We start from the raw sequence: 56,585 nt of genomic DNA on the forward strand, positions 1-56,585 counted from the left end.
GCCCCCCCCGCGGGCCCCCCCGGGGGCGCCCTGCCCCGACGGTGGGGGGGTGGCACCCGGTATCGGCCCCCCCCACTGCCGTGCGGGGCGGGCCCCCGACCAGGTCGGCGGACCGCACGGGGTCGTCCGGACGGTCACCCCGGCACGTTCCAGAACGCGCAGTGGTGGCGGAGCCGCGCCGTGCCGGTGGGGACGATGTGGTCCGGCGCCAGGGACAGCACCGTCCGCCGGGGCCAGTGCGGCGACGACGGGCCGTTCGGGTCGCCGGTGCGGGCGAAGCGGGCCCAGTAGTCGATCATGGTGTCGGCCAGCCGGCGCTGTGCCGCGGTCAGGTCGCGGGGGCGGCCGCCCAGGTCGAACAGGTTGGGCAGCTCGCTCGCGTGCGGTGCGCCGAGCGGGAACGGCGGCGTGCCCGAGGTGAGCGGCGGGGCGTGCTCGTCGGCGAACTCGTAGCGCCACACGGGTACATGGGCGGCGAGCAGGCCGTCCGTGCGCTCCGTCGGGCAGGCGAAGTCCGCGTCACCGATGACCGCGCCGAGGACCGGGCCGCCGTCGGTGCGGTGCACCGGGTACTCGCGCACGATCGCCTTCGCCTGCCCCGGGGCGGGGAAGAACGTGGCCGCGATGTCGGGCCAGGTGTCGGGGGTGACGGGGTTGCCGGCCCCGACGATGCCGGCGGACCAGCCGTTGCCTTCGTCGTGGTTGTCGCCGATGAGCACGGGGACGCGGTGGAAACGGCCGGCGGCGAGCGCTGCTGCGGGGTCGTCGGGCAGCAACGGGGTGGCGTACGCGGGCTGTTGATCGATGTCCTGGGCCGCGAGCAGACGAGGGACGTCCACGCGCCGCAGGCAGGCCAGGACGTCGCGGGCGGAGCCGCAGCCCACCTTCGCCGCGAGGTTCGTGCCCGCGGCGCGCGCCGTGGCCAGGGGGACGGAGGACGGGGCGAACGGCCGGTCGGGGCGGCCGGTGCACGGACCGCTCTGAACGATCGCCCGGTCGAAGAGTCCCGCGGCGGCGGGTGAGGCGAGCTGGGCGCAGACGCCGTATCCGCCCGCCGACTCGCCGGCCAGGGTCACGTGGTGCGCGTCTCCGCCGAAGGCGCCGATCTCGGTGCGGACCCAGCGCAGCGCCGCCTGCTGGTCGGCCAGGCCGAAGGTGCCGGAGCCGGACAGCCCGCCGTGCGCGAGGAAGCCGAGGACGCCGAGGCGGTAGTCGACGGTGACGACCACGGCGTCGCCGCGGGTGGCCATGCGACGGGTGTCGTACGAGCTGCCCGCTCCGGTGGTGAAGCCGCCGCCGTGCAGCCACACGATCACCGGCCGGGGCCGTGCCGGTCCCGCTCCGTCGGGCGTAGTGACGTTCAGGTGCAGGCAGTCCTCGTCGGTGCTGCCGCCGGGCACCTCCCCGGCGGGCTGCGGGCAGGCGCTCGCGGGCCTGGTCGCGTCCCGCACACCGGACCAGGGGGACGCGGGGTGCGGCGGCGCCCAGCGCAGCCCGCCGACCGGGGGCGCCGCGTACGGGATGCCCTCGAAGGTGCGGTAGCCGTCGTGGGCGGCGCCCCGTACGAGGCCGTGGTGGGTGCGTACCGTCGTGGCGGCGGGCCGGGCGGGCTGCGCCGGCGGTGCCGCGGACCAGGCCGTGACGAGTACGGCGGCCAGGGCGCAGCCCAGGGTGGTCAGGACGCGGTGCATGCTCATCGTCTCCCCTTCCGGTCAGCTGCCGCCGCTGCCGCCCTGGGCGGCGATCATGGTCATCGGCAGGCCGCGTACCGCTTTCTCCAGGCCGGGCGCGAGGGCGGCGAGAGAGCCCGTGCAGGCATCGATCCGGTCCCGGAAGGTCTGCTCGTCCTGCCGGGAGACGACGGAGCGGAGGCCGCCCGCCGCGGCCAGCGCCAGCAGCGCGGCGTCGGCCGCGGGAATCTCCCGCGCGCGGCCGCTCCCGCGCAGCGCCGCGGACACGCGGGCGTGCACGGCGGCGGGCACGGCGCGGTCCGTCACGGTCAGCCGCCGGGTGCCGAAGCGGGTGCGGGGCTCGTTCACGGTGAGGAGTCCCGCCGCGGCGAGCCGGTCCTGCGCCTGCGTCAGGGTCCGCTTGCGGTGCCGGCGCATGAGGTGCTTCCAGCCGTGCCCGACGGCGGCGTCGAGCAGGACGCCGTCCAGGACGGGATCGCCGGTCGGTTCGGTTCCGGACACGGTGACCGTGCCGCCGTCCTCCCCGAGCCGCCCGCGCAGCGCGAGGTCGATCAGGGCGGCGGCACGGACCAGCAGCTCCGTGCGGGAACGGTCGCAGGGGCCTTCGGCCGTGTCGTCGTGGGCGAGCAGATACATGAGGCAGGGCAGGTCGTCGATCACACCTCGACGCTACGGCCGGGCACCCCGGCCGGGCATCGGCCGTGGGAACGGACCGGCACTGGGAGCGCAGGAGGATCGCGGCCCGGTCTCCTCCTTGAGGAGGAGGCGCTGCCGTCAGGGGCGGCGCGGCTCCACGAGGCCGTGGTCGTAGGCGGCGACGACGGCCTGGACGCGGTCGCGCAGGCCCAGTTTGCGCAGCACCGCGGTGACATGGTTCTTGACGGTGGCCTCCGACAGGCGCAGCCGCTCGGCGATCTCCGCGTTCGACAGCGCCTGCCCGATCAGGGTGAGCACCTCCCGCTCGCGGCCGGAGAGGTCCCGCAGGGAGGGCGGCGGCGCCGGGTCGGGCGTGGTGCGCAGGAACCGGTCGAGGACCCGGCTCAGCACGGTCGGCGCCAGCAGCGCGTCACCGCGTGCGGTGAGGCGGATCGCGTCGACGAGTTCACCGGGACGGATGTCCTTCAGCAGGAAGCCGCTCGCCCCGGCCCGCAGGGCGGCGACCACGTGCGCGTCCACGTCCCAGGTGGTCAGCACGAGCACCCGGGCCCGGCTGCCGCTCTCCGCGATCCGCCGGGTGGCCTCGATGCCGTCGACGACGGGCATGCGTACGTCCATCAGCACCACGTCGGGCCGCCGTTCCCGCGTCAGCCGCACCGCCTCCCGGCCGTCGGACGCCTCACCGACCACCTCGAGGTCGTCCCGGGCGTCGATGATCATGCGGAAGCCGGTACGGACCAGGGCCTGGTCGTCGGCCACCACCACGCGCAGCGTCATGAGGCACGCTCCACCGGCAGTCTCGCCGCCACCTCGAACCCGCCTGCGGGCAGCGGTCCTGCGCGCAGGCTGCCGCCCACGAGCCGTGCGCGCTCCCTCATCCCCAGCAGACCGCGCCCCGCTCCCGCCACCGCCGAACCTCCCTGCGACGCACGCCCGTTGTCGACCACCGTGACCTCCACGCACGCCCCTTCGGCCGTCACGCGCACGCTCACCTCGTCGGCGCCGGCCGCGTGGCGCAGTGTGTTGGTGAGGGCCTCCTGGACGATCCGGTACGCCGCCAGGTCCACCGCGGCCGGCAGCCCGTCGGTGGCGCCCTCGCGGTGGACGCGCACGCTCATCCCGGTCGCGCGCACGGTGTCGGCCAGCTCGTCCAGGCGCGCGAGCGACGGCCCCGGCTCCCGCTGCTTCCCGGCCCCGTCCTCCCCCGTATCGGGCCGGAACGCGCGCAGCAGCAGACGCAGTTCGCCGAGCGCGGAGCGGGCGCCGGTCTCGATGGCCCGCAACGCCTGACGGGCCTGTTCGGGGCGTTCGGTGAACACGTCGTCGGCTGCACCCGCCTGAACGACCATCACCGACAGGGTGTGCGCCACGACGTCGTGCACCTCGCGCGCGATCCGCGCGCGCTCCTCCACCACGGCCCGGCGCATCTCCGCCCTCGTCCGTGCCTGCTGCGCCCTGCGCCACTGCCCCGCGGTCCACGCCAGGACCACCGTCAGCAGATAGACCGCCAGACCCGCGGGGCCGCCCGCTCCGAACGCCAGGGGCGCCGGCAGGCACATCGCCGCGAGCGCCCCCACCGACACCCGCCGCGGCCTGGTGGCCGACAGCACGCACAACGCGATCTGCGCCGCGAGCAGCGCCCCCGTCAGACTCACCGCGGGCAGCAGCGTCCACACCGCGAGTCCCGTCACCGCGTTCACGGTCAGGACGGCGACCGGGGCGCGCGCCTGCCACCACAGGGCGCAGGCCTGCGTGAGGACCAGGGCCGCGGCCACGGGCAGTCGCCGGCCGTGCTCCGCGCCGGCGACGAGCACCGAGGTGCCGAGCACGGCGAGCACCAGACCGGCCGATCCCCACCACAGCGCCCGGGCCGTACGGGGCGACAGCTCGCCCCGGGCCTCCCCGGCGAACGCGTCGTCCGGCTGTGTGCTGCTGCGGTCCACGCAGCGACCCTACCCAGCCGCGCGGGCCGGGCCGCTGCGCCGCACGGCCGAGCGGCCGTCCGGCGCGGCGGAGTTTCCGCCCGTCGGCGCGCTCAGGCCGCCAGGCTGCTGTCCGGCTTGAGGCGGTCCAGGAGCTGGGTGTGGTGGAGCGCGGTGACCGGAGCGAGGAGATCGGGGTGGCGCAGGAGTGCCGCAGCGCGGCGGTCGCCGTCGTCCGGCGCCATCAGCCGCCGGAACTCGACGGGCGCGCCCACGGCGTGCTCCCCCTCGGCGAGCGCGGCCACGGCCAGCCCGGCCAGCTCCGGGTCGGTGAGCAGCCCGGCCGCCCAGCTGGCCACGACCTCGTCCACCCAGGTCCGCCAGGCCCAGTCCTCGGCGGGAACCTCGCCGGCCGACTCGGCGCCGGTGACCCAGTCGAGACGGGCCGTGCCGCCGGGGCCGGCCAGGGTGACCAGGGCGGCGTCGACCTCGGTCGGATAGCGCAGCCACGCCGCGACGGTCACGGCCTGCCGGGCCTGCGCCTCGCACAGGGCGGAGGCCAGCGGGCCGCCGCACGCCGGGTAGGCGACCGTCAGCCAACGTGCCGTCGCGGCTATCAGGGGGGACAGATCAGTGAGCACAGCCGGGCCGTCCGAGATGCGAGGGGGAAGAGGGGCTCCACGTCACGGTAGCCCGGCTCCCGGCGCCGCCGGCAAGGAGTGCAAATCAGGTCATATGTGGCCTCCCCCACGTCGGGCCCGCCGGAGACGCGACCGGCACCCGGTGGTCACGTGTCGCCGCGCAGGCCCGGGGAACTCGGTGCGCGCCCGTCAGCGGGCCGCACGCGAGCCGGGGAGGTCTGGGAGGTCTCATGACGACGGACGCCGCACGCTACGACGACCAGGGCGAAGTCCCCCTGGGGGGCTATGCCGCCCTCGCTTCGGTGTTCGCCGCCGGTGCCGGCACGTTCGCGCTGGTGGCCCGGCGCCGGGGCGTACGGCTGCCTCAGGAGGTGCCGCCGTGGGACGTCGCGTTGCTGGGCGCGGCGACGTACAAGACGGCCAGGGTGCTGACCAGGGACAAGATCACGAGTTTTGTGCGGGCACCGTTCACGCGCCGCTCGGGGGAGGGCGAGGCGAGCGAGGTCATGGACGAGCCGCGGGGCAGCGGGCTGCGGCGGGCGATCGGCGACCTGGTGGCCTGCCCGTTCTGCACCTCCGCCTGGACCGCCGGGGCCCTGGTGTGCTCCTACGCGGCAGCTCCCCGGCTGACCCGGCTGGTCTGCGGCGGCTTCGCCGCGCTGACGGTGGCGGACTGGCTGCATTACGCCTGGACGTGGACGCAGCAGACGACGGAGAGCTGACCGCGGCCGCACGGGCGGGCGGCCGGGCCGGCTGCACCCGGGTCCTGCCCGGAGCCGTGGGCGAGACCCGGCCGCCAGGGGGTTTCGTATGGTTCAGGTCGCCCTAGGTGTCGTCCGTCGCCGCTGTCAGCTCCACGTTCAGCACGCCCTCGTCCCCAAAGAGGTCCGACGCCAGCCGACCGGGGTCCTCGGTGCCTTCCACTTCCAGCAGCACGCGCGCGGCGTCGTCCGTGCGGCCGGGCAGCCGTTCGACCTTGACCTGGACGATGCGGAAGCCCCGCCGGGTGCAGGTCTCCATCAGGCGCGGCAGCAGTGCCGTGCCGGTGCGGTAGGTCAGGCGTGCCTCGAAGCCGGTGACGGTGGAGTCGGATGCCACGCGGGAGGTGATCCGCGGGTAGCCCCGTACCACCAGGAAGTGCAGCGCCGTCACGACGAGCGCGAGGATGGGCGGCCCGCCGCCGCAGGCCATGCCGACCGCGCAGGTCAGCCAGATGGTGGCGGCCGTCGTCAGACCGCGTACGGCGTCCTGTCGCACGAGGATCGGGCCGCCGCCGATGAACCCGATCCCCGACACGGTCCGGGCCGCGACGCGGGAGGGGTCGAAGGAGACGTTCTGCAGCCCGAGCACCGCGGTGAAACCGTGCTGGGAGACCTCCATCATCAGCGCGCTGGCGATGCCGACCAGGGTGTGGGTGCGCATTCCGGCGCTTTTCTGCTGTGCCTCGCGCTCCCAGCCGATCGGACTCGACAGCAGCAGTGCGAGTCCCAGCTCGGACAGCTGCCGCAGCCCCCGGCCGTCGTGCACGTCCCACAGGGGCGCGGCCAGCCCTGCTCCCGCCATGCACACCTCGCACGTCCGTTCCACCGTTCCCTCGCTGCGCACGCCTATCCCCGCGTCACGGTCCCGACCCACCCCACCTGGGAAGCCCGGTGACCGGGGTGCCGCTGCGGGGTACTCGACCGGGGCCGCTTCGTCTCCGGCGAGGGACGTTCCGCAGCGTCAGGACTTCGTGAGGAAGGGGCCGGCCTCATGCGGCACGACGAGATGATCGGAAAGGTGCAGGCGCTCGCCCAGCTCCCCGACCGGGGCTCGGCCGAGCGGGCCGCGCACGCGGTCGTGAGCACGCTGTCGGAGCGGCTGCCGTCGGGCCTGGCCCGGCATGTGGCCGCTCAGCTGCCGCCGGACATGGCGGAGGCGATGCGGGAGGTGGCAGACGCGTCCGCCGGGACGGACGCCGGGCACGCGGGCGAGCGGTTCGGGCTGACCACGTTCGCCGGACGCATCGCCGCCCGGGCGGGCACCGACGAGGAGACGGCCCTGCGGGACGCCGCCGCCGTCATGGAGGTCCTCGACGCCGCGCTCGCCCCGGAACTGACCGATCGGGTCGCCGGGGCGCTGCCCACGGACATCCGTGATCTGATGCCGGTGGGCCGGGCGGACTGAAGCGGCAGCGGCGGGGCCGGGTGAGGCAGGGGGCCGGGGAAAGTACGCGCACGGCACGGCCGACCGGCATGACGGTGGACCGCGCTGCTGCTTCCATGCGTGTGCAAGCGCTCACCGGGGGCAGAAGTACGACCGATGCCGCCCCCACCCCGGAAAAGGTGCTCGTCATGGCCTTCTTCACCCTCTCCCGGCGCCGGCCGCTGTCCCTGCTCTCCGTCACCGATCTGGCCGCGGAGAACGAGTGGCTGCATTCCGAGAACCGGCAACTGCAACGCGCCCTGACCTCGCACGCGGTGATCGACCAGGCCATCGGTGCGGTGATGATCCTCGGCCGGATCCCCCCGGCTCAGGCGTGGGGGGCGTTGCGGGACGTCTCGCAGCGCACCAACACCAAGCTGCGCACGGTCGCCGAGCACATCCTGGACTACGCCCAGGGCGGGACGCTGCCCGAGGCGGAGCGGCGGGAACTCGGCAAGGCGCTCGCCCGCCACCGCCGCTGCGCCGCACGCGGTGGGGCACCCGAGCCGGGTCAGTGACGGCGGGCCCTGAGCCGCAGGCGTCGGCGGGGGCGCGCGTGGCGCGACGTCCCGGACCTGAGGACCCAGCGGTCCTCGACCTGGTCGAGACCGAACAACAGGACGGTGAGAAGGGGGAGCAGCAGTACGGCGATGATGATCATTGGAGGTTCCACCTCCTGGTCCGACGACACGTCGCGAGTGCCCGCGCCCCTTCCCGTCACCCGTCCACCGGTGTGAAGGTCCTGTGACCGCCCCCCTCCGCACCCGCGCGGGCGCATAGTGCGGGCCCCTCCCCCGCGCTGCGCTTACGGTCGAGGTGTGACCTGCCGTGAGCGGCGGTGACGGAGAGGAAGCGGAGCATTGGTGGGCGATGCGCGTCGGCGGGCGGCCGGGCCGGATGAGGGACGCCCCTCGGCGAAGAGGGTGCTGGGCAGCCGGCCCGCGTACGCCGTGCGGCTCGCGGTCTCGCCGCGCCCCGAACCGCAGGTGCCGGTGGCCGAGCGGACGGTGCCCTGGCTGCGGGTCGCGGCGGCCTACTCCTGGCGGCTCATCCTCGTCGGTGTCGTCGTCTACGGCGTCTTCAGCGTGCTGGGCAGCTTCCAGCTCATCGCCGTCGCGGTGTTCCTGGCACTCGTCGTCACGTCGGTGCTGCGGCCGCTGACCGATCTCCTCGACCGGGTCATGCCGCGCCCCCTGGCCGTCGCCGTCGCACTGGTGGGCAGTCTCCTGTTCCTGCTGGCCCTGCTCGCGCTGGTGGGGAACGCGGTGGCGGGTGAATCGCCCCGGCTCGTGGGCGAGTTCCGCGGCGGCGTCCATCGGATCGAGGAGTGGCTCCAACGGCCGCCGTTCCGGCTGAGTCCCGGCAGGCTCTCCGCTCTCGAGCGTCAGGTCACGGACTACATCGCCGCACACCGCTCGACCCTGCTCAGCAGCGCGGTCTCCGGGCTGACCCGGGTGGTCGAGCTGATCACGGGCGGCGCGCTCGCGCTGTTCACCTCGGTCTTCTTCATCCACTCCGGAGAACGTCTGTGGAGCTGGATACGGGACCAGTTGCTGCCGATCGGCGCCCGCCCGGCCTGGGACCGGGCGGGCCACGCGGCCTGGCGGGCCTTCGCCGGGTACACGCGGGGCATCATCATCGTGGCCGCCACCAACGCCGTGCTGGTCGGTGTGGCCCTGCTCTTGCTGCGCGTGCCGCTCGCGCTGCCCCTGACCCTGCTGGAATTCTTCGCGACGTTCATCCCTCTGGTGGGCTCACCGGTCGCGCTCGCGGTCGCCACGATCGTCGCGCTCGCCGGGCGCGGACCGCTCACGGCGGTGGCGGTCCTGGCGTTGATCGTCGTGATCGGCCAGTTGGAGGGACACGTGCTGCATCCCCTGGTGATGAGCTGGGCGGTGCGGCTGCATCCGCTCGTGGTCGCGGTGTCCGTCATCGCGGGGAGCATCGTCGCGGGGGTGATCGGCGCGATCGTCGCCGTACCGGTCGTCTCCGTCGTCTGGGCGGTGCTGCGGGCCCTGCGCGCGGTGCCGCCCTGACAGGCCGGCTCGGTGTCCGCGCGACAGGAGCCCGGGCCGACGGCGCCCCGGCGTCGAGCAGGCGGGAGCCGGGGTGCGTCGGGTTTCCGGTCGCGGGTCGGCACGGGCGGTGTGCGCACGTCACGCACGGCCGGGTCGACGGGCATGGAACGGCGCCCTCGGTGGCACCCGGTGGCCTGTGCATCGGTTGCGAGTGACATGGCAGGAGTTGTGGCGTGATCTGTCGGCCGCGGGGAGCGGGTTGCGCCGCGCCTGTGTGCGGCCCGGACGCGAGCGGGACCTGGTCGTCCAGGCGGTGAAGGCGGCGCTGGCCGCTTGGCTGGCCTGGGCGGTCTCGGGCTGGTGGCTGCACGCCCCGGTGGCGTTCGTCGCGCCGTGGGTGGCGGTGGTGCTGGTGGAGTCCACCGTGTACCGGTCGATCGCGCACGGCCTGCAGCAGCTGGGGGCGATCGCGGCCGGCACGGTTGTGGCCACCGCCGTCGGGCTGCTGCTGCCCAGCACGGAGGCCGCGATGGCGGTCGTGCTCCCGATCGCGATCCTGCTCGGCCAGTGGCGCAGGCTGGGCAGCCAGGGCATCTACGCGGCCACCGGCGCCCTGTTCGTGCTGACCAACGGCTCCGTCGGCATCACCACCTCCGCCGCCCGCCTGGCCGAGGCGCTGTTCGGAGCGGTGGTCGGCATCGCCGTCAACGCGCTCCTTCGGCCCCCGCTGTATCTGCGCGACACCCGGGCCGTGCTCCAGGACGCGACCGAGCAGGCCCACGACGTCCTGCGGGACGTGGCGGACGGGCTGGCCGCGGGGCGCTGGGACGCCGAGGAGGCCGGCGCCTGGCACGAGCGTGCCCTGCGGCTGCGGCGGATCGTGGAACAGGCCCACTCCGCGGTCGAGTGGAGCCGGGAGAGCCTGCGTGCCAACCTGCGCCGCCGCCGCACCGGTGCCGTGCCGGTGCCCGGGAAGGGGTACGACGACGCGGTCCTGGTGCTGGGCTACGCGGCCGTCCACACCACGGGCGTGACCCGTACGGTGCTGGAGGTCACCGCGGAGGACCGCTCCGCGTCCCGGCCGCATCCGGAACTCGCCCGCCGCTACGCCGAGTTCCTCCGCCGGACCGCCCGCGCGCTGCGGCTGTACGGCCACAGCCGGTTCGGTGACGCGTGCGACGACGAGCTGCGCGCGGCCGTGGCGGAGCTGCGCGCGACACTGGGCGACCTACGCCGGGACCTGGTCCGCTCCACGACGGACGACCCGGACGAGGTCGCCACCTACGGCGCGCTGCTCGCGCAGGCCCACCGGCTGACCGATCAACTGGTCGTCTCGGGCACCTGACCCCGGCCCGGCCGGCCTCCAGGAGGAACAGCGGCCCGGGCGGGAGCCGGTACCCGTACGCCGAACTCGGCCGGCCCCACGGTGAGGACGCCGTCGGTCAGCGGCCGGCAGCGGACTCCCCCGCCGCCGCGCAGCGCGCGCTGGGCGCCCGGGCCGACGGTGGTGTCCATCCAGGCGCAGGGCCGCGCCGCGCTGCGGACCGCCAGTTCCACGGGGCCGGTGCCGCAGTCGAGGAAGACCGTCGCGCCGATGTGGGCGTCGATGTCGACTCCGCGCAGCAGGACGTTGCGCCGGGTGTGGCGCAGGTCCGCCGCGTGCGGTCCCAGGTCCGGAATCCGTTCGGCCGCCATGAGGGTGAGGGACGCGTTGCGGTGGGCGGGGTGGTTGAAGTACCGGTCCCCGACGATGCCCAGGCCCGCCCGCACCTCGGCCGTCGTCACCAGCTCGTCCGGCGGCAGCTCGGGCATGCCGTCGCCCGGCCGGCCCGCGAGCCGGTGGACCGGGGAGATCAGCAGCTGAAGGATTTCGACGTACGGCACCCCTCGAGACTAACCAGTGCCGCGGGGCCCCCGTCACCGGCGGCTCGCCGCCCGGGACCCTCGTCGCGGGGAGGGCGGCTCAGGCCGCCGCCCCTGACGAGGAAGCCGGACCACCGCCCCTGAGCAGGAGGCGTCCGCTCGCTCCGGCCGCGAGCAGTCCGGCCACCATGACGACCAGGCTCAGGCCGGGCCCGGAGGACCAGTCGACGTGGGAGGCGCGGGCGGCCAGGACGGCCGTCATGGCGAGGGCCGTGCCGGGCAGCGAGAACAGGGCGGACCGGGTGCGGTCGAGGTCGTCCTCGGCGAGGGAGCCGAGGACGCCCACACCGAGGGAGAGTGCCCAGACGCCGAGGGCCTGAGCGTCCACCCGGCCGGTGTGCCAGGGGACGAAGTCGGCCCGGAATCCGGGCCGGACGAGCAGACCGGTGCCGATGCCCAGCCAGGACGAGCCGAGCACCGCGAGGGGCGGCTTGGACCAGCCGGGCAGCGGGGTGGTGCGCGGCAGGGCGGCCCCGGACCGGGTGAAGGCCTGCCCGGCCAGGCAGACGACCGCCGCCACGCAGAGCAGACCGAGGGTGAAGAGCCAGCCGACGCTGAACAGCACGGAGACGATCGGCCGGCCGTGGGCGATGTAGAGCTGTCCGGCGTTGAGCAGGCTGACCCCGAACAGACCGGCCAGGACCACGGCGAGCGGCAGGACGAGGGTGCGGGCCTGCTGCCAGGTGGTCGCGCGGCTCAGGGCGAACAGGGCCGGCGCGGTACCGAGCATGGCGGCGCCGAGCAGGCCCGGGCTGAGCGGGTCCGGCGACGGCCAGGCCCCGAGGACGTGCCCGGTCAGGGCGACGACGGTGAGGACTCCGCCGACGAGGAGGTTGATCACCGCGACGGCGACCGCCAGCAGGGCCACCCCGGCCGACAGCGGGCGGCCGGGCGGGAGTTCGGGCGGTTCCCGGACGGGGCAGGGCGGCTACGGCCGTACGGGGGCGGATCCCCGTGCAGGGCCACCCGACCGCAAGGGGCATCCGGAGCGACCTTCCACACCACCGCGCCGGACCCTCGCCGCGCCGCCCCGGCCCCTGCGCATCCTGCTGACCGGCGACGACGGCTATGACGCGCCCGGCATCCGCATGCTGTTCGACCGGCTCACCGCGGCCGGCCACGACGTGACGATCGTCGCCCCGCTCACCGACCAGAGCGGGGCCGGGACCAGGATCTCCGACGCACCCACGATCGACGTACGGCATCCGCAGCCGAAGGTGTGGGCGGTCGCCGGTTCCCCGGCGGACGTGGTGGGCTGCGGCCTCTCCGCCGTGTTCGACGGTCAGGCCCCGGACCCGGTCGTCTCGGGAACGAACTTCGGCCCCAACCTGACGGCCGTGGCCACCGTTCGGGCACGGTGGGGTCGCGGTGACGGCCGTCGAGGACGGGGTGCCCGCGATCGCCGTCAGCACGGGCGGACTCGAACCCCCGGTGCCCGACCGGATCCTGAGCGCCATGCGCCCGACCGACGACTTCGTGGTCGAGCTCCTCGACCGGCTGCGCGCCGGGGCGCACGGCGGGCGCCTGCTGCCGGAGGGCCTGGGTCTGAACGTCGACCATCCGGTGCTGGGCGCGGACGGTTCGGGGACGGCGCGCGGCGCCGACCTCATCCCGCAGGATCCGCTCCCGGCACTCACGTCCGCCTACGCCTACAACGGCGACGGCACGTGGAAGGTCACCGTCGGCATGGCGGACCGACCCGCCCGGCCGGGCAGCGACGTCGTCGTGGCGGCCGGCCACGTCTCCGTGTCCCCGATCACCCCCGGCTGGAACCCGACGACGGGCGACCAGGCCCGTGCCGCGAACCTGTCGGCGGGGCTGCGGCCCTAGGGGGCTTCGTGAGGAGACCTCCTGGTGAGGGGTCAGCCGGTGGCCAGGTCCCGCACCTGGCTCACGGTGCCGTTGAACCGGTCGTGGTCGCCGACCGTCTTGCCGGCGGAGGTGTACTGCCACATGGTGTACACCGACCAGCCCGCAGGCAGGTCGCCGGCCGACGAGGCGTAGCGGGCGATCCACAGCGGGTTGGTGCCGCCGAAGCCGCCGTAGTTCCCGGTGCACTCGGTCCACCAGCTGGTCGCGGTGTAGATGACCGCCTGACGGCCGGTACGGGTCTTGTAGCGGTTGAGGAAGTCCCGGATCCAGTCGACCATCCCGCTCTGGGACTTGCCGTAGCAGGAATCGCCGTACGGGTTCCACTCGATGTCCAGGGCACCGGGGAGGGTCTTGCCGTCCTTGGACCAGCCGCCGCCGTGGTCCACGAAGTAGTCGGCCTGGGCGGCACCGCCGGTGGTGTCGGGGGTCGCGAAGTGGTACGCGCCCCGGATCATGCCGACGTCGTAGGAGCCGTTGTACTGCTGGGTGAAGGAGGGGTTGGTGTAGTACGTCCCCTCGGACGCCTTCGTGTAGGCCCACCTGTTGCCGGCGCTCCACAGCGCCGGCCAGTCGACGTTCTGCTGGTAGCTGGCGACGTCCACGCCCTCGGTCTGGCTCGTGCGGGGGTCGCTGGGCGAGGTGGGGCTGTCGTCGGCGCCGTCGTGGGCGAGGACACCCATGCCCATGTAGGCGCTGCCCCGTTCGGGACCGGTCGCCCCCGACTCGGGGAACGCCGGCGGGGCGGGCAGGGAGAGGAGAAGTCCGGTCAGGGCGCCTGTGACGGCCAGGCGCGCGCGGCTGCGATGGAGGCATATGGATGGCTGCACGAAACCCATCTGACCCGGGGTCGGGCCGTCCCGCACTCCGGGTTGGGCCCAACGAAGGTGCCAACGGCCGCGTTTGTGGTCCATGTGGGTGGCTCAGGGCCGGGTCCGGCCGGGAGGAGCCTTCGGGCCCCTTCCCGGCCGGCCGCCGGGTCAGCCGTCGATGCGGTGCTGGGTCCAGAAGGAGGTGAGGTCCGTGCTCGTGGCCGCCTGGGCGGCCGCCTTGAACTCGGCCGTGGTCGACACGCCGTACCAGTGCGCGGTCGCGTAGTCCTTCATCAGCTTGGCCATGGCGGTGTCGCCGAGCACGCGCCTCAGGTCGTGCAGGGCGCACTTGCCGTAGCCGTAGACGACGGTGGAGTAGCGGGAGGAGTGCGCGTCCCAGTACGCCATCGAGTTGGTGATCTTCTCGGCACTGGAGGCCCAGGAGACGCTGCTCCAGCAGTTGCTGCCGGTCTTGCCGAGGGCGAGGTCGGTGGAGTAGTCGGCGAAGGCCTCGTCCAGCCATGGGCTGTTGTACTCGTCGTCGCCGACGATGCCGTACCACCACTGGTGGCCGATCTCATGGGTGAGGGCGGTGGTGCTGACCAGGTCGAGGACGAACCCGGGGTACTCCATGCCGCCGAACCAGTAGTTGTTGTCGATGACGGCGTCCAGTTCGCCGTAGGGGTAGGCGCCGAAGCGGCCCGCGTGGGCGTCCACGGCGCTCTTGGCCGTGCTCAGCATGGACTGGGCGCTGGAGGAGCTGATGCCCGAGACGGAGTAGATGTTCACGGCGACACCGGCGGCGGAGGTGCCGGAGATCCTGCTGAAGGGACCGGCGGCCCAGGCGAAGTCCCGCACCTTGGCGGCGGTGGCCGTGGTGATCGTACGGCCGCTGGAGCCGGGCGTGTCGGTGGAGGTGCCGGTGGCCGGGACCAGCAGGGTGCTGGGGTGGTCGAGCGTGACCTTGAAGTCGGCGGCGAGGGAGTAGAACGACTCGCCGTTGTCGGTGTACGGGTCCAGGTGCCAGCCGCCGCCGTCGCGGACCGCGAGGACGGGCAGGGCGTTGCCGATGAAACTGAAGGCACCGTCGTGGCCGAACCGGTCGGCGCCGCTGGGCACGGTGATGCCGAGGTCGAAGCCGATGGTGGCGCTCTGCCCCTGGGTGAGCGGGGCGGGCAGGGTGATCTTGAGCGCGGTGCAGGCCACGGAGGGGGCGTCCGCGGTGCCGCCGGTGACGCCGGTGACCCTGATCGGCATGGCGTCACAGGTGCCGTGGTAGTTGTCCCACAGCCGCAGGTACACCTCGTTCAGCGCAGTGGCGGAGGCGTTGGTGAACGTGGCGCTCTCGTGCCCGGACCACACCGTGCCGCTCGTGTCGCTGCTCAGGTTCACGGTGTACGCGGGCGCGGCCGGGGTGCGGGTGGTGTCGGCGGGCGGCGGGGTGGTGCCACCGGAGGTGTTCAGCGCGACGTCGTCGAGGACGAAGCTCGTCCGGAGGCTGGAGTCCTCCGTTCCGGTGAAGGACAGGGTGACGGTCTGCCCGGCGAACGACGACACGTCGATCGACTTCTGCACGTAGCCGGTGTTCTTGTCGAGGTTCGAGTAGGTGGCCAGCGTCGTGCTGCCCAGCTTGGCCGTCAGTTTGTCGTACGCGGTGGACGACGTGGTCTCGGTGGTGTCGATGTGCAGCCAGAAGGTGAGGGTGGCGGTGCTGCAGCCGGCCGGGACGGTGACGCTCTGGCTGAGGCTGTCGGTGTGGGTGCTGCCGACTCCGTCCAGCCAGGCGTAGGAGCTGCCGCCGTGCGCGGTCTGTCCGGTGCGGCTGGTGATGACGGTGGAGGAGGACGCGGTCCAGGATGACGTCCCGCTCTCGAAGTCGCCGTTGCCGACCACTTGGGCCGGAGTGCAGGCGGCCGGGGCCGTGTCCGGCCGGGCGGCGGCGGGGGTGCCGGGGAGGACGAGGGCGGCCAGTGCGGCGACGGTGAGCGCACCGGCGCCGAGGGCCTTGTGGGGGGTCGATCTCACACGCTGCTCCTTTTACGGCGGCCGGGTTCCGGCCTGCTCGGTGACCGCGCCGGCTGGGTCGACCGGGGCGGTCGCGGACGGTGCTTGCGCGATCGCTGTGCCGAGGAGTCCGTCGCGCCCTCCTGGGGTCAGGGCGGCGACTGCCGAAAGAGTGACAGATTTGACCGGTCCATGCCAGAGATGGGACTAAGTGGGGGGGACGGGCTCCGCGACGGCGCGGGCAAGCCCGCCGAAGAGCCGGCCGTCGAGGACGAGCACGGCTACGGCGTCCTGGTGGCGGCGGTCACCGACGGCTCTCACCGGCCCCACGTGCTGCCGCGCCTGCTCACCGCGCTGCATGCCCTCCACCGTTCCCGCCGTCCACCGCCCCGCCGGTCGGGCGGGGCGGTGGACGGCGGGAACGCGCGCTCAGGCGCTGTGCAGCGTCATCAGCACGGCCCGCAGGCGGGTGTCGTCCGGGCCCTGCCAGCCGGTGGCGAGATGGCCGAGGGCCCCCTGGGGCGGCAACGGCGGATTCTCGGCGACAGGGCGCAGGACACGGTGGATCCGCAGGACCAAGCCGTGCCCGGCGGGCAGCCGCGTGCCGTCCTCGTCGTCGGCAGGCTCGGGAACCGACGTGCCGGGTACGAGGGGCGCGCCGGTGCAGGAGCGGGTCACCTCGCGGTCGGGGGTGTCGGTGACGCTCTGGGCCATCGCCTGTGCCCTGCCGTCGATCAGTGACAGCAACTCGGCGACCAGCACCGGGTCGTGACAGCCGTCGTAGACCCACCGCTTGCCCAGCACGCCGTGCTCCGTCGTGCCGACGAGGGCGTGCTCGGCCCCCTCCAGCGGCGCCCCCCGGTAGGTGAGCGGGGCGAGGTAGGCCGTGCGCTCCGGGCTCGAGGTGTCGGTGGTCACCATGAACTCGATGCCGACCTCGCCCTCGGGGTCGTCCAGCCGGAAGCCGCCGGACTTCTCCAGCACCGGCGCGTCACCGCCGACGTACCAGGGGCGGGTCGGCAGCCAGTCGGTGAGCAGTTCGAGCTTGGTGGGCTTGAGGGTGGTGTGATGGATGACGGCCATGCCGGGCGGTGCCTCCCTGGGTGCGCGGACGCGGACCCTCCTCAGCCTTCCACACCCTGCCCGCGGGTCAGCGCCGGACTCAGTTCCGCCCAGGGGTTGGGCGGTTCGCCCGTCACCGGCCCGCACACCGCCGCGCCGCGCTCGTGCGCGGTGCGCACGGCGAGCGGGACGAGGGCCTCGGGAACGCCGTAGACGAGGTGACAGAACCGGTCGGGCGGGTGGCGGGCCGTCCAGGACGGCCGGGTGAACGCCGAGACGTACGTCGACCACGGGCCCTCGAAGGTGACCGTCAGGTCGGCGAGGCGGACGTAGCCCGGCGCCGGGTGGACGCCCGGGTTGAGGACGACGGTGGCCGCGCCGAGCCGCCGCAGGTCCCGGACCGTGCGGCGGCAGGCGGGCAGCCCGTCCGGGGTGGCGGTGACCCGGTCGAGGAAGCAGCGGTCGACGGCGTACCACTCCTGGTGGCGGTACGCCTCCTCGGTGATGACGGCGCGGTCCCGGACGCCGTAGTCGGTGTCGACGTACCCGAGCAGCCGGGCCCCTGCGGCGCGCAGGGCCCGGGCGGCCGCCGTGAAGGCGGGGTCCGGCGCGGCGCCCGGCCTGCTCGCGGGGTTGAGGACGACCGCGTGGGTGCGGGCCGCCGCGGTTAACAGCCGGTGCCAGGCGCCGGGGTCCTCGGCGGGGTGGACGTACAGCGGGATCAGCAGGGTCACGGGCTCTCCGCGGTGGCGGCCCACAGCGCGTCCAGGGCGTCGTCGAGGGTGTGGGCGGGCCGCCATCCGAGGGCGAGGTCGGCGGCGGTGATGTCGGAACACTGCCAGGACACCTGACCCGAACGGGCGGAGCCGCCCGAGCCCTCGACCAACGTCCCGCGGAATCCGGCGCGCCGGGCCAGACCGTGCACCACCTCGCGTACCGGTACGGCCGCCCCGCCGCCGATGTTGAGCACGGGCGGCAGCGGTCCGGGGGCGACGACCGCGCGGGCGACCGCCCCGGCGACGTCACGTACGTCGACGAAGTCACGGTGGGCGGTCAGGTCACCGAGCCGCAGCACCGCCTCGGGGCCCCGGTCGGCCGAGCGGAGCAGTGAGAGCAGCCGGCCGGGCAGGCTCGCCCCGGGGGCGCCGGGGCCCACCGGGTTGCCGACCCGGAGCACCACGCCGTCCAGGGCGGAGGTGGTGACGGCGACCGTGCCCCCTTGGTCGCGCCGTAGAGGGTGACCGGGCGGGCGGGCGCCGACTCGGTCACCGGGGTGTCGGGGACTCCCGGTCCGTACTCGGCGGCCGAGCCGAGGTGCACCAGGCGGGCCGTGGGCGCCCCCTCGCGCAGCGCCGCGCACAGGGCGGCCGGGCCGCGGGCGTTGACCTCGGCGAGGGTCACCGGGTCGCCGCCGGTGGCGCCCGCGCAGTTGACCACGGCGTCGGGTGCCGCCGCTGCCAGTGTCTTCGCGAGCCGTTCGGGCCGGTCGGCGGCGAGGTCGACGACGGCCTCGGTGGGGCCGGAGCGGCCGGCGGCGAGGACGTGCGCGCCCGGCAGGGCGCGCAGCCGCTCGGCCACGTGGCGGCCCAGATACCCGGTGCCGCCCAGGACGAGAATGCGCATGCGGTACTCAGGCTCCCTTGAGCAGCAGGGACTTGCGGGTGGTGAACTCGGCGTTGGCGCGGTCGTAGTCGTCGGGGCGGCCGATGTCGAGCCAGTAGCCGTCGAACTCGTAGGCGTGCGGCGGGTTCTGCTCCTTGAGCAGGTCGAGGACGAGTTCGTCGAAGCCGAGCGGCAGGCCCGGGGTGTAGCCGTCGAGGGTGGCGCGGCTGAGGCCGTAGACGCCCATGGAGACGCGGTAGTCCATGCTGGGCTTCTCCGTGAAGGCGACCACCTTGCTGGCGTCGGTGGTGAGCACGCCGAAGTCGATGTGCACCTTGCGGGAGTAGGCTGCGATGGTGAGCGGCGCGCCCGAGGCGTCGTGGCGGCGCAGGACGTCGGCGTAGTCGAGGTCGGTGAGGACGTCGCCGTTCATGACGAGGAAGTTCTCGGGCAGCCGGTCACGCAGGTTGAGCAGCGGGCCCATGGTGCCCAGCAGGCTGTCCTCGGTGGCGTAGTCGACGGGCGACCGGTCGGGGCTGTGCGGCCGACGGGCGCTCCAGGACGGGCAGTTCGAGGTAGATCGAGCGGAAGGGCGGCACGGAATGCGGGCCCCCGGTCGGGCGGGAGGCCGCTTCCCGGCCAAAGGGGTTTATCCGGCCGCGCGTTGAGGACGGCGCCGAGGTGGGCGTACGTACGGAGGACGCCGGGGCGGGCGGATGCGTTCCGCCCCGGTGCCCTCCGTGTGCGGTCAGCGGGCGTGGGCCCGCTCGAAGACGGCGAAGTCGGCCTCCTGCCGCCATTCGAGCCGGGCCTTCGGGCTGTTCGCGAGGAGGTGCAGACAGGCCGCGGCCCGGACGGGCAGACCGGGCCGTTCGCCCCGGCAGGCCGGGACCGGCCGGTAGCCCTCGGCCGTGGGGTTGCCCCGCCACAGGCTCGCGCCGGACAGGAAGGCGTACTCCAGCGAGGCCCGTGCCAGGTCCTTCAGCTCGGGGTAGCCGAGGCCGTAGGTGCCGGCGGCGTACTGGTACTCGTGGCTGATGTCGATGCGGGACACGCCGGGATCGTCGGTGGCGAGGACGACCGGGACGCCGTAGCGGCGGTAGGTGGTGAAGGGGTGGTCGGCGCCCTTCACACCGAGGATCTGGGCGTTGCTGGAGAACGGCACCTCGACGGCGATCCGGCGGGCCGCCATGGTGCGGGCGGTGCGCTGCCAGTCGTCCTCGTGGACGAGGTCGACGCCGTGCCCGACACGCTCCGTGCGGGCGATGTCGACCGCCTCCTCGATGTGGAACCGCAGGTCGTGGGGCTTGACCAGCCCCGGCCACAACTCGCCCGCGTGCAGGGTGACATGGGCCTTCGGATACTGGGTGCGCAGGTATCCGACCATGCGCATCTGCAGGCTGTAGTCGCGCAGGGAGCTGTCCCAGTCCTCGGGCTGGACGAGGTTGACGGCCACGAAGCGCGGGTCGGCCTCGGCGAGCCGCATGCCGAGGGCGAGCTGGGTGAAGACCCGCTCCGGTGAACTGCCCCGGGACGCCTGGGAGATCCAGCGGACGGTGAGCCTGCAGCCGGGCCGGGCCTGCGCGGTGCCGCAGCGCTCGGTGGCGCGGAACTCGGCGTCGCCGTCGTCGGCCTCCTTGCGGGCGTCGGCGACGACCTTGTCCAGCTTGCCGCCCGCGACGAGCTTGCGGTGCAGGGCGGTCAGGTCGGCGTCCCAGCCGACCTGGGCCGCGAGATCCTTCGCGGCGTCGGACGCGGGTGTGACCATCGTCTCCAGGTAGGACTGGTTGTTGCGGACGACGGTGTCGGCGACCTCCGCGAGCAGCTTGCCGCGGTGCCGCCAGGTGACCTCGCCGAACTTGCCGAAGGTGTCGAAGAAGTGGTCGTGGCCGCTCTGGCCGGGCGGGAAGTCCTCCATGGACCAGGCGCGCACGATCGCGTCGTGGAAGGCGCGGTCGGTACGTGCGTCGGCCGCGGGCCGCGTGCCGGCGCCGCACGGCGGGGCGACCGCGGTCAGAGTCCTGGTGTCGACGCACAGCCCGTCCTCGGCGGCGAGCTCGATGAGGTACTCCGTGGACACCGCACCGGACAGGTGGTTGTGCAGGTCGCCGCCCTTGGGCAACTGCCGGAAGAAGTCCCGCAGGGCCGCGGGCCGGTCGTGCACGGACCGGAGGTAGGCGTCCGTGCGCGCCTCCGCCGCGGTGACCTGCCGGGACGTCGGCGCGAGCGGTCGGGCGTCCCGGTGCGCCGGCTGGGCGGCGGCGGGCAGGGCGGACAGCAGGGACAGGACACTGAGGGTGCCGAGCGCGGCCGGAAGGACCCGGCGGGCTACGGCACTTCGACGTTGCAGACTCACACGGGCATGATCACGGGCGGATCACGACAGCACTGCCTGATCCGTCAGATACCAGCAGATAACACCCGACCGGGTGACACACCGGGCGCCGCCCGGGACGAAGGGCGAGTCCTTGGCCGGCGATGCCGGAGCCGGTCGGTCCTGGCAGGTCACAGCGGGGGCATGCGGGACTCCCGCGCGGGTATTCGCGCTGCGACCTCGCCCGTCGGCGACACACCAGGGAGGCGGAAACCCATGCTGATGGCACACCCCGCGGTACTGAAGGACCTCATCGCGCAGTACGAGGCCCTCACTCTGCTCGGTGCCGAGGAGAGCACCCCGCAGGCGCGGCAGCGCCTCGCGGACGTCTCCTACACGCTGTGCGTGGCCACCGGCACCAAGGACGTCGACATGGCCCTGATCGCGGCCCGGCACCGGCTGTCCGGGGCCCGCCCGGAGGACGACTCCCTGCTCCAGACGGCCGTCACCGCGCAACCGGCGGCCGGGGTCTGACGGAGGGAGCGCGCGGGGTCCGCCGTCTGCCGGACCCGCCCGTCTCCTGCGGGCTCTGCCCGCCCACTCCCCCGAAGTCGTGGGCTCCCGCTTCTGGTCGGCGCGGCCTACCGGACGGTATACAGACCCAGTCGAACGCGCGAGGGCCGCTCTCCGTTGCCGCCCGTGCGCGAGATGCCGGCTTCAGGGGGAGGACTCATGACGAACGACACGCGTCCGGCGGGCGGGGTGAGAGGGCGGCGGCGGACCGTCGTGCTGGCGGCGGCGCTGGGCGGATGCGCCCTCGTCGCCGCCTCCACGACACCGGCCGCCGCGCACCCCGGGCACGGCCGCACGGTCGACTACGTGGCCCTCGGTGACTCCTACACCTCGGGCCCCGGCATCCCGCGGCAGGTGGACGCGGGATGCGCGCGCTCGGACCACAACTACCCCTCGCTCGTGGCGGAGCGGTCGAGGACGACCGCGCTCACGGACGTCAGCTGCGCGGGCGCCACGACGGCGCAGATGTGGCAGGCGCAGGGTTCCAACAAGCCCCAGCTCGACGCCCTGGACCGGGACACTGACCTGGTGACGGTGCAGATCGGCGGCAACGACGTCGGCTTCGGTTCCATCATCGGCACCTGCGCCCGGCTCGCCTCCCAGGACCCGGCCGGCAACCCCTGCGAGCGCTCGTACGAGGCCGGCGGACACGACGCGCTGGCGCTCGCCGTCGCACGCACCGCGCCCAAGGTCGACCGGGTGCTGCGCGCCGTCCACGCCCGGGCGCCGCACGCCCGCGTGGTCGTCGTCGGCTACCCGGACCTGCTCCCCGACGACGGCAGCGGCTGCTTCCCGCAGGTCCCGTTCGCCCAGAAGGACTTCCCCTACCTGCGGGACACCGAGAAGCGGCTGAACCTGATGCTGCGCCTGGTGGCGGTCCTGAACCGGGCCGAGTACGTCGACACCTACGGCCCGACGGTCGGCCACGACATGTGCAAGTCTCCCGCGGACCGCTGGATCGAGCCCCTGCAGCCGGCCGCGCCCGCAGCTCCGGCGCACCCCAACGCCAAGGGCGAAGAGGTCATGGCCCAGGCGGTCCTGGACCGGTCGGCCGGGGGACGCGGACGCCACTGACGCGGGGCGGCCTCCGTGCGCGTTCCGCCGGAGGCCGCCGTACGGTTCGTCAGCCGCCGAGCGCGCCCAGCACCACGGCCTTCGCCTCCTCCTGCACCCGGGCCAGGTGGTCGGCACCGAGGAAGGACTCGGCGTACACCTTGTAGACGTCCTCGGTGCCGGAGGGGCGGGCCGCGAACCAGGCGTTGTCGGTGGTGACCTTGATGCCGCCGATCGGGGCGCCGTTGCCCGGCGCCTCGGTGAGGACGGCCGTGACCGCTTCCCCGGCCAGCGTGTCCGCGGTGACCTGGGCCGGGGACAGCTTGCCGAGCAGCGCCTTCTGCTCACGGGTGGCGGGGGCGTCGATACGGGCGTAGGCGGGCTCGCCGAAGCGGGAGGTCAGCTCGGCGTAGTGCTCCGACGGGGTCCGGTCCGTGACCGCCGTGATCTCCGAGGCGAGCAGCGCCAGGACGATGCCGTCCTTGTCGGTGGTCCACACCGAGCCGTCGCGGCGCAGGAAGGAGGCACCGGCCGACTCCTCGCCGCCGAAACCGAGCGAGCCGCCGGCCAGTCCGTCCACGAACCACTTGAAGCCGACCGGGACCTCGACCAGGGGGCGGCCCAGGTCGGCGGCGACCCGGTCGATCATCGTGGAGGACACGAGGGTCTTGCCGACGCCCGCGTCGGCCGGCCACTGCTCACGGTGCCGGTAGAGATAGGAGATGGCGACCGCGAGGTAGTGGTTGGGGTTCATCAGGCCCGCGTCCGGGGTGACGATGCCGTGCCGGTCGGCGTCGGCGTCGTTGCCGGTGGCGATGCGGAAGCGGTCGCGCTGTTCGATCAGGGAGGCCATCGCGTGGGGCGAGGAGCAGTCCATGCGGATCTGGCCGTCCCAGTCCAGGGTCATGAACCGCCAGGTGGGGTCGGTGTGCGGGTTCACCACCGTCAGGTCGAGGCGGTGCTGTTCGGCGATCCGGCCCCAGTAGGCGACGGAGGCGCCGCCGAGCGGGTCGGCGCCGATGCGCACACCGGCCGATCGGACGGCGTCCAGGTCCAGCACGCTCGGCAGGTCGTCGACGTAGCGGCCGAGGAAGTCGTACCGTCCGGTCGTGTCCGCGGCGAGCGCTGCGGCGTACGGCACCCGCCGTACGGCCTTCAGTCCCTCGGCGATGATCTGGTTGGCCCGGTCCTGGATCCAGGAGGTCGCGTCGGAGGCCGCCGGGCCGCCGCTCGGCGGGTTGTACTTGAAGCCGCCGTCGGCGGGCGGATTGTGCGACGGGGTGACGACGACACCGTCCGCGAGCGAGGAGGTGCGGCCGCGGTTGTGCGTGAGGATCGCGTGCGAGACGGCGGGGGTGGGCGTGTAGCCGTCGGCGCCGTCCACGAGCACGGTCACGTCGTTGGCGGCGAACACCTCCAGCGCGGTGACCTTCGCCGGCTCCGACAGGGCGTGGGTGTCGGCGCCCAGGAAGAGCGGCCCGTCGGTGCCCTGTGCCGCGCGGTACTCGCAGATGGCCTGGCTGGTGGCGGCGATGTGGTCCTCGTTGAAGGCGTTCGCCAGGGATGAACCCCGGTGCCCCGACGTGCCGAACGCCACCCGCTGTGCCGGGTCGGCCGGGTCGGGGTGCAGTGCGTAGTACGCCGTGACCAGCCGGGCCACGTCGACAAGGTCCTCGGGACCGGCCGGACGGCCGGCTCGCTCGTGCGGCATGAGTACGCTCCTCCGCAGGGGGTGTGGTCGTGTCCTCTCCGACCATCTTTCCTCGTCAGGACCCTGACATGCGAGTACGCCCCGCCTTATGATCAGGCGCTCACGATCTCCGTGCCGTCCCGCCGTCCGCGGGGGCGCCTTTCGCAGACAGGTCTTCCACCGTGCCCGCATCCCTCGCCAAGGCCCCGTGGCTCCTCGCTCGTTGCGCCCAGCTCGCCGTCGCGGCGGCGGCTGGTGCCGACGTGTTCCGGGCACGCGAGGCACGCGGGCGGCTGCTGCACCCGGCGGCCACGTCCGCCGCCGGGTTCGTCCAGGTCACCCAGATCTACTTGTACGTGACGACGGCGGCCGTCGTGCTGTTCCTCGTGTGGTTCGTCCGCTGCCGGCGCAACGCCCTGCTCCTCTCCCCCGGCCGGGTTCCGGGTTCGGCCGCCTGGGCCGTCCTCGCCTGGCTGCTGCCGGTGTTCAACCTCTGGGTGCCACGCGGGCTCGTGCAGGACGTCCACCGCGCGAGCACCCCCGCCGGCGCGGCGGCGGGCCGCCCGGACACCTTGGTGAACGTGTGGTGGGCGGCCTGGGTGGGGCACGCGGTGCTGGGTCCGGCGGTCATGAACCTGGGCGGCGGCACCTCGCTGCCGCTGCTCGTGACCGCGGCAGCCCTCGACCTCCTGGCCGCCGCCCTCGCGATCGCCGTCGTCCAGCGCGTCACGGCACGGCAGTCCGCCGCGCTGGGCCCGGGGGTGCCGGTGCCCGCGCCGGACGGCCTGCCGCAGTCCGCGTAGCCGGTCGGATCAGCCGATGTGGTAACTGTCCCCGTACACCTTCCAGTCGAGCGGGGTGTTCAGGTCCAGGTTGCCCTTGCGCAGGAAGACCCGCTGCTCGGTGTCGACGCGGCTGGTGTCGCTGTGGGCCTCCTCCTGCTTCATGGCCCAGACCCGGGCGTCGAGGAAGGCGTTCAGGTACGTCGTCTCGTTGCCGCCCTGGGCCGACGGCCTGGCGCTGCGCAGGGCGCGTGCCCTGATGTTGCGGAAGCTGGTCGGGTCGTCGCCGTCGCCGTGCATGACGATGGCGTCGTAGTAACAGAACTGGCCGAGGGCGTGCAGGCCGTCCGTCTTGCCCTGGGCGACCGCGGGGTTGAAGTAGACGCGGTCGCGCTCGTCGTTCTGGCACTGCTGGAAGACGGTGTCCTTGGCCGCCGTGCGCCAGTCCTTCGGATAGTCGGGGTCGAGGCCGGCGTGCGAGTCGGTGCCGTTGACCTTGCGCAGGGCCGGCAGGTACTTGGCGAGGACGTTGCCGGACCTGCGGTCGGCGTAGACCTTGACGAGGTCGAGCATGTCGCCGGTGCCGGAGCAGAAGCCGATGATGCCGGCGGTGTATCCGCGGCCGTCGCCGATGTCCTCGATGTACTTGTACTGGGCCTTCCAGTCGAGCGAGGAGTTCTCCGCGCTCGACACCAGCTGCATGGCCATCTCCTTCTTCGCCGGGTCGTCCAGGCCCGGCGCTGCGGCCGACGCCGTGCCGACGCGGGAGACTCCGACGAGGGCGCCCGAGGCGACCGCGCCGAGCGCGGCGACGACGGTCCGGCGGGACAGGCGGGCGGGGGCTGCTGTGTCGCGGTCTGCGTGCACCACAGGGACTCCAAGTGGGGGCAGGGGGTGGGGGGTTGAGCGGTTTTGGTCCGTACCGCATTGGTAGGAAAGTTTCCTATCAAATGCGGGGAGGGCCGGTAACCCGTCTGCGCGAAGTTCGTAGGATCGAACAGTCCTGCGGATCCCGCCCGGGGCGGTTCAGGTGCGGCGGAGCCGCTCCCCCTCCTGGGTGAACGCGTACAGCTCCTGCGAGGTGAGGATCAGCTCCTGCCGCTCCGTCCGGGAACCGACCATCGGCTGCGAGCCCCTGAGCGGCACCTGGGCGCTCTCCGGCAGGAACTTGACGGTCAGCAGGCCGATCGCACCCGCCAGCATCAGGTAGTACGCGGGCATCAGATCGTCACCCGTGGCCGAGACCAGCGCGGCGGTGACCAGTGGGGTGGTGCCGCCGAAGGCCGCGACGGCGATGTTGAAGCCGATGCCCATGGCCGCGTAGCGGACGGCGGTCGGGAACAGGGCCGGCAGGGTGGCGGCGCTCGGTGCGGCGAAGCAGCCCAGCAGGGTGGACAGGAGCAGCACCCCGAGCACCGGCGGCCAGGTGCCGTGCGCCTTGATCAGCAGGAAGGCGGGCACGGCGAGCACAATCATCGCGGCGGCGGCGACGGCGTAGACCGGCCGCCGGCCCACCCGGTCGCTGAGCCGGCCGATGAAGGTGATCAGCACGACGATCCACAACATGCCGATGAGCACCAACAGGTCCGCGGAGCCGCTGGAGCGCTTCAGCGTCTCGGTCTGATAGGTCGGCAGATAGCCGGTGACATGTAGTTGGTGACGTTGTACAGCAGCACCAGACCCATGCAGATGAGCAGGGGCTGCCAGTGGTTGCGCACGATGTCCTTGAACTCGCTGCCCGCCGATTCCTGCGCGAGGCTCTTCTCGTGCTCGTCCAGCTGCTGCTGGAAGGCCGGGGACTCCTCCAGCTTGAGCCGCATGTACAGGCCGATCACGCCGAGCGGTCCGGCGATCAGGAAGGGGACCCGCCAGCCCCAGGACAGCATCTGGGTATCCGTCAGCGCCAGGTTCAGCACGGTCACCAGGGCCGAGCCGAGGGCGTATCCGACGAAGGTGCCGAAGTCGAGCCAGCTCGAGAGGAACCCGCGCCGGCGGTCGGGCGAGTACTCGGCGACGAAGGTGGTGGCTCCGCCGTACTCCCCGCCGGTGGAGAAGCCCTGCACCATACGGGCCAGCAGGAGCAGCACGGGCGCGGCGATGCCGATCGTGCCGTAGCCGGGGATGACACCGATGGCGAAGGTGCCGACCGCCATCATGATCATGGTGGTGGCGAGCACCTTCTGCCGGCCGAGCCGGTCGCCGAGCGGCCCGAAGAACAGACCGCCGAGCGGTCGTACGACGAAGGCGGCGGCGAAGGTCGCGAAGGAGGAGATGACCTGGGCGGCCGGGGAGGCGCCCGGGAAGAAGACCTTGCCGATGGTGGCGGCGAGGTAGCTGTAGACGCCGAAGTCGAACCACTCCATGCAGTTGCCGAGGGCGGAGGCGCCGACGGCGCGCCGGAGCAGTGGCGGTTCGACGACCTGGACGTCGTCCTTGCCGAAGGCGCCCCGGTTGCGCCGAAGCCTGCGCGTCAGCTCCTCGCGGACCTGGCGCGGCAGCCGCGCCACGGCCTTCGGTACCCGCGGCCCGTTCCGGTCCGACCGGCTCTCACCGGACAGCGCACTGCTCACGAGCGCTCCTTCCTCTCAACCAGCTGATCACCGCCTGCCCCTCTGACCGATTCAGAAACGGAAGCGCTCAATCCCATCCGGGACGGCGGTTGGACTTGCGGGGCGCGGGGGACGCAGGGTGGACGAGCCCGTCCGCACCGGAGGGGCACCCCTACGGCACCACCCGGAGAACACCCGATGACCCACGTCGCGGACCCCGCTCGTTACGACGGCACCATGCGCTACCGGCGCACCGGCCGCTCGGGACTGGACCTGCCGGTCCTGTCGCTGGGCTACTGGCACAACTTCGGCGACGACCGCCCGTTCGAGACCCAGCGCGAGATCGCCCTGCGCGCCTTCGACCTGGGGATCACCCATCACGACCTGGCCAACAACTACGGTCCGCCGTACGGCGCGGCCGAGCTGAACTTCGGGCGGCTGCTGCAGCGGGACCTGGCGCCGTACCGGGACGAGTTGGTGATCTCCACCAAGGCCGGCTGGGACATGTGGCCCGGCCCCTACGGGCAGGGCGGCGGCTCCCGCAAGTACGTGCTGGCCTCGCTGGACCAGTCGCTGCGCCGGATGGGCGTGGACTACGTGGACGTCTTCTACTCGCACCGGCTGGACGCGACCACGCCGCTGGAGGAGACGATGGGTGCGCTCGACACCGCCGTCCGCCAGGGCAAGGCCCTCTACGTGGGCATCTCCTCCTACGACGCCGAGCGCACCCGGCAGGCCGCCGCGATCCTGCGCGAGCTGGGCACGCCACTGCTGATCCACCAGCCGTCGTACAGCATGCTCAACCGCTGGATCGAGACGGACGGCCTGCTGGACGCGGCCGAGGAGGAGGGCTTCGGCGTCATCGGTTTCACGGCGCTCGCCCAGGGGCTGCTCACCGGCCGCTATCTGGACGGCATCCCGCAGGACTCACGGGCCGCGCGGGGCACGTCCCTGGACGCGGCGTGGCTCACGCAGGAGATGCGGGACCGGCTGCGCGCCCTGAACGACATCGCGGCCCGGCGCGGCCAGACGCTGGCACAGATGGCGCTGGCCTGGGCGCTGCGCGACGAGCGGGTGACCTCCCTGGTGATCGGCGCCTCGCGGGTCGACCAGCTGGAGCAGAACGTGGCCGCGCTGGAGAACCCCGACTTCACCGCCGAGGAACTGGCCGAGATCGACAAGTACGCCACCGAGGGCGGCGTGGACCTGTGGCGGGACGCCCGGCTCGGCACTCTGGGGTGAGCGGAAAGGTTCGGCACCGAGTGACAGGGGGCTCTAGACATAAGGAAAAAGTAGGACATAATGGAAGTCACTCGGACAGCGTTGTCATCCGTTTTCCCTCGCGCCGCCCCGTGACTTCGAGGAGCCGCTCACCGTATGGCCTACGGAGCCCACCGCACCCCCCTCATGCCTCCCCGTCCCGACGTCGGCCTCGCCCGCGGCTGCGAGCAGTGCCTCGGCTGGGGGACCGTCGTCACGCGCGACGGGGAGCACGAGCTGTGCCGAACCTGTCAGCCCGCCGCCGGCGACGACGAGGGCGCCATGCCCTCCTAGCAGCCGCCCGCCGCGATGCGGGAGCACGACCCGGCCGGCCGCCCCGGATGTCACTCGCTGAGGGAGGCCGGCCCCGACGTACCGTGGGAGGCATGGCCCCTCCGCTTCCGGGACCGCTCGCCCATCTGGCACCGCTGCTCGGCCACTACGGCTACTGGGCCGTGGGGGCCCTGGTGTTCGTGGAGGACTTCGGTGTCCCCGCACCCGGCGAGACGATCCTGCTCGCCGCGGGCGTCTACGCGGGCGCGGGGCGGCTGAACATCGTGGCCGTGGCGGCCATCGCGTTCGTCGCGGCCGTGGCCGGGGACAACATCGGCTATCTGATCGGCCGGCTCGGCGGCCGGGCCTTCGTGCACCGGTGGGGCCGGTACGTCTTCCTGACGCCGAAGCGGTTCGAGGCCGCCGAGGCGTTCTTCGGACGGCACGGCGGCAAGATCGTGACCGTGGCCCGGTTCGTCGAGGGGCTGCGCCAGGCCAACGGGATCATCGCGGGCACGACCGGCATGCACTGGCTCCGCTTCCTCGCCTTCAACGCCCTGGGCGCGGCCCTGTGGGTGGGACTGTGGGCGACCCTGGCCTACCTGGTGGGCGACCACATCACGACCGTCTACGACGAGATCAGCCGCTACCAGCTGTACGTGGTCGTCGCCGTCGCGGTCCTCGTGGCGGCCCTCGTCGTACGCCGTGCCGTACGGCGGCGACGCGAGCGCTGACCCGCTCCGGCCCCCGCGCCCCTGGGGCCGGACGGCGAGGGCCCCGGAACGCTCACGAGGAACGCGCCGACCGTCGTGCGGAGCCTCCCTCCGTCGTGGGAGCGGGGCCGGACCGCGGGGTGTCGTCGTCGGCGCGTTCGTGGGCACCGCGCAGGGCCGAGGCGATCGCGGAGATCAGGGCCATGCCGGTGGCCACGCCGAAGACGATGGTCAGCCCGTGGTGGAAGGGGCCGGAGACCAGTTCCGGGAAGAAGGCGTGGCCGGTCAGGGTGGCGCGTTGGGCCGCGGTCAGGTGGTCCAGGGTGCCGCCGCCGAGCAGATGTCCGATGGGGTTGTCGCCGAGGAACGTCGCGAACAGCGTGCTGACCGGCGGCAGCGAGGCCGCCTCGTGGGCGGTCGCGGCGGGCACACCGTGCGCCTGGAGTCCGCTGCTGAGCGTGGCCGGCAGCGAGGAGGCGAGGCCGGACACCATCAGGGAGAAGAAGACTCCGATGGACAGCGCCGTGCCCGAGTTCTGGAAGGTCGAGCGCATCCCCGAGGCGACGCCCCGGTAGCGGGCCGGCACGCTGCCCATGACGGACGAGGTGTTCGGCGAGGAGAACATGCCCTGCCCGAGCCCGTTGAGCAGCAGCAGCGCGGCGAAGGCCCCGTAGTCGAAGTTCACGGGGAGCGTCAGAAGCCCGAGGAAGGAACCGGCGACGACGAGGAGTCCGGCGGTGGAGAAGATGCGCGCGCCGAAGCGGTCGGACAGGTAGCCGGAGACGGGCCCGGCGACCAGGAAGCCGAGGGTGAGCGGCAGCATGAAGATGCCGGCCCACAGCGGGGTGTCCTCGAAGTCGTAGCCGTGCAGCGGCAGCCAGATGCCCTGCAGCCAGATGATCAGCATGAACTGCAGCCCGCCGCGGGCGATCGCGGTCAGCAACGCGGCCAGGTTGCCCGCGGCGAACGCCCGGACCCTGAACAGCGACAGCCGGAACATGGGCTCGGCGACCCGGGTCTCGACGACGCAGAAGACCAGCAGCAGGAACAGCCCGCCGAAGATCCCGGCGAGCACCCAGGGGTTGGTCCAGCCGGTGGGGTGGCCGCCGTAGGGCTGGATGCCGTAGGTGATGCCCGCGAGCAGGATGCCGGCGCCGGAGGCGAAGGTGAGGTTGCCGAGCCAGTCGACCCGGCCGCGCCCGCCGGCCGCCGTCTCGCGCAGGCTCAGGTACGACCACACGGTGCCGGCGACACTGACCGGGACGCTCACCCAGAACACGGCACGCCAGTCGACCGCGGCGAGCAGGCCACCCGCGAGCAGGCCCAGGAACTGGCCGGCGAGCGCGGTGATCTGGTTGATGCCGAGGGCCATGCCGCGCTGCCGGGCCGGGAAGGCGTCGGTGAGGATGGCGGCCGAGTTGGCGGTCAGCATGGACCCGCCGAAGGCCTGCACGATCCGCCACAGGATCAGCCACAGCGCGCCGGCACCGGCCCGGAACGGATCGAGGGAGAGCGCGACGGAGGCGCAGGCGAAGACCAGGAAGCCGAGGTTGTAGATGCGCACCCGGCCGAACATGTCGCCGAGCCGCCCGAGGACGACCACCAGCACCGCCGAGACCAGCAGATAGCCGAGGATCATCCAGAGCAGATAGCCGATGTTACCGGCCGCGAGCGGGTCGAGGCCGATCCCGCGGAAGATGGCGGGCAGCGAGATGATCACGATGGAGGCGTCCATCGTGGCGATCAGGACGCCGAGCGTGGTGTTGGAGAGGGCGACCCACTTGTATCCGGGGCCCGGCGGTGTGTCGCGGTGGCGGGCGGAGTGGGCGAGCAGCCGGGCACGCATGCCGCGCTGCGGAGCAGGGGTGAGGCCGCTCATATCCGTTCCGCCAGCCGGTCGAGCAGGGGCAGGGCGTCCTGCAGCGCCTGCCGCTCCTGCGGGGTGAATTCGTCGAGGGCGTGGGTGAGCCGGGCGACGGACTCGGAACGGCGCTGCTCCAGGACGGCCCGGCCCTCCTCGGTGATCGCCAGGACGGCCCGGCGGCCGTCGGTCGCGTCGGGCGTACGGCTCACCAGTCCGCGCTGTTCGAGTCCGGCGAGCGTCGAGGCCATCGCCTGCGGCCTGACCCGCTCCAGCTCGGCGAGCGAGCCGGGCGAGTCCGGTCCGCTGCGGGCCAGCCGGGCCAGCACCGAGACGCCGGAGAGGGACACGTCCCCCACCGCGTGCGCCTGGCGCAGCCGGCGGACGATGCGGCCCATGGCCAGCCGCAGCGCGCCGGCGAGTGCAATCGTCTCCATGGTGCTAACAGTAGGTTTATCAGTCTGGACTGTTCAACCTTTGTTCGACCGAGGAGACGCGAGCGGCGCACCCTTTTCCGGTTTGGACCCCGGCACAGTGGCAAGCCGAATGTCGTCCAGACACAGCGAGACGTTGGGATGTGAAACCCATGGCGGGCAACCAGAAGGCGAAGGCCAAGGCGGAGCAGGCCAAGGGCAAGGCCAAGGAGGCCGCGGGCCGCGCCGTCGGCAACGAGCGCATGGAGGCCGAGGGCCGGATGGAAGGCGCGCGCGGCGACGCCCGGCAGGCCAAGGAGAAGGCCAAGGACACCTTCAAGCACTGAGTCGGTCGGCTGTTCGGGCTCCGCACGGGTCCGGGAAATCCAGCGGTGAAGCGGATTTCCCGGACCCGTTGTGCCAGCGGGCCGTACGCCCGTCAGCGGGCCGTACCGCGGGCGGCCACCTCTCATCAGGGGCTCGTGGGCAACCGGAGGAATCCCGGTGAGCGTCCCCTTGATCGAGGGGTCAGCGGGTAGCCGGGCAGGGACGGCATGACGACCCCGTAGGCGCGCGGAGCCCCTGCACAGCGAGGGACCCCGACCCCCGGAGGAAAAGGGCAACGAGGTATGGACATCCCGCTCAGGACGCACGCGACGACGCAGGCCCGCCCCGGGCAGCTGCGCTACAGCCGCACCTGGCACACCGGTGTGACCAGCATCGCCGACGCGCGAGACGCCGTCGCCGCCCTGCTCTCCCGAGCCCGTCCCGCACCGAATGGGCGCTCGGTGCAGGACGCCCAGCTCGTCGTCAGCGAACTCGTCACCAACGCGGCCCAGCACGCCCCCGGCCCGTGCGCGCTGCTGCTGGAGCTGCTGCCGGGCGCCGCGGGGCTGCGCGTCACCGTCACCGACACCTCCGCCCGGCCGCCCCGGCGGCGGCCTCCCGATCCGGGGCGGGTCGGTGGCCACGGGCTGCATCTCGTGTCGATACTCACCCGCGGTCTGGAGGTGATCTCGCTGCCGCACGGCAAGCGGGTCACCGCCACGGTGCCGCTGACCGGCGAGAACGCCGGCCGAGGGCTCAACTGACCCGGATGCCCACGATGCAGGTGTCGTCGTCGGTGTCCGACCGGCTGTAGGTGAGCAGCCGGTCCAGTTGCTGGTCCAGGACGCTCGGCGCGGTACGGGCCGTTTCCAGCAGATGGGACAGCGACTCCTCCACGGAGCGGTCCCGGCGCTCGATCAGACCGTCGGTGTACATCAACAGGGTGTCTCCCACGGCGAGTTGCACCTCCGTCTCCTCGTACACCGCGTCCGGCAGAGCGCCCAGCAGCAGCCCCTTGAGGGTCGGCAGGGCGGACGCCTCCGCCTCCCGCACCAGCACCGGTGGCAGATGCCCGGCCCGCGCCCAGCGCAAGGTGCGCCGCTCGCCGTCGTACAGACCGCACACGGCGGTCGCGGTGACGGCCCCCGTCAGATGGTGGGCGACGATGTTCAGCCAGGACAGCAGCTGCGCCGGTCCGGCGCCGGTCACGGCCAGGCCGCGCAGCGCGTTGCGCAGGACGACCATGCTGGTCGCCGCCTCGATCCCGTGCCCGGCGACATCGCCGACGCACAGCAGCACCACCCCGGAAGGCAGCACGACGGCGTCGTACCAGTCACCGCCGACGAGCTGCTCGGTCTCGGCGGGCCGGTAGCGCACCGCCACCTGGAGGCCGGGCACCTCCAGCGGGGCCTGCGCCGGCGGCATGATGGCGTGCTGGAGCTGCAGGGCCAGCCGGTTGCGCTCGTCGGCCTGCTGCTCGGTGTGGGCCAGCTGGTCACGGGTGGCGGCGAGGGCGACCTCCGTCCAGTGCTGGGCGGAGATGTCCTGGTAGGCGCCGCGGACGAGGATCAGCTGGCCGTCGGTGTCGAGGACCGGTTCGGCGACCACCCGCATGTGCCGGGTCACGCCGTCCGGCCGCAGCAGCCGGAACGCCGCGGACGCGGGCCTGCGGTGGTGCAGCACGGTCCGCAGGAAGCGGCCGATGGCGACGGCGTCGTCCGGGTGGGCGTGCGCGGGCAGCTCCTCCAGGGCCACCGGGGGGCTGGTGGGCGGGTGACCGTACAGGCTGAACAGCTGCCCGTTCCAGGTGATCTCGCCTGTCAGCAGGTTCTCCTCGAAGCCGCCGATGCGGCCGAGCCGCTGGGCGTTCTGGAGCAGACTGGCCAGGCGTGCCGTTTCGTCCTCGATGCGCCAGATCAGCAGGACGCCGGCGCCATGGCGGCTGATGCTGATGTCGGCGACGGCCGCGAGGGCCACCTGGTCGACCAGGGCGGTCAGCCGCATCCGGTGGGCGCGGAACGGTTCGCCGGTGGCGTGGACGCGTTCCACCCGCTGGAAGAGATCGCTGGTGCCGGCGGCCAGCGGGTAGGCCTCCAGCAGCAGGGCGCCGTTGATGACGGCCCGCGGCCGGCCCGCCGGGTCGAGGAACCGGCTGTTGACGTGCTGGATCCGGAAGTCGACCAGCTGCCCGGCGTCGTCGAGGTGCGGCAGCAGCACCAGCGCCGGGTCGTGCAGCCCGTCCGCCAGGTCCATCAGCTCCACGACGTCGGGCAGCACCCGGGGCTCCTGGGCCCCGGCGGCGGGCAGCACGAACGTCTCCAGGCTGTGCGCGCACAGCTCGGCGAGGGCCTCCACCTGCCGGGCCACCGGCCGCGGCAACGGCTCCTCCGGCTTCGGCCAGGCGATCTCCAGCACGCCGTGGATCCGGCCGCCCGCACCGGCGGGTACGGCGATCCGTGCCCCGTCGGCGAGGTCCCGCCGGCCGATCGTGGGCAGCCCGGAGGCGGAGAGCGAGGACAGCCACTGGCCGTCGGGCTCGGTCAGGCCGCGCCGGGCCACCGTGGCCACGTCCGGCGGGACGTAGTGCCAGCGGGCCGCCTCGACGGCCGGGAAACCGGCGCTGCCCGCGAGGGTGAGCGAACCGTCCGATCCGGCCGCCCAGATGGCCACGGCCACGGCGCCCAGGGGCCGCAGGGCGTGTTCGAGCAGCGAGTCGGCCATGGCCTGGGTGTCGTGTGCGGCGAGGACCCCGCTCTCGGCCACCCGCAGCCGTACGGCCGCGGACTCCTCGACGGAGCCCGCCGGGTCTGCGGCAGCGGCCAGGAACGCCTCGGTGACCTCGGAGACGCGGTCCCGGGCCGCCTGGTTGATGACCTCCACCGCGAACTCCAGTGGCGTCACCTGCGCCTGCTCGGTGAGCGCGGCGAGCTGGCGTGCGGCCTGCGCGGGACCGCAGCCGAGCCGCTCGACCAGGATGCCCTTGGCCAGCTCGATCAGCGCTCGGCCCTCGGCCTCCGCCTGTGCGGTGCGCACCTCCCCGCGCAGCCGCTCGACGGTGGCGGCGAGCCGGCCCACCGGGGAGGTGGCCGGCGCGTCGGCCGCCACGGCTTCCGCCGGCTGCCGCCGGGCGGGCACCCCGGTGGGGGCGGGCGATTCGGCTGGGGGTTCGTGGATGTTCACCGGTTCCGTACCTCTCGGCCTGCGGTCGGACGGGCTCGCCGGGGGGTGCTCATGCGGGGAGCCAGCGCCGGACGCAGGCGATGAGGTCATGGGTGTCCACCGGTTTCGTCACGTAGTCACTGGCCCCGGAGGCGAGGCTCTTCTCCCGGTCGCCCTGCATCGCCTTGGCGGTCACGGCGATGACCGGCAGGTCGGCGTACTGGGGCATCCTGCGGATCTCCGCCGTGGCCGTGTACCCATCCATCTCCGGCATCATCACGTCCATCAGGACCAGTTCGACGTCCGGGTTGTCGACCAGCGTCTCGATGCCCTTGCGGCCGTTCTCCGCGTGCAGGACGCGGAAGCCGTGCAGTTCGAGGATGCCGCTGAGCGCGAACAGGTTGCGGGCGTCGTCGTCCACCACGAGGACGGTACGGCCGCGGGTGGGCTCGTCGCCCTCATACGCCACCGTGCGCTGCGGTTCGTCGCTGCGGACCAGGGTGAGCACCTCGCCGGGCTCCTCGGCCGCCAGGTGCAGGGCGATCCGCTCGCGCAGCTCGTCCAGGCTGGAGAGGTGCTCCAGCGCACCCCCCGGCTCCTCCGTGGCGTGCTCGGCGCGGTGGGAGCTGTGCACCAGCACCGGGACGCTCGCCAGGGCGGAGTCGCCGCGCAGCGCCTCGAGGAACCGGGCCGACTCCCCGTCCGGCTCACCCAGTTCGACGACGACACAGTGGCAGGGTTCGGCGGCGAGCGCACCGGCCGCCTCCTGGGCGCCGACGGCGGTGATGATGTCCACCGGCGCGCCGACACTGTCGGCCTGCGCCTGCGCGAGGTCCCTGACCACGCTCTCGGCAACGAGCGTCAGCAGGCCGCGCGGGCGCTCCTCCACGACGAGCAGGCGGCGGGCGCGCTGGCGTTCGGCGGTGAGGAGCAGGACGCCCTCGGGGCGGTCGGGCCCGTCGGCGGTGTCGCCCTGTTCCAGCTCGGCCGCCCGGGGGGTGACGCGCCCGGTGCGCAGGTGTTCCTCGAAGTCCGGCCGGGCGACGGGCAGGAAGAGGGTGAAGGTGCTGCCCCTGCCGGGGGTGCTGTCCACGGTGACGGCACCGCCGAGCAGCTGGGCGATCTCCCGGGTGATGGACAGCCCGAGCCCGGTGCCGCCGTACTTGCGGCTGGTGGTGCCGTCCGCCTGCTGGAAGGCGCCGAAGATGGTCTCCAGTTGCTGTTCCGGGATGCCGATCCCGGTGTCCCTGACCCGGAAGGCGACGACCGCCCCGCCCCGGACCACGCCGCGGGGCACCTCGTCGTCGGCGGCGGGTTCGACACGCAGTTCGACACCGCCCTGTTCGGTGAACTTCACCGCGTTGGAGAGCAGGTTGCGCAGGATCTGCCGGAGCCGGGAGTCGTCGGTGAGCAGGTCGGCGGGGGCGCCGGGGGCCGTGGCGACGGTGAAGTCCAGGCTCTTCTGCGAGGTCATCGGCCGGAACGTGGCCTCGACGTACTCGATGAGCTGGCGCAACGTGACCCGCTCGGGCGTGACGTCCATCTTTCCGGCCTCGACCTTGGACAGGTCCAGGATGTCGTTGATCAGCTGGAGCAGGTCCGAGCCGGCCGAGTGGATGATGCCCGCGTACTCGACCTGCTTCGGGGTGAGGTTGCGGGAGGGGTTCTGGGCCAGCAGCTGGGCGAGGATGAGCAGGCTGTTGAGCGGGGTGCGCAGCTCGTGGCTCATGTTGGCAAGGAACTCGGACTTGTACTTGGAGGCGAGCGACAGCTGCTGCGCGCGCGCCTCCAGTTCCTGCCTGGCCTGCTCGATCTGCAGGTTCTTCGCCTCGATGTCGCGGTTCTGCTCGGCGAGCAGCGAGGCCTTCTCCTCCAGTTCGGCGTTGGAGCTCTGCAGCTCCTCCTGCCGGGCCTGCAACTCGGCCGAGCGGGACTGCAGTTCGCTGGTCAGGCGCTGCGACTCCTGGAGGAGTTCGTCGGTACGGGCGTTGGCCACGATCGTGTTGACGTTCACCCCGATGGTGTCCACGAGCTGCTGCAGGAAGTCCCGCTGGATCGGGGTGTACGGGGTGACGGAGGCCAGCTCGATGACGCCGAGGACCTGGTCCTCGAAGACGATCGGCAGCAGCAACAGCGCAGTGGGCTCGATCTGTCCGAGCCCGGAGGAGATGGTGACGTACCCCGGCGGCAGCTCGTCCACGGCGATGGTACGGCGGCTGCGCGCGGCCTGGCCGACCAGGGAGCGGCCGAACGCGATACGGGAGGGCCGGGTGTCCTCCTCGGGCCGGCCGTAGGAGCCGACGAGCCGGAGCTCGGGTCCGGACGGGCCGTCCTCCGCCAGGTAGAAGGCGCCGTACTGGGCGGAGACCTGGGGCACCAGCTCGTCCATGATCAGTTCGGCGACGACGGGCAGGTCGCGGTGGCCCTGCATGAGGCCGGAGATCCGGGCGAGGTTGGTCTTCAGCCAGTCCTGTTCCTGGTTGGCCCGGGTGGTCTCGCGCAGGGACCCCACCATGGAGTTGATGTTGTCCTTGAGGTCGGCGACCTCGCCGGAGGCGTCGACGGTGATCGACCGGGTCAGGTCGCCCTCGGCGACCGCGCTGGCCACGTCGGCGATGGCGCGGACCTGCCGGGTCAGGTTGCCGGCGAGTTCGTTGACGTTCTCGGTGAGCCGCTTCCAGGTGCCGGAGACACCCTCGACCTCCGCCTGGCCGCCGAGCCGGCCCTCGGTGCCCACCTCACGGGCCACGCGGGTGACCTCGTCGGCGAACGCGGAGAGCTGGTCCACCATCGTGTTGATCGTCGTCTTCAGTTCGAGGATCTCGCCGCGCGCGTCGACGTCGATCTTCTTGGACAGGTCGCCCTTGGCCACGGCGGTGGTCACCAGCGCGATGTTGCGCACCTGGCCGGTGAGGTTGTTGGCCATGGAGTTGACGTTGTCGGTGAGGTCCTTCCAGGTGCCGGCCACGTTGGGTACGTGCGCCTGGCCGCCGAGCCGGCCCTCCGTGCCCACCTCGCGGGCCACGCGGGTGACCTCGTCGGCGAAGGCCGAGAGCGTGTCGACCATGGTGTTGATGACGTCGGCGAGGGCGGCGACCTCGCCCTTGGCCTCGACCGTGATCTTCTGCGAGAGGTCGCCCTTGGCCACGGCGGTGGCGACCTGGGCGATGGAGCGGACCTGGCCGGTGAGGTTGGAGGCCATCACGTTGACGTTGTCGGTGAGGTCCTTCCAGGTGCCGGCGACCCCCCGTACCTGCGCCTGGCCGCCGAGCCGGCCCTCGGTGCCCACCTCGCGGGCCACGCGGGTGACCTCGTCCGCGAAGCCGGAGAGCTGGTCCACCATCGTGTTGATGGTGCTCTTCAGCTCCAGGATCTCGCCCCGTGCGTCCACGGTGATCTTCTGCGACAGATCGCCCTCCGCCACCGCGGTGGCCACCTGGGCGACGTTGCGCACCTGCGCCGTCAGGTTCCCGGCCATGAAGTTGACCGAGTCCGTCAGGTCCCGCCAGGTGCCCTTCACGCCCTTGACGTCCGCCTGACCCCCCAGGCGGCCCTCGGTACCGACCTCGCGCGCGACCCGGGTGACCTCGTCCGCGAACGCCGAGAGCTGGTCCACCATCGTGTTGATGGTGCTCTTCAGCTCCAGGATCTCCCCGCGCGCGTCCACGGTGATCTTCTGCGACAGATCGCCCTGCGCCACCGCCGTCGTCACCTGGGCGACGTTGCGCACCTGCGCCGTCAGGTTCCCGGCCATGAAGTTGACCGAGTCCGTCAGGTCCCGCCACACACCGGCGACACCGGGCACCTGCGCCTGACCCCCCAGGCGGCCCTCGGTGCCGACCTCGCGGGCGACCCGGGTGACCTCGTCCGCGAACGCGGAGAGCTGGTCGACCATCGTGTTGACGGTCTCCTTCAGCTGAAGGATCTCGCCGCGCGCCGGAACGTCGATCTTCTGGGACAGGTCGCCCTTGGCCACGGCGGTGGCGACCTGGGCGATGTCACGGACCTGTGTGGTGAGGTTGCCCGCCATCGCGTTGACGGAGTCGGTCAGGTCGGCCCAGGTTCCCGACACCCCGGGCACCCGCGCCTGGCCGCCGAGCGTGCCCTCCGTGCCCACCTCGCGGGCCACCCGGGTCACTTCCGAGGTGAAGACGGACAACTGGTCGACCATGCCGTTGAAGACGGTGGCGATGTCGCCCATGAGTCCGGGGGAGTCGTCCGGCAACCGGGTGCCGAAGTCTCCGTCACGCACCGCGGTCAGTCCCGCGAGCAGTCTCCTCAGTTCCTGGTCTTCCGGGATCTTGTCCGTCGTCCCGGCCGTCTTGCCGGCCATGCGCACCCTCGTTCCACTCCCCAGGAGCCCCCGTGCGGAGGGCTCGGAACCACTGCCGGGCACACGGCCTGACCCGACGATTGGTGTGTGCGTTTCCGCAGTTCACGGATCTGCACGATGAGAAAATACGCCGCAGGTTAACCCACTTTCGCGGTCGCGGGCACACCAATCGGCCAACCTTCGACGATCATGAAAAACTTCTGCTGCGGCAGGCATGGGAGTGGTTCGACCGGGTAGCCGGAGCAGTTTGGCCAGGGGTTGTGGAAGGGGCTTCTCGTGCCGTCCCGCGACGCTCGTCCGGTCACCGGGCGCCGCCCGCCGGCCCCGGCGAACGGGCCTGGTAGCCGGGCCCGCCGTCGGCCCCGTCGTTTCGGGCGCGCGCAGCGGGGGCACCCGTGCCACCCTCGAGACAGAGCAGCGAGAGCGAGGAACCCGCACCGGGCGGAAGGCGATCACGCAGTGGCGGTGTCCGAGGAGCGTGGTCCGGCGTGCGCCTGCTGCGGATCTTCCTCACCGGGGTGTTCCGGCGGCCGCGTGAGGTCAACCGGACGGTGGGGCGAGGAGGCACCGCGATGAGCGACGGCGACGAGGTCCGCGGACACCTGCTGTACGGCCCGCAGCCGGACGTGGCCGGTGCCGCCGGCTATCCGGACGCCCCGCCACGCATGGGGTTCTTCACCGACACCTCCGTGTGCATCGGCTGCAAGGCGTGCGAGGTGGCCTGCAAGGAGTGGAACGCCGTCCCGGAGGACGGCCTCGTGTGGACGGGCATGTCCTACGACAACACGCAGGGCCTCGGCGCCGACACCTGGCGGCACGTGGCCTTCATCGAGCAGCGCAAGCCGTTCGGCGGGCAGGAGCCCGGGGTCGCGCACGACGACGTGGACGTCTTCGCCGCCGCATCCCGGCTCGGCACCGACGCCGCCACCTCCCCCGGCCCCGGTGCCACCACTCCCCCGCCCGGTCGAGCCCCCGAGAGCGCTCCCGCCGGGCGGATCTCCCCCCTCTCCCCCGACGGCCGCACCGAGTTGCGCTGGCTGATGGCCTCGGACGTGTGCAAACACTGCACCCACGCGGCCTGCCTGGACGTGTGCCCCACCGGCGCGCTGTTCCGCACCGAGTTCGGCACGGTCGTCGTCCAGGAGGACGTCTGCAACGGCTGCGGGTACTGCGTGCCCGCCTGCCCCTACGGCGTGATCGACCAGCGCAAGGACGACGGCCGGGTGTGGAAGTGCACCCTGTGCTACGACCGCCTGGGCGTCGGCATGGAGCCCGCCTGCGCCAAGTCCTGCCCGACGGACTCCATCCAGTTCGGCCCGCTGGAGGAACTGCGGGAGCGGGCACGGGCCCGGGTGGCGCAGTTGCACACGGCCGGGGTGACCGACGCCCGTCTGTACGGCGAGAGCCCGGAGGACGGGGTCGGCGGGGACGGGGCGTTCTTCCTGCTGCTGGACGAGCCGGAGGTGTACGGCCTGCCCCCGGACCCGGTGGTCACCACCCGGGACCTGCCCGACATGTGGCGGCACGCGGCCCTGGCCGCGGTCTCCCTGGCCGCCCTCGCCGTCGGCAGCTTCGTACGGAGGCCGAGATGAGCCCGGGCGGTTCGGCGAGGAGGCCGCGATGAACGGATCGGACGTGGGCCGGCACGGGCTGCGGGACACGCGTCCCGGCCGGGAGGCGGTGACCGGCGCCCGCGCCGGCCGTCGCAGGCACCGGCGGGGGCGGGGCGAACAGCCGATGGTGCCGGCGGCGGAGTTCTCGTCCTACTACGGCAAGCCGGTACTCAACAAGCCGACCTGGAAGCCGCTGGACATCGCCGGTTACCTCTACCTCGGCGGTCTGGCCGGGGCGTCCTCGCTGCTGGCGGCCGGGGGGCAGCTCACCGGCCGGCCGTGGCTCGCGGCGCCGGCGAAGCTGGGCGCCGCCGGGGCCATTTCCCTCTCGCTGGCGGCGCTCGTCCATGACCTCGGCCGGCCCGCCCGCTTCCTGAACATGCTCCGGGTCCTGAAGCCGACCTCTCCGATGAGCGTGGGCTCGTGGCTGCTGGCGGGGTACGCGCCGCTGGCGCTGACCGCCGCCGTCACCGAGGTGGCGGGCCGGTACCGGCTGCTGGGCTCGGCCGCGACGCTGGCCTCCGCGGTGCTCGGCCCGGCCGTGACGACGTACACCGCGGTGCTGCTGTCGGACACGGCGGTGCCGTCCTGGCACGAGGGCTACCGGGAGCTGCCGTTCGTCTTCGCCGGCTCGGCGGCCACCGCGGCCTCCGGACTGGCCCTGGCCGCCGCCCCGGCCGCCGAGGCGGGCCCGGCCCGCCGGCTGGCGGTGCTGGGCGCCGGTTTGGAGCTGGGCGCGTTCCGGCTGATGAAGCGGCGGATGGGCCTGTCCGCCGAACCCTTCGAGCAGGGCAGGCCGCACCTGCTGCTCCGTGTGTCGGAGGTGCTGACGGCGGGCGGCGCGTGTCTCGCCGTGTTCGCCGACCGGGACCGTCGCCTCGCCCTGGCCGCCGGAGCGGCCCTGCTCACCGGGTCGGCGGCGTTGCGCTTCGGTGTCTTCCACGCGGGGGTCGCCTCCGCCGAGGACCCGAAGTACACCGTCGTACCCCAGCGGGAGCGGCTCGAGGCGCGCGGGAGTTGATGTACCCGGCCCCGCCGGCCCGTTCCGTCAGGACCTGGGGCGCGGGGACTGCACCTGCACGAGTTCGGCGGCCTCTTCCTCCGTCTCCACACAGGGCGGGGAGCCGGCCAGCGGTGCGTTGGCGGTCTCCCTCATGCACAGCACGGCGACGACGCCGACGACGGCCGCGGCCGTGGCGTAGTAGGCGGGCATGAGGTTGGTGCCGAAGACGCCGATCAGGGCGGTGATCACGAGGGGGGTCGTGCCGCCGAAGACCGAGGTGGCGAGGTTGTAGGAGACCGACAGCGAGCCGTAACGGACGTGGGTGGGGAAGATCGCCGGGAGCGCCGCGGACATCGTGCCGAGCAGCGCCACCAGGGAGAGCCCCATCAACAGCAGGCCCAGGGTGATGAGGGCGACGCTGCCCTGCCCGATCAGCAGGAAGGACGGCACGGACAGGAACAGGAAACCGAGCATGCCCGTCATCAGCAGCGGTTTGCGTCCGAAGCGGTCGGAGAGGCGTCCGACCTGGTTGATGACGCACATCTGGAGGACCATCACGAGGAGCAGGATCAGCAGCCCGTGGTTGGTGCCGTAGCCGAGTTCGTCGGACAGGTACGTCGGCATGTACGAGAGCAGCATGTAGTCGGTGATGTTGTACGCCGCGACGAGGGCGAGGCACAGCAGCAGCGGTCGCCAGTAGCGGGTGAAGATCTTCCCGAGATCGGCGGCGGCCGAGGTCTCCACGGCGTCGGCGGCCTCGCCGGCCTTGACCTGACCGCCCTCCAGCTTCTGGAAGGCGGGCGTCTCGTCCAGCTTGAGCCGCAGGTAGAGGCCGATGAAGCCGAGCGGGGCCGCGACCAGGAAGGGGATGCGCCAGCCCCACGCCAGCATCTGGTCGTCGCCGAGGACGCCGGTGAGGACGACGACGAGGCCGGAGGCCCCCACATACCCGGCGAGCGTGCCGAACTCCAGGAAGCTTCCGAAGAAGCCGCGCCGCTTGTCGGGCGCGTACTCGGCGATGAAGGTCGAGGCGCCCCCGTACTCACCGCCGGTCGAGAACCCCTGCACCAGCCGGAAGAGGATCAGCAGGGCCGGGGCCCAGAGGCCGATGACCGCGTGCGACGGGATGAGACCGATGGCGAAGGTGCCCACCGCCATCATGATCATGGTGATGGAGAGGATGCGCTTGCGGCCCAGTTTGTCGCCGAGCGGCCCGAAGACCATTCCGCCGAGGGGACGCACCAGGAAGGCCACCGCGAAGGTCGCGAACGAGCCGAGCAGCTGGGCGGTGTCGTTCCCCGAGGGGAAGAAGACCTTGCCGAGGGTGGCGGCCAGGTAGCTGTAGATACCGAAGTCGTACCACTCCATCGCGTTGCCGAGGGCGGCGGCCTTCGTCGCGCGTTTGACCGCGGCCTCGTCGGTGACGGTGATGTCGCTGCGGCGCAGCCTCGGGTGGCGTCGCTTCTCGATCGCGCGGAACAGCACCCGGTGCCGCTTCACGGCCGCGGGGTTCACCGACTCGTCGCCGTCGGTCGCCGCCATCACGGTGGTCCTTTCGCCGTACGTCTTTCCAGCCAACGCCTGCGCAGATCTGGCGACCCCAAACGGATCAGTACGCGCGGCATTCTGTTGACTCCGGTGTGTGACGGGGGCGTGGGCGGTCGGGTGTACGTCCGTTTGTCCCCGCCCGGCCGGGGTACTACCGCGCCGGATGCCGAGCGGCGCAGGCCGCGGGACAATCGGGACACGAGCGGAAGGAGTGGCCGTGGGCGTACGCACATGGATCGACTCGTGGCCGGTCTACCGCCAGCTGACGGGCACCGACCCGCTCGGCCGGGGCGCCGCCGCCAGGAGCGGTCGCAGTGCACGGCTCGAGCCCCGGGTCGCCACCGCGGACCGGGTCGTGAAGTCGGTCTGCCCGTACTGCGCGGTGGGCTGCGGCCAGAACGTGTACGTCGAGGACGGCAAGGTCACCCAGATCGAGGGCGACCCGGACTCCCCCATCTCGCGCGGCCGGCTGTGCCCCAAGGGCGCGGCGAGCCTGCAGCTGACCACCGGGGACGCCCGCGAGCACCAGGTCCTGTACCGGCGCCCGCACGGCACCGAGTGGGAGCGGCTGGACCTCGACACCGCGATGGACATGATCGCCGACCGGGTCGTCGACGCGCGCCGGTCCGGCTGGCAGTGGGAGGCCGACGAGACCCGCACCCGGCGCACCCTGGGGTTCGCGAGCCTCGGCGGTGCCACGCTCGACAACGAAGAGAACTACCTGATCAAGAAGTTGTTCACCGCGCTGGGAGCGATCCAGATCGAGAACCAGGCGCGTGTTTGACACTCCTCCACCGTTCCCAGTCTGGGAACCTCGTTCGGACGCGGCGGCGCGACCACCTTCCAGCAGGACCTGCAGAACGCGGACTGCATCGTCATCGAGGGCTCGAACATGGCCGAGTGCCATCCGGTCGGGTTCCAGTGGGTGATGGAGGCCAAGGCGCGGGGCGCCAAGGTGATCCACGTCGACCCGCGGTTCACCCGTACCAGCGCGCTCGCCGACGTCCATGTGCCGCTGCGCGCGGGCACGGACATCGCCTTCCTCGGTGGGATCGTCAACTACGTGCTGCAGCACGAGAAGTACTTCCGCGACTACGTCGTGGCGTACAGCAACGCGCCGGTGATCGTGCGGGAGGACTTCCGTGACACGGAGGACCTGGCGGGCGTCTTCTCAGGTCTCGACGCCGACAGCCGTTCCTACGACAACAGCAGCTGGCAGTACGAGGGCACCGAGGTGCAGGCGGCCTCCGGTGAGCGTGACCAGGAGTACGACGAGCGTACCGGCGCCCGCAGTTCGGTGACCGAGGCGGCGCGCGGCGAGGCGCACGGTGCCGGCGGCGCGGTGATCGGCGAAGGCGAGCCGGAGCGGGACGAGACGCTGACCCACCCGCGCTGTGTCTTCCAGGTGCTCAAGCGGCACTACGCCCGCTACACCCCGGAGATGGTCGAGCAGGTCTGCGGTGTGCCCCAGGACCTCTTCCGGCAGGTGTGCGAACTGGTCACGGAGAACTCCGGGCGCGACCGGACGACGGCCTTCGCCTACGCCGTCGGCTGGACGCAGCACACCGTGGGCGTGCAGTACATCCGCGCGGCGGCCGTGCTGCAGACGCTGCTCGGCAACATCGGCCGCCCGGGCGGCGGCATCCTCGCGCTGCGCGGTCACGCCTCCATCCAGGGCTCGACGGACATCCCGACCCTGTTCAACCTGCTGCCGGGCTACATCCCGATGCCGCACGCCCACCAGAACCAGGACCTGGCCGCCTTCGTCGAGGCCGAGGCCGCCCACAAGGGCTACTGGGGGAACATGCGCTCCTACCTGGTGAGCCTGCTCAAGGCGTACTGGGGGGACGCGGCGACCGAGGAGAACGACTTCTGCTTCGACTACCTGCCCCGGCTCACCGGCTCCCACTCGGCGTACGAGACGGCCATGGCCCAGCTGGAGGGCACCTGCAAGGGCTACTTCCTGCTCGGCGAGAACCCGGCGGTGGGCAACGCCAACGCCAAGCTGATGCGGCTCGGCATGGCGAACCTGGACTGGCTGGTGGTCCGCGACTTCTCCCTGATCGAGTCGGCGACCTGGTGGAAGGACGGCCCCGAGATCGAGACCGGGGAGCTGCGCACCGAGGACATCGGCACCGAGGTGTTCTTCCTGCCGGCCGCCGCGCACACCGAGAAGGACGGCAGCTTCACCAACACCCAGCGGCTGCTGCAGTGGCACCACCAGGCGGTCGAGCCGCCCGGCGAGTCGCGCAGCGACCTGTGGTTCACCTACCACCTCGGGCGGCTGATCCGGGAGAAGCTCGCCGGGTCCACCGACGACATGGACCGGCCGGTGCTGGACCTGACGTGGGACTACCCGACGAAGGGCCGGCACGCCGAACCGGAAGCCGAGGCGGTGCTCGCCGAGATCAACGGCCGTGCCGCCGACGGCAGTCCGCTGTCCTCGTACGAGCAGCTGAAGCCCGACGGCTCCACGACCTGCGGCTGCTGGATCTACTGCGGTGTGTACGCGGACGGCGTCAACCAGGCCGCCCGCCGCAAGCCCGGCCGGGAGCAGGACTGGGTGGCGGCCGAGTGGGCGTGGGCCTGGCCGGCCAACCGCCGGATCCTGTACAACCGCGCCTCCGCCGACCCCGAGGGCAGGCCGTGGAGCGAGCGCAAGGCGCTGGTGTGGTGGGACGCGGACAAGGGCGAGTGGTCCGGGCACGACGTGCCGGACTTCAAGAAGGACAAGGCGCCCGACCACGAACCGCCGCAGGACGCGACCGGCCCGGAGGCCCTGTCGGGCAGGGACCCGTTCATCATGCAGGCCGACGGCAAGGCCTGGCTGTACGTGCCCTCCGGGCTCACCGACGGTCCGCTGCCGGTCCACTACGAGCCGCAGGACTCGCCGTTCCCGAACCTGCTCCACGACCAGCAGCGCAACCCCGTACGGCAGTTGCTGCCCCCGCACCCGGACAACCGCTACCAGCCGAGCGGCGACGAGCCCGGCTCCGAGGTGTTCCCGTACGTGGCGACCACCTACCGGCTCACCGAGCACCACACCGCGGGCGGCATGTCCCGCTGGCAGCCGTATCTGGCGGAGCTGCAGCCGGAGTTCTTCTGCGAGGTGTCCCCGGAACTGGCCGCCGAGCGGGACCTCGTGCACACCGGGTGGGCGACGATCGTCAGCGCGCGGGGTGTGATCGAGGCACGGGTGCTGGTCACCGACCGGATGGCGCCGTTGACCGTGCACCGCCGCACCCTGCACCAGGTGGGGCTGCCCTACCACTGGGGCCCCAACGGCTACAGCACCGGGGACGCGGCCAACGAGCTGCTGCATCTCTCCCTGGACCCGAACACGCACATCCAGGAGTCGAAGGCGTTCGCCGTGGACATCCGGCCGGGCCGCCGGCCCCGGGGTCCGGCGGGCGTGGAGATGGTCCGGGCCTACCGGACGCGGGCCGGGATCGACGAGCACACCGGCAGGGAGCCGTGAGTCCTCACCGGAGCACGATCGAGTGGGCGCCGCGCTCCACCAGCTCCGCCACCACCGGTGCTCCGGGCACCTCCCCGGCGATCAGCAGGCCGCCGGAGGTCTGCGCGTCGGCCAGCAGCAGGCGGGTGTCGGCGTCGGTGTCCCCGAAGTCGGTGTGCGGGGCGACCCATTCGAGGTTGCGCCGGGTGCCGCCGCTGACGTAGCCGTCCCGGACGGCCTCCCGGGCACCCTCCAGGTACGGGACGGCGGCGGTGTTGAGCACGGCGGTCACGCCGGAGGCGCGGGCCAGCTTGTGCAGATGGCCGAGGAGGCCGAAGCCGGTCACGTCGGTGGCGCAGACGGCCCCGGCGGCCAGGGCGGCTTCGGAGGCGTCCCGGTTGAGGGCGGCCATGGTGGCGACGGCGTGCTCGAACCGCTCGCCGGTCGCCTTGTGCCGGTTGTTCAGGACACCGAGACCGAGCGGCTTGGTCAGGGACAGCGGCATTCCCGGCCGGCCGGTGTCGTTGCGCAGCAGCCGGTCGGGATCGGCGATGCCGGTGACGGCCATGCCGTACTTCGGCTCCGGGTCGTCCACGCTGTGTCCGCCGCCCACATGGCAGCCGGCCTCGGTGGCGGCCTCCAGTCCGCCGCGCAGCACCTCGCGGGCCAGGTCGAACGGGAGCCGGTCGCGGGGCCAGGCGAGGAGGTTGACGGCGAGCACCGGCCGGCCGCCCATCGCGTACACGTCGGACAGGGCGTTGGCGGCGGCGATGCGGCCCCAGTCGTAGGGGTCGTCCACCACCGGGGTGAAGAAGTCGGCGGTGCACACGACGGCCGTCCCGCGGTGCGTGACCACGGCCGCGTCGTCGCCGGTGGCGAGGCCGACGAGCAGCGGGGCGTTGCCCCCGGCGAGCGGAGCCGCGGTGAGTCCGGCGACCACCTCCTCCAGCTCACCGGGCGGGATCTTGCAGGCGCAGCCGCCGCCGTGGGCGAACTGCGTGAGGCGGACGGTTGCTTGGCGGGTCGGTGTCATCCCTGTCTCCTGGGGCACTAGCCTGGGCGAGCGGTGGAGGCGTGTGGGTGCCTGGTGGCCCTCCCGGTCTTCAAAACCGAGGTGCCCGAGGATCTCGGGCAGGCGGGTTCGATTCCCGTCCGCCTCCGTTCCCCTCCCGCGTACGGCAGCGCCGGCGCTGGTCGTCGACGCGTTCGGTGTGACCCTGGGCGTCGAGGTGTTCCAGCAGCGGTACGGCCACCCGGCGGGTGGTGTCGAGGGCGCGCCGTGCCTCGCTGAGCGTGAACGGCTGGGGCAGGGTGCGCAGTACGGCGGCGGCCCGGGTGTCCGCGCCGGGCAGCAGGACGATGCCTTCGGCGATCCGCAGCAGCGCGCCCGCCGTGACGGCGGCGGCCAGCGTCCTGCGGTCGAGCCCGAGTTCGCCGAGCCGGCCGGCCTCGGGGGCGCGGAACGGGGCCCGGTCGAGGTCCCGGCGCAGGGCGTCGACGGCCGCACGGACGGGCGGGGGCAGGGCGGGCCGGAGGCCGTCCGCGGGGTACAGCCTGCCCTGGCGGGCGACGAGCCCGGACGCTGCCTGGGCCAGCGCGTCGACCAGGGCGCGGTCCGGCAGGCCGAGCAGCCGGCGGGCCGCCTCGGTGGGGAGGCCGGGGTCCAGGGGGTGCGCGCGAGCGTGCCGGCCGGCCTCGGCGGTGAGCCGGTCCTGCAGGGCGTGCCAGTGCGCCGGGTCGGCCAGCCAGTCACCGGCGACGGGTGCGGCGGGCGCGGGGACGCCCATGGCCAGCAGGTCGACGCGCCGGATCAGCTTGCGGCGGCGCAGCTCGGCGGGTCCGTCGGGAGGGCCGGTCAGTGCGGCGAGTTCGGCGGCGCGGGCCCGGCCCGCGCCGCGCCGGGTCAGCCGGGGCGGCCGCACGTCGAGGACGGTCAGGCCGCAGGGCATGCGGCTGCCGCCGGGTTCGCGCAGGACCGCGCGGTCGCCGACCCGCAGGGGCAGCGGCCGGGCGAGGGTGAGCCGGGCGGTGTCCTCGCCGAGCGGGCGGACGGTCACCGGTACGGCGGCGGTGCCGATGTGCAGGGTGACGGCGCGGGGCAGGTCGGCCACCGGCTCCCCGGTGACCCGGACGTCGGTCACCTCGGTGCCGAGCCAGCGGTCCGGGGTCAGCAGCACCTGTCCCCGGCGCAGGGTGTCGTGGCCCTGGCCGTGCACGTTGACGGCCACCCGGGCCACCGCGCCGACGGCCGTCCGGTCCTCGTGCAGGCTCTGCAGTCCGCGCACCCGCAGGCATGCACCGCCGTCGCCGGTGACCAGCCGGTCGCCGACGCGCAGGGTGCCGGCGGCCAGGGTGCCGGTCACCACGGTGCCGTGCCCGCGGACGGTGAAGGCCCGGTCGAGCCACAGCCGGACGTCGGCGTCGCCGTCGGGTTCGGGCAACTGGGCTGCCAGGCGGGCCAGTTCGGCGCGCAGCTCGTCCAGTCCGGCGCCGGTGACCGCGCTCACCGCGACCGACGGCACCTTGCCGAGGGAGGTGGCGGCCAGCCGGTCGACGGCGTCGGCGCGTACGGCTTCGGGGTCGGCGAGGTCGCTGCGGGTCACCGCGAGGACGGCGTGCCGGACACCGAGCGCGTCGAGGACGGCCAGGTGCTCCTGCGACTGGGGCTGCCAGCCCTGGTCGGCGGCGACCACGAACAGCACGGCGGGCACGGGTCCGACGCCGGCCAGCATGGTGGCGACGAACCGCTCGTGCCCGGGGACGTCGACGAAGGCCAGGTGCTCCCCGTCCGGGCCGAGCCTGGTCCACACGAAGCCCAGGTCGAGGGTGAGTCCCCGGCGGCGCTCCTCCTCGTAGCGGTCGGGTTCCATGCCGGTGAGGGCGCGGACCAGGGCGGACTTGCCGTGGTCGACGTGGCCGGCGGTGGCGAGGACGCGCATCGGGCCTACCTCTCCGCGGTGGGCCGGGCCGCCCGTACGGCCTCGGCCAGCCGCTCGTCGTCCTCCGGGGGCACCGCCCGCAGGTCCAGCAGACAGCGGCCCGCCTCCAGGCGTCCGACGACCGGGACACGGCCGGTGCGCAGCGCCGCGGCGTACGGCTCGGGCAGGGAGAGCGCGGCGCCGGCCAGGGTGACCCCGGGGGCGCCTCCGCCGCCGACCGTGGCCGCGGACTCGACGGCCCGTACGTCGATGCCGTCGGTGCGCAACGCACCGGCGAGCCGGTCGGCGCGGGCCCGCAGGCCTGCCGGGTCGGCGCCGAGAGCGCGGGCGGTCGGAGTGGGCGGGCCGGTCAGGGTGGCCTCCAGCGCGGCCAGGGTCAGCTTGTCGACGCGCAGGGCGCGGGCCAGCGGGTGCCGGGCGAGGGTGCGGACGACGTCCTGGTCGCCGAGGAGCAGTCCGCACTGGGGGCCGCCGAGCAGCTTGTCGCCGCTGGCGGTGACGAGGGCGGCGCCCGCGCGCAGCTGGGTGTCGGCGTCGGGTTCCCCGGGCAGCGCCGGGTGCGGGGCGAGCAGCCCCGAACCGATGTCGGTGACGACGGGAACGCCCAGGCCGGTGAGTTCGGCGATCTCGGCGGACCGGGTGAAGCCGGTGATGCGGAAGTTGGACGGGTGCACCTTCAGCACGAATCCGGTGTCGGGGCCGATGACGGCGGCGTAGTCGGCGGCGGTCGTGCGGTTGGTCGTGCCGACCTCGCGGAGCCGGGCGCCGGTCGAGACCAGCAGGTCGGGCAGGCGGAAGCCGTCGCCGATCTCCACCATCTCGCCCCGGCTGACGACGATCTCCTTGCCGGCCGCGAGCGCGGTGGCGGCCAGGACGAGTGCGGCGGCACCGTTGTTGACGACGTGGACGGCGCCGGCCGCGGGCACCCGGTCGTGCAGCGCGGCGAGGGTCGAGCGTCCCCGGCGGGCCCGTACGCCGGTCGCCAGGTCGAGTTCCACGTCCGTGGGTCCGGCGGCCTCCTGGACGGCCTGCCGGGCGGCGGCCGACAGCGGGGCCCGGCCGAGGTTGGTGTGCAGCAGCACCCCGGTGGCGTTGATCACCGGCCGCAGGCCGCTCGCGGCGGCGGGCAGCGCGGCCAGTGCCGTCTCCGCCACCTCCTCGGGCGCGATGCTCCCCTCGCGGGCCCGCTGCTGTGCCCGCCGCACGGCGGCCTTCACCGCTCCCGGGCCGAGCCGCTCCACGGCCGCCGACAGGCGGGGGTCGCGCAGGAGCAGATCGGTGCGCGGGATACGACGGCGCGCTTCGGCGCGTGCGTCGGTGTCGCCCCCGGCCCGTGCGGCCCTGTCGTCCTCGCGCCGTCCCGGGCCGCCGGAGCCGGCCCCGGCCGCCCCGTCCGCCGCGCCCGGCCCGCGCGGTGCCACCCGCTGCTCCATGCCGTCCCTGTCCCTCCGGCCCGGCCGTGTCCGTCACGGACCGCGCCCATCGTCTCCCAGTGCCCCGGGCGGGCCGATCGACACGCCGGGACGGCGTTGGCACCGGCCGGTGCCCGGGTACCCGGCGCCGCATGACCGACCAGGACCGCATCCGACCGTACGACGACCACGCCACGGTTGCCGAGCGCTCCGCACGCCGGCGACGCCGCCTCAGCGAGGTACAGGCCCTCGCGGACGCCCCGCCGGGCATCCCCGGGACCTGCGGCACGACCGTCGGCGGGCAGCCGGGCGCGCCCGGTTCCGCCCACCCGCCGTCGCCGTCGCGGCGGGGCACCGCATCGCACAGGGACTCGGCGGACCCGAGCGGTGCCGACGAGGGCCGGTGAACCGGTCACCCGGTGCCGGCTCCACCTGTCCCCGGCCCGCTACCGGCCGCCGCCGGGGGACCGCTCGCCGCTTCCGCCGGTGTCCGGGTGCGGCGGGCGGGGTGGCGGAGCCTCGCCGGCGGTCAGGTGCTCGAGCACCTCGACCAGCTCCTGGCAGGCCTTCTCCACCGAGCGCCGGGTGTGGTGCTGCTCGGTGATCAGGGCCGACAGCAGGAGCGCGGTCAGGGCCATCGCGCCGTTGAACGCCTGGAGCTTCGCCATGACCTCGATCCGGCTCAGCCCCTGGAACGCGCCGACGCCGTCCGTCGCCGCGAAGGTGACCACCACGGAGGTCAGCAGGGCGCAGAGCATGCTGCCGCCGAGCCGGAAGCGCAGGGCAGCCCAGATGATGAGCGGGTAGACGAGGAAGAGCAGGCTGACCGAGCTGTACGCCGCCAGCGGTACGAGAACGCAGGCGACGACGGTGAGGGCGGTCGCCTCCCGCCAGCGGGTCAGCGGCGGGGGCCAGCGGGCGCGGTGCAGCAGGAGCAGCAGCGGGGTGACGAGCAGGACGCCCATCGCGTCGCCGACCCACCAGGCGAGCCAGACGGGCCAGAAACTGTGCAGGGCCAGTTTGTCCGCGAGGACGAGGAGGCCGACGCCGACGGTCGCGCTGATCAGCATGGCGCCCAGGGCGCCCAGGGACACCAGGGCGAGGCCGTCGCGTAACCGGCCCAGGTCGGTGTGGAAGCGGGCCCGGTGCAGCAGGAGCGCCGCGGTGAGCGGGGCGACGGTCTGACCGGCGACGGTGCCGAGCACGTCGAGGCGGAAGCTGGTGAGGGACAGCACGACGAACAGGGCGCCGATCGCGATGCCGGGCCAGCAGCGCAGGCCGAGGACCAGCAGGGCGGCGACGGCGAGACCGGTGGGCGGCCAGATGGGGGTGACGACGGCGCCCTCCACGGAGAGCTCGCGCAGCAGTCCGACGCGGCCCGCCGCGTAGTAGCAGGCGGCGACGGCCAGCACCTGGACGGCGTACCCGCCCGTCCGGCGCAGCTCCTCGATACCCACCACAGCAGCCATCTCACACCTTCCGTCGCAGGTCGGCGAGGTGAGGCAGCCGTCCGGCCCTACGGCTCGCTCGCGTCGAGACCGACGACGAGGACGGCGGCGTCGTCCTCGTGCCCCACGCCCTCGGCGCCCTTGATCACGGCGGCGGCCAGCGCGTGGGCCTCCAGGCCGGCCACGGCGGCGATGCCGGCGAGCCGCACCACCTGGTCGAGCCCCTCCTCGACGGTCAGCGACGGCCCTTCCACCACACCGTCGGTGAGCAGCACGAACATCCCACCGGGGGTGAGCCGGTGCCGGGTCACCGGGTACTCGATGCCCTGGGCGATGCCGAGCGGCGGCCCGCCCTCGTCGTCGACGACACCCGACGTGCCGTCCGCCGTGGCCCACACGCACGGGATGTGCCCGGCCCGTGCGCTCTCCAGGACCCCGGTGGCCGGGTGGAGGCGCATGAAGGTGCAGGTGGCGAAGAGTTCGCTGCCGAGGGACAGCAGCAGGTCGTTGGTGCGGGCGAGGAGGTCGCCGGGCTCACCGGTGACGGAGGCGAGGGCGCGCAGCCCGGCCCGGACCTGCCCCATGAAGGCGGCGGCCTCGATGTTGTGTCCCTGCACGTCACCGATGGACAGCCCGATCCGGCCGTCGGGCAGCGCGAAGGCGTCGTACCAGTCGCCGCCCACGTTGAGGCCGAAGTTGGCCGGCGCGTACCGGACGGCCAGGTGCAGACCGGCCACGGCGGGCAGGTCCCTGGGCAGCATGCCGCGCTGCAGGGCGATGGCCAGCTCGACCTGGGAACGCTGCAGCTCCGCGCGCTCGCGCGCCTGCGCGGTGAGCGTGCCGAGTCTGGTCAGCAGCTCGTCGCCTTCGTCCGTGGCGCGCTTGCGGGACATCGATCACTTCCGGCGGGACGGGTGGCCCCACGGGGGCCGGTCGCCTGCACGTTCGGCAAACGCCTAGATTTTACCGATTTCATGGGGTCCTGCCCCCCCGGGGGGACGCCCCATGGAGGCCCACCCGGGCTCACGGGAACCCCCGGCCCGTGGTTCAGCGGATGTCGGAGTCGATGCCGGTGATCACGGTGGGCCCGAGCGGAGCGCTGCGCTCGTCCAGCCCGGCGTCCCGCAGCGCGGAGTCCGCGAGCCGCCGGGCCTCCTCCTCGGCGTGCGGGCCGGTGTCCGCCTCGACGGTCAGGCGCAGGGTGAAGGTGTTGTCCTCGTTGACGCTGAGCGCGTCCAGGTCCTCGGCGCTGCCCATCCGGGTGCCGTGCGGATCGGCAGGCCGGAGCGCCCTGGCCAGCCGGGTCCGGGTGTCGGCCCCGATGCCGGTGGTGAAGGTGCCGGGGACGCTGATCACGTAGGTCGTCATGACGGTCCTTTCCTCGGACCTCCCCGCCTACCCCGGATCACGCCCTTCGCACCGTCCCGTGCGGCCGGCACCCGGACGCACGGGGTGCGGTACGAGGCGCCCCGTCGGACGGTGGCTCACAGCGGGGAGCGGGCCACCGCCGTCACATACGCGCCGAACGTCAGGGACACGAGGGTGAGAGCGCCGTAGACGAGCAGCGCCTGGGCCGGCCGTACCCGCCAGGTCCGGGCGAGGGCACGGGCCATCGGGATGAGCAGCGGGAACGCCGGCAGCAGGAAGCGGGGCTTGGAGGAGAAGGAGCCGGAGCCGCCGACCACCAACAGGATCAGGACCCCGGCGAAGACCACCAGGACCAGCGGGGCGCGTTCCAGGCACAGCAGCGCGAACAGCAGCACGCCCGCCGCGACGATCACCAGGGCCGCCGGGTAGACGACGCCGCCGCCGTGCAGCAGCAGTGCCTTGAGGAAGCGCGCCGAGCCGACGCCGAAGTCGAAGCGGGAGTCCCAGGCGCTCTGCACGGTGAAGTAGCCGCCGAGCAGGTCGCCGGTCTGTCCGCCCACCCACAGCACATAGCCGAGCCACCCCAGCGGCGCCAGCAGGGCGCCGGCCCACAGGCTCGCCGGTACCCGGCCGCGCCGGCGCAGCACCTCGTGCGCGGCGGCGAGGGCGACGGCCACCGCGATCGCGAAGCCGCTGGGCCGGGAGAGGCCGGCCAGCGCGGCCAGCGTGCCGGCCCACAGCCAGCGGCCCTTGAGCACGCAGTACAGGGACCAGACGGCGAACGCCGCGAACAGCGAATCGGTGTAGGCGATGGTGAGTTCGACGGCGTGCGGGAGTACGGCCCACAGACCGACCAGCGCGGTGGCGACACCGCGTCCGTACAGGAGGTGGCCGACGGCGTAGACGCCGTAGGCGGCCACTCCCGCGGCGAGCCAGGCGATGATCAGCGCGGCCTGGCCCGGCGTGAGCGGCAGGACGGTGGTGAGTGCCCTGATGAGCGCCGGATACAGCGGGAAGAACGCCCAGTCCGTCTGGACGGCGCCGGTCGGCGTGATCCAGATCTTGTGGCCGTAGCCCTGGGCGGCGATGTGCAGGTACCAGCGGGAGTCCCAGGAGTGGGACAGGGTCTTGAGGAGCGGATGACCCCGGACGTCGTTCGCGAGGATCACCCCGAGGATCCCGGCGAGCCGGACGGCCGCGAACAGGGCGAGGGCGAACAGCGCCCCCTCGGGGATCCCGCGACGGGCGATCCGGGACAGGGCCGGAGGGCGCAGGGGGCGGGAGGGGGCGGCCGACTCGGGCCGCGGAACGGAGGAGGTGCTCACTCTCTTGACCTTGGGCACGCCAGGTAAGACGGGCAAATCGCGACTCGGGTTTCTTGCACACTTCCACCCTGATTCAGGAATCGGTCAAGGAACGGAGACGCATCCCTCACCTCCCTACCCCCGGAAGGACCAGTTGGGCGGTGTGGTTACCATATGAGCGCTGCCTAGCTCGAAAGATGGATCCGTGACTGTCAACGACGACTCGTTCACCAACTGGAAGATCCGCGAGGAGATCGCGGAGTCGATGATCCCGCTCATCGGGAAGCTGCACCGCGAGCGGGACGTGACCGTCCTGCTGCACAGCCGCTCCCTGGTGAACAAGTCGGTGGTCAGCATCCTCAAGACGCACCGCTTCGCCCGGCAGATCGCCGGTGCCGAGCTGTCGGTCACCGAGACCATGCCGTACCTCGAGGCGCTCACCACCCTCGACCTCGGACCCGCCCAGATCGACCTCGGCATGCTGGCCACCCTGCACAAGGCCGACGAACGCGGCCTGAGCGTGGCGGAGTTCACCGCGGAGGCCGTCGCCGGCGCCACCGGCGCCAACAAGATCGAGCGTCGTGAGCCGCGCGACGTCGTGCTGTACGGCTTCGGCCGCATCGGCCGGCTCGTCGCCCGCCTGCTGATCGAGAAGGCCGGTTCGGGCAACGGCCTGCGCCTGCGCGCCATCGTGGTGCGCGGCGGCGGCGCCCAGGACATCGTCAAGCGCGCCTCCCTGCTGCGCCGCGACTCCATCCACGGCCAGTTCCAGGGCACGATCACCGTCGACGAGGACAACAGCACGATC

The 56,585-nt window shown here is 73.1% G+C and carries 47 protein-coding genes, 1 tRNA gene and 5 pseudogenes (1 of these 53 only partly in view); 21 read left to right on the plus strand and 32 right to left on the minus strand.

From position 1 onward, the window contains the following. Positions 1–134: 134 nt before the first annotated feature. The 5 genes from ACIHEJ_RS30880 to ACIHEJ_RS30900 all read right to left on the minus strand — a co-directional run bounded on the left by ACIHEJ_RS30880 (position 135) and on the right by ACIHEJ_RS30900 (position 4,911). Positions 135–1,697 carry a carboxylesterase/lipase family protein gene (locus tag ACIHEJ_RS30880; RefSeq protein ID WP_400140381.1) on the minus strand — a complete coding sequence of 521 codons (1,563 nt, stop codon included), beginning with the start codon at positions 1,695–1,697 and terminating at the stop codon, positions 135–137. A 15-nt stretch (positions 1,698–1,712) separates the two neighbouring features. After that, complete coding sequence (locus ACIHEJ_RS30885) at positions 1,713–2,351, minus strand: GPP34 family phosphoprotein (protein ID WP_400140382.1); 639 nt, start codon at positions 2,349–2,351, stop codon at positions 1,713–1,715. A 114-nt stretch (positions 2,352–2,465) separates the two neighbouring features. Continuing rightward, the gene (locus ACIHEJ_RS30890) at positions 2,466–3,125 is read right to left on the minus strand and encodes a response regulator (protein ID WP_400140383.1); all 660 of its coding nucleotides are present in this window, start codon (positions 3,123–3,125) and stop codon (positions 2,466–2,468) included. Continuing rightward, a complete protein-coding gene (locus ACIHEJ_RS30895; RefSeq protein ID WP_400140384.1) occupies positions 3,122–4,291 on the minus strand; it encodes a sensor histidine kinase in 1,170 nt (389 codons plus the stop codon). The genes ACIHEJ_RS30890 and ACIHEJ_RS30895 overlap by 4 nt, the downstream gene beginning before the upstream one ends. A gap of 92 nt (positions 4,292–4,383) precedes the next feature. Further along, the gene (locus ACIHEJ_RS30900) at positions 4,384–4,911 is read right to left on the minus strand and encodes a hypothetical protein (RefSeq protein WP_400140385.1); all 528 of its coding nucleotides are present in this window, start codon (positions 4,909–4,911) and stop codon (positions 4,384–4,386) included. Positions 4,912–5,141: 230 nt separating this feature from the next. Here ACIHEJ_RS30900 and ACIHEJ_RS30905 point away from each other — a divergent pair, with 230 nt between their 5' ends. Further along, complete coding sequence (locus tag ACIHEJ_RS30905; protein WP_400140386.1) at positions 5,142–5,633, plus strand: DUF1360 domain-containing protein; 492 nt, start codon at positions 5,142–5,144, stop codon at positions 5,631–5,633. Between the two features lie 103 nt (positions 5,634–5,736). Here the strand turns inward: ACIHEJ_RS30905 and ACIHEJ_RS30910 are convergent, their stop codons facing one another. Continuing rightward, positions 5,737–6,474, minus strand: a complete 738-nt coding sequence (locus ACIHEJ_RS30910) for an MgtC/SapB family protein (RefSeq protein ID WP_400140387.1) — start codon at positions 6,472–6,474, stop codon at positions 5,737–5,739. A 189-nt stretch (positions 6,475–6,663) separates the two neighbouring features. On the opposite strand from ACIHEJ_RS30910, the gene ACIHEJ_RS30915 reads away from it, so the two are divergent. Together ACIHEJ_RS30915 and ACIHEJ_RS30920 are read left to right on the plus strand one after the other, a co-directional pair. Then, positions 6,664–7,077 carry a DUF2267 domain-containing protein gene (locus ACIHEJ_RS30915; RefSeq protein WP_400140388.1) on the plus strand — a complete coding sequence of 138 codons (414 nt, stop codon included), beginning with the start codon at positions 6,664–6,666 and terminating at the stop codon, positions 7,075–7,077. 167 nt (positions 7,078–7,244) lie between these two features. Next, entirely contained in the window at positions 7,245–7,613 is a 369-nt protein-coding gene (locus ACIHEJ_RS30920) for an ANTAR domain-containing protein (RefSeq protein ID WP_400140389.1), read from the plus strand. Here the strand turns inward: ACIHEJ_RS30920 and ACIHEJ_RS30925 are convergent. Next, complete coding sequence (locus ACIHEJ_RS30925; protein WP_400140390.1) at positions 7,607–7,756, minus strand: hypothetical protein; 150 nt, start codon at positions 7,754–7,756, stop codon at positions 7,607–7,609. The genes ACIHEJ_RS30920 and ACIHEJ_RS30925 overlap by 7 nt on opposite strands. Positions 7,757–7,955: 199 nt before the next feature. Between ACIHEJ_RS30925 and ACIHEJ_RS30930 the strand changes: the two genes are divergently transcribed. After that, positions 7,956–9,131: an AI-2E family transporter gene (locus ACIHEJ_RS30930; RefSeq protein WP_400140391.1), complete on the plus strand. Its 1,176-nt coding sequence runs from the start codon at positions 7,956–7,958 to the stop codon at positions 9,129–9,131. A gap of 193 nt (positions 9,132–9,324) precedes the next feature. Then, positions 9,325–10,458, plus strand: coding sequence for an aromatic acid exporter family protein (locus ACIHEJ_RS30935; RefSeq protein WP_400140392.1), 1,134 nt, complete (start codon positions 9,325–9,327; stop codon positions 10,456–10,458). Here ACIHEJ_RS30935 and ACIHEJ_RS30940 read toward each other — a convergent pair. Then, a complete protein-coding gene (locus ACIHEJ_RS30940; protein WP_400140393.1) occupies positions 10,434–10,997 on the minus strand; it encodes a molybdenum cofactor biosysynthesis protein in 564 nt (187 codons plus the stop codon). The two genes, ACIHEJ_RS30935 and ACIHEJ_RS30940, sit on opposite strands and share 25 nt — an antisense overlap. A 79-nt stretch (positions 10,998–11,076) precedes the next feature. Continuing rightward, positions 11,077–11,904: a hypothetical protein gene (locus ACIHEJ_RS30945; protein ID WP_400140394.1), complete on the minus strand. Its 828-nt coding sequence runs from the start codon at positions 11,902–11,904 to the stop codon at positions 11,077–11,079. Here ACIHEJ_RS30945 and ACIHEJ_RS30950 point away from each other — a divergent pair. Next, positions 11,846–12,364 (plus strand): annotated as a pseudogene (locus tag ACIHEJ_RS30950) (5'/3'-nucleotidase SurE); the annotation flags it as partial. The gene ACIHEJ_RS30945 and the pseudogene ACIHEJ_RS30950 overlap by 59 nt on opposite strands. Positions 12,365–12,404: 40 nt before the next feature. Continuing rightward, a complete protein-coding gene (locus ACIHEJ_RS30955) occupies positions 12,405–12,866 on the plus strand; it encodes a hypothetical protein (RefSeq protein WP_400140395.1) in 462 nt (153 codons plus the stop codon). Between the two features lie 32 nt (positions 12,867–12,898). Here ACIHEJ_RS30955 and ACIHEJ_RS30960 read toward each other — a convergent pair whose 3' ends face one another. The 8 genes and pseudogenes from ACIHEJ_RS30960 to ACIHEJ_RS30995 all read right to left on the minus strand — a co-directional run bounded on the left by ACIHEJ_RS30960 (position 12,899) and on the right by ACIHEJ_RS30995 (position 20,741). Further along, entirely contained in the window at positions 12,899–13,744 is an 846-nt protein-coding gene (locus tag ACIHEJ_RS30960) for a lysozyme (protein ID WP_400140396.1), read from the minus strand. 141 nt (positions 13,745–13,885) lie between these two features. Next, positions 13,886–15,742: a M1 family metallopeptidase gene (locus ACIHEJ_RS30965; RefSeq protein WP_400140397.1), complete on the minus strand. Its 1,857-nt coding sequence runs from the start codon at positions 15,740–15,742 to the stop codon at positions 13,886–13,888. A gap of 186 nt (positions 15,743–15,928) precedes the next feature. Next, the gene (locus ACIHEJ_RS30970; protein ID WP_400140398.1) at positions 15,929–16,081 is read right to left on the minus strand and encodes a hypothetical protein; all 153 of its coding nucleotides are present in this window, start codon (positions 16,079–16,081) and stop codon (positions 15,929–15,931) included. A 69-nt stretch (positions 16,082–16,150) separates the two neighbouring features. Beyond that, positions 16,151–16,804 carry a 1,4-alpha-glucan branching protein gene (locus ACIHEJ_RS30975; protein WP_400140399.1) on the minus strand — a complete coding sequence of 218 codons (654 nt, stop codon included), beginning with the start codon at positions 16,802–16,804 and terminating at the stop codon, positions 16,151–16,153. A gap of 41 nt (positions 16,805–16,845) precedes the next feature. Next, entirely contained in the window at positions 16,846–17,517 is a 672-nt protein-coding gene (locus ACIHEJ_RS30980; protein ID WP_400140400.1) for a spherulation-specific family 4 protein, read from the minus strand. Then, a pseudogene (locus tag ACIHEJ_RS30985) lies at positions 17,514–18,406 on the minus strand (NAD-dependent epimerase/dehydratase family protein). The gene ACIHEJ_RS30980 and the pseudogene ACIHEJ_RS30985 overlap by 4 nt, the downstream one beginning before the upstream one ends. Before the next feature lie 7 nt (positions 18,407–18,413). Next, a pseudogene (locus tag ACIHEJ_RS30990) lies at positions 18,414–18,905 on the minus strand (NDP-sugar synthase); the annotation flags it as partial. Between the two features lie 228 nt (positions 18,906–19,133). Then, complete coding sequence (locus ACIHEJ_RS30995; RefSeq protein WP_400140401.1) at positions 19,134–20,741, minus strand: adenosine deaminase; 1,608 nt, start codon at positions 20,739–20,741, stop codon at positions 19,134–19,136. Positions 20,742–20,975: 234 nt separating this feature from the next. Between ACIHEJ_RS30995 and ACIHEJ_RS31000 the strand changes: the two genes are divergently transcribed. Next, a complete protein-coding gene (locus ACIHEJ_RS31000) occupies positions 20,976–21,233 on the plus strand; it encodes a DUF5133 domain-containing protein (protein WP_400140402.1) in 258 nt (85 codons plus the stop codon). 198 nt (positions 21,234–21,431) lie between these two features. Continuing rightward, complete coding sequence (locus ACIHEJ_RS31005) at positions 21,432–22,346, plus strand: SGNH/GDSL hydrolase family protein (RefSeq protein WP_400140403.1); 915 nt, start codon at positions 21,432–21,434, stop codon at positions 22,344–22,346. A gap of 49 nt (positions 22,347–22,395) precedes the next feature. Here the strand turns inward: ACIHEJ_RS31005 and pgm are convergent, their stop codons facing one another. Then, a complete protein-coding gene (gene pgm, locus ACIHEJ_RS31010) occupies positions 22,396–24,036 on the minus strand; it encodes a phosphoglucomutase (alpha-D-glucose-1,6-bisphosphate-dependent) (protein ID WP_400140404.1) in 1,641 nt (546 codons plus the stop codon). A 161-nt stretch (positions 24,037–24,197) separates the two neighbouring features. Here pgm and ACIHEJ_RS31015 point away from each other — a divergent pair, with 161 nt between their 5' ends. Beyond that, positions 24,198–24,818: a DUF4328 domain-containing protein gene (locus tag ACIHEJ_RS31015; RefSeq protein WP_400140405.1), complete on the plus strand. Its 621-nt coding sequence runs from the start codon at positions 24,198–24,200 to the stop codon at positions 24,816–24,818. A 9-nt stretch (positions 24,819–24,827) separates the two neighbouring features. Here the strand turns inward: ACIHEJ_RS31015 and ACIHEJ_RS31020 are convergent, their stop codons facing one another. Beyond that, entirely contained in the window at positions 24,828–25,667 is an 840-nt protein-coding gene (locus tag ACIHEJ_RS31020) for a chitosanase (RefSeq protein ID WP_400140406.1), read from the minus strand. Between the two features lie 156 nt (positions 25,668–25,823). Beyond that, a pseudogene (locus ACIHEJ_RS31025) lies at positions 25,824–27,355 on the minus strand (MFS transporter). Positions 27,356–27,544: 189 nt separating this feature from the next. Here ACIHEJ_RS31025 and mgrA point away from each other — a divergent pair. The 3 genes from mgrA to ACIHEJ_RS31040 all read left to right on the plus strand — a co-directional run bounded on the left by mgrA (position 27,545) and on the right by ACIHEJ_RS31040 (position 29,613). After that, a complete protein-coding gene (gene mgrA / locus ACIHEJ_RS31030) occupies positions 27,545–28,588 on the plus strand; it encodes an L-glyceraldehyde 3-phosphate reductase (RefSeq protein ID WP_400140407.1) in 1,044 nt (347 codons plus the stop codon). Between the two features lie 135 nt (positions 28,589–28,723). Next, a complete protein-coding gene (locus tag ACIHEJ_RS31035) occupies positions 28,724–28,900 on the plus strand; it encodes a hypothetical protein (protein ID WP_400140408.1) in 177 nt (58 codons plus the stop codon). Between the two features lie 92 nt (positions 28,901–28,992). Beyond that, positions 28,993–29,613, plus strand: a complete 621-nt coding sequence (locus tag ACIHEJ_RS31040; protein WP_400140409.1) for a DedA family protein — start codon at positions 28,993–28,995, stop codon at positions 29,611–29,613. Between the two features lie 52 nt (positions 29,614–29,665). On the opposite strand, the gene ACIHEJ_RS31045 is transcribed toward ACIHEJ_RS31040, so the two are convergent. Together ACIHEJ_RS31045 and ACIHEJ_RS31050 are read right to left on the minus strand one after the other, a co-directional pair. Further along, positions 29,666–31,438 carry an MFS transporter gene (locus ACIHEJ_RS31045; RefSeq protein WP_400140477.1) on the minus strand — a complete coding sequence of 591 codons (1,773 nt, stop codon included), beginning with the start codon at positions 31,436–31,438 and terminating at the stop codon, positions 29,666–29,668. Between the two features lie 29 nt (positions 31,439–31,467). Next, positions 31,468–31,890 (minus strand): MarR family winged helix-turn-helix transcriptional regulator, encoded by a 423-nt coding sequence (locus ACIHEJ_RS31050; RefSeq protein ID WP_400140410.1) that lies wholly within the window; start codon positions 31,888–31,890, stop codon positions 31,468–31,470. A gap of 149 nt (positions 31,891–32,039) precedes the next feature. On the opposite strand from ACIHEJ_RS31050, the gene ACIHEJ_RS31055 reads away from it, so the two are divergent. Both ACIHEJ_RS31055 and ACIHEJ_RS31060 read left to right on the plus strand, forming a co-directional pair. Then, entirely contained in the window at positions 32,040–32,213 is a 174-nt protein-coding gene (locus tag ACIHEJ_RS31055) for a CsbD family protein (protein WP_366015263.1), read from the plus strand. Between the two features lie 282 nt (positions 32,214–32,495). Further along, positions 32,496–32,957: an ATP-binding protein gene (locus ACIHEJ_RS31060; protein ID WP_400140411.1), complete on the plus strand. Its 462-nt coding sequence runs from the start codon at positions 32,496–32,498 to the stop codon at positions 32,955–32,957. Here ACIHEJ_RS31060 and ACIHEJ_RS31065 read toward each other — a convergent pair. Both ACIHEJ_RS31065 and ACIHEJ_RS31070 read right to left on the minus strand, forming a co-directional pair. Further along, positions 32,950–35,373 (minus strand): SpoIIE family protein phosphatase, encoded by a 2,424-nt coding sequence (locus ACIHEJ_RS31065; RefSeq protein ID WP_400140412.1) that lies wholly within the window; start codon positions 35,371–35,373, stop codon positions 32,950–32,952. The two genes, ACIHEJ_RS31060 and ACIHEJ_RS31065, sit on opposite strands and share 8 nt — an antisense overlap. A 49-nt stretch (positions 35,374–35,422) precedes the next feature. Continuing rightward, positions 35,423–39,685, minus strand: coding sequence for a HAMP domain-containing protein (locus ACIHEJ_RS31070; protein WP_400140413.1), 4,263 nt, complete (start codon positions 39,683–39,685; stop codon positions 35,423–35,425). A gap of 572 nt (positions 39,686–40,257) precedes the next feature. On the opposite strand from ACIHEJ_RS31070, the gene ACIHEJ_RS31075 reads away from it, so the two are divergent. Continuing rightward, a complete protein-coding gene (locus tag ACIHEJ_RS31075; RefSeq protein WP_400140478.1) occupies positions 40,258–41,277 on the plus strand; it encodes a 4Fe-4S dicluster domain-containing protein in 1,020 nt (339 codons plus the stop codon). 28 nt (positions 41,278–41,305) lie between these two features. Then, a complete protein-coding gene (gene nrfD, locus ACIHEJ_RS31080; RefSeq protein ID WP_400140414.1) occupies positions 41,306–42,319 on the plus strand; it encodes an NrfD/PsrC family molybdoenzyme membrane anchor subunit in 1,014 nt (337 codons plus the stop codon). A 27-nt stretch (positions 42,320–42,346) separates the two neighbouring features. On the opposite strand, the gene proP is transcribed toward nrfD, so the two are convergent. Further along, positions 42,347–43,843, minus strand: a complete 1,497-nt coding sequence (gene proP / locus ACIHEJ_RS31085; protein WP_400140415.1) for a glycine betaine/L-proline transporter ProP — start codon at positions 43,841–43,843, stop codon at positions 42,347–42,349. A gap of 223 nt (positions 43,844–44,066) precedes the next feature. On the opposite strand from proP, the gene fdh reads away from it, so the two are divergent. Then, complete coding sequence (gene fdh, locus ACIHEJ_RS31090; protein ID WP_400140416.1) at positions 44,067–47,327, plus strand: formate dehydrogenase; 3,261 nt, start codon at positions 44,067–44,069, stop codon at positions 47,325–47,327. A gap of 4 nt (positions 47,328–47,331) precedes the next feature. Here fdh and selD read toward each other — a convergent pair whose 3' ends face one another. After that, positions 47,332–48,339 (minus strand): selenide, water dikinase SelD, encoded by a 1,008-nt coding sequence (gene selD / locus ACIHEJ_RS31095; protein WP_400140417.1) that lies wholly within the window; start codon positions 48,337–48,339, stop codon positions 47,332–47,334. A gap of 35 nt (positions 48,340–48,374) precedes the next feature. On the opposite strand from selD, the gene ACIHEJ_RS31100 reads away from it, so the two are divergent. Further along, positions 48,375–48,467, plus strand: a tRNA-Sec gene (locus ACIHEJ_RS31100). A gap of 35 nt (positions 48,468–48,502) precedes the next feature. On the opposite strand, the pseudogene ACIHEJ_RS31105 reads toward ACIHEJ_RS31100, so the two are convergent. Together ACIHEJ_RS31105 and selA are read right to left on the minus strand one after the other, a co-directional pair. Continuing rightward, positions 48,503–50,245, minus strand: a pseudogene (locus tag ACIHEJ_RS31105) (SelB C-terminal domain-containing protein); the annotation flags it as partial. A 5-nt stretch (positions 50,246–50,250) separates the two neighbouring features. Next, a complete protein-coding gene (gene selA, locus ACIHEJ_RS31110) occupies positions 50,251–51,678 on the minus strand; it encodes an L-seryl-tRNA(Sec) selenium transferase (protein ID WP_400140418.1) in 1,428 nt (475 codons plus the stop codon). 131 nt (positions 51,679–51,809) lie between these two features. On the opposite strand from selA, the gene ACIHEJ_RS31115 reads away from it, so the two are divergent. Next, entirely contained in the window at positions 51,810–52,064 is a 255-nt protein-coding gene (locus ACIHEJ_RS31115; protein WP_400140419.1) for a hypothetical protein, read from the plus strand. A 39-nt stretch (positions 52,065–52,103) separates the two neighbouring features. On the opposite strand, the gene ACIHEJ_RS31120 is transcribed toward ACIHEJ_RS31115, so the two are convergent. From ACIHEJ_RS31120 to ACIHEJ_RS31135, 4 genes are all read right to left on the minus strand, one after another. Further along, the gene (locus tag ACIHEJ_RS31120; RefSeq protein WP_400140479.1) at positions 52,104–53,117 is read right to left on the minus strand and encodes an MASE1 domain-containing protein; all 1,014 of its coding nucleotides are present in this window, start codon (positions 53,115–53,117) and stop codon (positions 52,104–52,106) included. A gap of 56 nt (positions 53,118–53,173) precedes the next feature. Beyond that, the gene (locus tag ACIHEJ_RS31125) at positions 53,174–53,998 is read right to left on the minus strand and encodes a PP2C family protein-serine/threonine phosphatase (RefSeq protein WP_400140420.1); all 825 of its coding nucleotides are present in this window, start codon (positions 53,996–53,998) and stop codon (positions 53,174–53,176) included. Positions 53,999–54,152: 154 nt separating this feature from the next. After that, entirely contained in the window at positions 54,153–54,473 is a 321-nt protein-coding gene (locus ACIHEJ_RS31130) for a hypothetical protein (RefSeq protein WP_400140421.1), read from the minus strand. 116 nt (positions 54,474–54,589) lie between these two features. Further along, positions 54,590–55,798 carry a hypothetical protein gene (locus tag ACIHEJ_RS31135; protein WP_400140422.1) on the minus strand — a complete coding sequence of 403 codons (1,209 nt, stop codon included), beginning with the start codon at positions 55,796–55,798 and terminating at the stop codon, positions 54,590–54,592. Between the two features lie 184 nt (positions 55,799–55,982). Between ACIHEJ_RS31135 and ACIHEJ_RS31140 the strand changes: the two genes are divergently transcribed. Beyond that, positions 55,983–56,585, plus strand: partial view of a glyceraldehyde-3-phosphate dehydrogenase gene (locus tag ACIHEJ_RS31140; RefSeq protein WP_400140423.1) — the 5' portion only. Its footprint extends 843 nt past the window's final position; only the first 603 of its 1,446 coding nucleotides appear in the window; the start codon lies at positions 55,983–55,985; the stop codon falls past the right edge of the window.

It is taken from the genome of Streptomyces sp. NPDC052301 (assembly GCF_044593395.1).
Taxonomy (GTDB): domain Bacteria; phylum Actinomycetota; class Actinomycetes; order Streptomycetales; family Streptomycetaceae; genus Streptomyces.

Coding starts and splice junctions, on each gene's coding strand:
- ACIHEJ_RS30880 (WP_400140381.1), bottom strand. CDS start 1,697: ATGAGCATGCACCGCGTCCTGACCACCCTGGGCTGCGCCCTGGCCGCC.
- ACIHEJ_RS30890 (WP_400140383.1), bottom strand. CDS start 3,125: ATGACGCTGCGCGTGGTGGTGGCCGACGACCAGGCCCTGGTCCGTACC.
- ACIHEJ_RS30905 (WP_400140386.1), top strand. CDS start 5,142: ATGACGACGGACGCCGCACGCTACGACGACCAGGGCGAAGTCCCCCTG.
- ACIHEJ_RS30910 (WP_400140387.1), bottom strand. CDS start 6,474: ATGGCGGGAGCAGGGCTGGCCGCGCCCCTGTGGGACGTGCACGACGGC.
- ACIHEJ_RS30915 (WP_400140388.1), top strand. CDS start 6,664: ATGCGGCACGACGAGATGATCGGAAAGGTGCAGGCGCTCGCCCAGCTC.
- ACIHEJ_RS30920 (WP_400140389.1), top strand. CDS start 7,245: ATGGCCTTCTTCACCCTCTCCCGGCGCCGGCCGCTGTCCCTGCTCTCC.
- ACIHEJ_RS30925 (WP_400140390.1), bottom strand. CDS start 7,756: ATGATCATCATCGCCGTACTGCTGCTCCCCCTTCTCACCGTCCTGTTG.
- ACIHEJ_RS30960 (WP_400140396.1), bottom strand. CDS start 13,744: ATGGGTTTCGTGCAGCCATCCATATGCCTCCATCGCAGCCGCGCGCGC.
- ACIHEJ_RS30970 (WP_400140398.1), bottom strand. CDS start 16,081: ATGCAGCGCGGTGAGCAGGCGCGGCAGCACGTGGGGCCGGTGAGAGCC.
- ACIHEJ_RS30975 (WP_400140399.1), bottom strand. CDS start 16,804: ATGGCCGTCATCCATCACACCACCCTCAAGCCCACCAAGCTCGAACTG.
- ACIHEJ_RS31000 (WP_400140402.1), top strand. CDS start 20,976: ATGCTGATGGCACACCCCGCGGTACTGAAGGACCTCATCGCGCAGTAC.
- ACIHEJ_RS31005 (WP_400140403.1), top strand. CDS start 21,432: ATGACGAACGACACGCGTCCGGCGGGCGGGGTGAGAGGGCGGCGGCGG.
- pgm (WP_400140404.1), bottom strand. CDS start 24,036: ATGCCGCACGAGCGAGCCGGCCGTCCGGCCGGTCCCGAGGACCTTGTC.
- mgrA (WP_400140407.1), top strand. CDS start 27,545: ATGACCCACGTCGCGGACCCCGCTCGTTACGACGGCACCATGCGCTAC.
- ACIHEJ_RS31035 (WP_400140408.1), top strand. CDS start 28,724: ATGGCCTACGGAGCCCACCGCACCCCCCTCATGCCTCCCCGTCCCGAC.
- ACIHEJ_RS31040 (WP_400140409.1), top strand. CDS start 28,993: ATGGCCCCTCCGCTTCCGGGACCGCTCGCCCATCTGGCACCGCTGCTC.
- ACIHEJ_RS31045 (WP_400140477.1), bottom strand. CDS start 31,438: ATGCGTGCCCGGCTGCTCGCCCACTCCGCCCGCCACCGCGACACACCG.
- ACIHEJ_RS31050 (WP_400140410.1), bottom strand. CDS start 31,890: ATGGAGACGATTGCACTCGCCGGCGCGCTGCGGCTGGCCATGGGCCGC.
- ACIHEJ_RS31055 (WP_366015263.1), top strand. CDS start 32,040: ATGGCGGGCAACCAGAAGGCGAAGGCCAAGGCGGAGCAGGCCAAGGGC.
- ACIHEJ_RS31060 (WP_400140411.1), top strand. CDS start 32,496: ATGGACATCCCGCTCAGGACGCACGCGACGACGCAGGCCCGCCCCGGG.
- ACIHEJ_RS31070 (WP_400140413.1), bottom strand. CDS start 39,685: ATGGCCGGCAAGACGGCCGGGACGACGGACAAGATCCCGGAAGACCAG.
- ACIHEJ_RS31075 (WP_400140478.1), top strand. CDS start 40,258: ATGAGCGACGGCGACGAGGTCCGCGGACACCTGCTGTACGGCCCGCAG.
- nrfD (WP_400140414.1), top strand. CDS start 41,306: ATGAACGGATCGGACGTGGGCCGGCACGGGCTGCGGGACACGCGTCCC.
- proP (WP_400140415.1), bottom strand. CDS start 43,843: ATGGCGGCGACCGACGGCGACGAGTCGGTGAACCCCGCGGCCGTGAAG.
- selD (WP_400140417.1), bottom strand. CDS start 48,339: ATGACACCGACCCGCCAAGCAACCGTCCGCCTCACGCAGTTCGCCCAC.
- selA (WP_400140418.1), bottom strand. CDS start 51,678: ATGGAGCAGCGGGTGGCACCGCGCGGGCCGGGCGCGGCGGACGGGGCG.
- ACIHEJ_RS31115 (WP_400140419.1), top strand. CDS start 51,810: ATGACCGACCAGGACCGCATCCGACCGTACGACGACCACGCCACGGTT.
- ACIHEJ_RS31125 (WP_400140420.1), bottom strand. CDS start 53,998: ATGTCCCGCAAGCGCGCCACGGACGAAGGCGACGAGCTGCTGACCAGA.
- ACIHEJ_RS31130 (WP_400140421.1), bottom strand. CDS start 54,473: ATGACGACCTACGTGATCAGCGTCCCCGGCACCTTCACCACCGGCATC.